The organism is Segeticoccus rhizosphaerae, assembly GCF_005222685.1.
GTDB classification, from domain to species: domain Bacteria; phylum Actinomycetota; class Actinomycetes; order Actinomycetales; family Dermatophilaceae; genus Segeticoccus; species Segeticoccus rhizosphaerae.
The window spans coordinates 1-56,607 of the sequence record NZ_SWMA01000025.1 but is presented as its reverse complement, the minus strand read 5'-3'; the positions used below and the strand labels follow the sequence as shown (position 1 = coordinate 56,607).

Annotated in this window: 55 protein-coding genes (1 of these 55 only partly in view); 28 read left to right on the top strand and 27 right to left on the bottom strand. The window is 71.1% G+C overall.

Going from position 1 to position 56,607, the window contains the following annotated elements; all coding sequences use genetic code 11:
- The 12 genes from FCN22_RS15575 to FCN22_RS15520 form a co-directional block, all read left to right on the top strand.
- Positions 1–760 carry the end of an acyl-CoA mutase large subunit family protein gene (locus tag FCN22_RS15575; RefSeq protein ID WP_137122476.1) on the top strand. It extends 854 nt beyond the left edge of the window, so only the last 760 of its 1,614 coding nucleotides appear in the window; its start codon lies off the left edge, out of view; its stop codon occupies positions 758–760.
- Between the two features lie 5 nt (positions 761–765).
- Positions 766–1,209, top strand: a complete 444-nt coding sequence (locus FCN22_RS15570; RefSeq protein ID WP_137122475.1) for a guanyl-specific ribonuclease — start codon at positions 766–768, stop codon at positions 1,207–1,209.
- Complete coding sequence (locus tag FCN22_RS15565; protein WP_137122474.1) at positions 1,206–1,706, top strand: barstar family protein; 501 nt, start codon at positions 1,206–1,208, stop codon at positions 1,704–1,706. The genes FCN22_RS15570 and FCN22_RS15565 overlap by 4 nt, the downstream gene beginning before the upstream one ends.
- A gap of 37 nt (positions 1,707–1,743) precedes the next feature.
- Positions 1,744–2,958, top strand: coding sequence for an amidohydrolase (locus tag FCN22_RS15560; protein WP_238384778.1), 1,215 nt, complete (start codon positions 1,744–1,746; stop codon positions 2,956–2,958).
- A gap of 163 nt (positions 2,959–3,121) precedes the next feature.
- Positions 3,122–4,270, top strand: coding sequence for a BMP family lipoprotein (locus FCN22_RS15555; RefSeq protein WP_137122473.1), 1,149 nt, complete (start codon positions 3,122–3,124; stop codon positions 4,268–4,270).
- 86 nt (positions 4,271–4,356) lie between these two features.
- Positions 4,357–5,898: an ABC transporter ATP-binding protein gene (locus tag FCN22_RS15550; protein WP_137122472.1), complete on the top strand. Its 1,542-nt coding sequence runs from the start codon at positions 4,357–4,359 to the stop codon at positions 5,896–5,898.
- A gap of 193 nt (positions 5,899–6,091) precedes the next feature.
- Entirely contained in the window at positions 6,092–7,348 is a 1,257-nt protein-coding gene (locus tag FCN22_RS15545; RefSeq protein ID WP_137122471.1) for an ABC transporter permease, read from the top strand.
- Between the two features lie 127 nt (positions 7,349–7,475).
- Positions 7,476–8,813: an ABC transporter permease gene (locus FCN22_RS15540; protein ID WP_238384777.1), complete on the top strand. Its 1,338-nt coding sequence runs from the start codon at positions 7,476–7,478 to the stop codon at positions 8,811–8,813.
- A gap of 39 nt (positions 8,814–8,852) precedes the next feature.
- The gene (locus FCN22_RS15535) at positions 8,853–9,278 is read left to right on the top strand and encodes a cytidine deaminase (RefSeq protein WP_137122483.1); all 426 of its coding nucleotides are present in this window, start codon (positions 8,853–8,855) and stop codon (positions 9,276–9,278) included.
- Positions 9,275–10,564 carry a thymidine phosphorylase gene (locus FCN22_RS15530; RefSeq protein ID WP_137122470.1) on the top strand — a complete coding sequence of 430 codons (1,290 nt, stop codon included), beginning with the start codon at positions 9,275–9,277 and terminating at the stop codon, positions 10,562–10,564. The genes FCN22_RS15535 and FCN22_RS15530 overlap by 4 nt, the downstream gene beginning before the upstream one ends.
- 50 nt (positions 10,565–10,614) lie before the next feature.
- Positions 10,615–10,983, top strand: a complete 369-nt coding sequence (locus tag FCN22_RS15525) for a cupin domain-containing protein (RefSeq protein WP_137122469.1) — start codon at positions 10,615–10,617, stop codon at positions 10,981–10,983.
- Positions 10,980–12,119 carry an adenosine deaminase gene (locus FCN22_RS15520; RefSeq protein WP_137122468.1) on the top strand — a complete coding sequence of 380 codons (1,140 nt, stop codon included), beginning with the start codon at positions 10,980–10,982 and terminating at the stop codon, positions 12,117–12,119. The genes FCN22_RS15525 and FCN22_RS15520 overlap by 4 nt, the downstream gene beginning before the upstream one ends.
- Here FCN22_RS15520 and FCN22_RS15515 read toward each other — a convergent pair.
- Positions 12,109–12,936, bottom strand: coding sequence for an RDD family protein (locus tag FCN22_RS15515; RefSeq protein ID WP_137122467.1), 828 nt, complete (start codon positions 12,934–12,936; stop codon positions 12,109–12,111). The two genes, FCN22_RS15520 and FCN22_RS15515, sit on opposite strands and share 11 nt — an antisense overlap.
- A gap of 102 nt (positions 12,937–13,038) precedes the next feature.
- Between FCN22_RS15515 and FCN22_RS15510 the strand changes: the two genes are divergently transcribed.
- Positions 13,039–14,034 (top strand): stage II sporulation protein M, encoded by a 996-nt coding sequence (locus FCN22_RS15510; RefSeq protein ID WP_137122466.1) that lies wholly within the window; start codon positions 13,039–13,041, stop codon positions 14,032–14,034.
- Positions 14,035–14,099: 65 nt separating this feature from the next.
- Positions 14,100–14,396 (top strand): pyridoxamine 5'-phosphate oxidase family protein, encoded by a 297-nt coding sequence (locus tag FCN22_RS15505; RefSeq protein ID WP_137122465.1) that lies wholly within the window; start codon positions 14,100–14,102, stop codon positions 14,394–14,396.
- Positions 14,397–14,409: 13 nt separating this feature from the next.
- Here FCN22_RS15505 and FCN22_RS15500 read toward each other — a convergent pair whose 3' ends face one another.
- The 11 genes from FCN22_RS15500 to deoC all read right to left on the bottom strand — a co-directional run bounded on the left by FCN22_RS15500 (position 14,410) and on the right by deoC (position 25,815).
- Complete coding sequence (locus FCN22_RS15500) at positions 14,410–15,411, bottom strand: ketopantoate reductase family protein (RefSeq protein ID WP_137122464.1); 1,002 nt, start codon at positions 15,409–15,411, stop codon at positions 14,410–14,412.
- A 62-nt stretch (positions 15,412–15,473) separates the two neighbouring features.
- A complete protein-coding gene (locus tag FCN22_RS15495; protein ID WP_137122463.1) occupies positions 15,474–16,769 on the bottom strand; it encodes a DUF58 domain-containing protein in 1,296 nt (431 codons plus the stop codon).
- A 75-nt stretch (positions 16,770–16,844) separates the two neighbouring features.
- Positions 16,845–17,825, bottom strand: a complete 981-nt coding sequence (locus tag FCN22_RS15490) for an AAA family ATPase (protein ID WP_137122462.1) — start codon at positions 17,823–17,825, stop codon at positions 16,845–16,847.
- A gap of 70 nt (positions 17,826–17,895) precedes the next feature.
- Positions 17,896–19,164 carry a DUF4350 domain-containing protein gene (locus FCN22_RS15485; protein ID WP_137122461.1) on the bottom strand — a complete coding sequence of 423 codons (1,269 nt, stop codon included), beginning with the start codon at positions 19,162–19,164 and terminating at the stop codon, positions 17,896–17,898.
- Positions 19,161–19,802 carry a DUF4129 domain-containing protein gene (locus FCN22_RS15480; protein ID WP_137122460.1) on the bottom strand — a complete coding sequence of 214 codons (642 nt, stop codon included), beginning with the start codon at positions 19,800–19,802 and terminating at the stop codon, positions 19,161–19,163. The genes FCN22_RS15485 and FCN22_RS15480 overlap by 4 nt, the downstream gene beginning before the upstream one ends.
- 7 nt (positions 19,803–19,809) lie before the next feature.
- A complete protein-coding gene (locus tag FCN22_RS15475; RefSeq protein ID WP_137122459.1) occupies positions 19,810–20,940 on the bottom strand; it encodes a glycerophosphoryl diester phosphodiesterase membrane domain-containing protein in 1,131 nt (376 codons plus the stop codon).
- Positions 20,941–21,013: 73 nt separating this feature from the next.
- Positions 21,014–21,655: a uridine kinase family protein gene (locus tag FCN22_RS15470; protein ID WP_152186759.1), complete on the bottom strand. Its 642-nt coding sequence runs from the start codon at positions 21,653–21,655 to the stop codon at positions 21,014–21,016.
- Positions 21,656–21,732: 77 nt separating this feature from the next.
- On the bottom strand, positions 21,733–22,284 hold the full coding sequence (locus FCN22_RS15465; protein ID WP_137122458.1) for a GNAT family N-acetyltransferase: 552 nt from the start codon (positions 22,282–22,284) through the stop codon (positions 21,733–21,735).
- A 119-nt stretch (positions 22,285–22,403) separates the two neighbouring features.
- The gene (locus tag FCN22_RS15460; protein WP_202911612.1) at positions 22,404–23,333 is read right to left on the bottom strand and encodes an aldehyde dehydrogenase family protein; all 930 of its coding nucleotides are present in this window, start codon (positions 23,331–23,333) and stop codon (positions 22,404–22,406) included.
- The gene (locus FCN22_RS15455) at positions 23,330–24,787 is read right to left on the bottom strand and encodes an aldehyde dehydrogenase family protein (RefSeq protein ID WP_137122457.1); all 1,458 of its coding nucleotides are present in this window, start codon (positions 24,785–24,787) and stop codon (positions 23,330–23,332) included. The genes FCN22_RS15460 and FCN22_RS15455 overlap by 4 nt, the downstream gene beginning before the upstream one ends.
- 41 nt (positions 24,788–24,828) lie before the next feature.
- The gene (deoC, locus tag FCN22_RS15450) at positions 24,829–25,815 is read right to left on the bottom strand and encodes a deoxyribose-phosphate aldolase (protein WP_137122456.1); all 987 of its coding nucleotides are present in this window, start codon (positions 25,813–25,815) and stop codon (positions 24,829–24,831) included.
- 75 nt (positions 25,816–25,890) lie between these two features.
- Between deoC and FCN22_RS15445 the strand changes: the two genes are divergently transcribed.
- Complete coding sequence (locus FCN22_RS15445) at positions 25,891–26,556, top strand: PH domain-containing protein (RefSeq protein WP_137122455.1); 666 nt, start codon at positions 25,891–25,893, stop codon at positions 26,554–26,556.
- Between the two features lie 57 nt (positions 26,557–26,613).
- Here FCN22_RS15445 and FCN22_RS15440 read toward each other — a convergent pair whose 3' ends face one another.
- The gene (locus FCN22_RS15440; protein ID WP_137122454.1) at positions 26,614–28,302 is read right to left on the bottom strand and encodes a phospho-sugar mutase; all 1,689 of its coding nucleotides are present in this window, start codon (positions 28,300–28,302) and stop codon (positions 26,614–26,616) included.
- Entirely contained in the window at positions 28,299–29,147 is an 849-nt protein-coding gene (locus FCN22_RS15435; protein ID WP_238384776.1) for a purine-nucleoside phosphorylase, read from the bottom strand. Before FCN22_RS15435 ends, FCN22_RS15440 begins: the two co-directional genes overlap by 4 nt.
- Before the next feature lie 131 nt (positions 29,148–29,278).
- Here FCN22_RS15435 and FCN22_RS15430 point away from each other — a divergent pair, with 131 nt between their 5' ends.
- Positions 29,279–30,682, top strand: a complete 1,404-nt coding sequence (locus FCN22_RS15430; protein ID WP_137122453.1) for an NAD(P)H-quinone dehydrogenase — start codon at positions 29,279–29,281, stop codon at positions 30,680–30,682.
- Between the two features lie 239 nt (positions 30,683–30,921).
- Here FCN22_RS15430 and FCN22_RS15425 read toward each other — a convergent pair whose 3' ends face one another.
- From FCN22_RS15425 to FCN22_RS15415, 3 genes are all read right to left on the bottom strand, one after another.
- The gene (locus FCN22_RS15425) at positions 30,922–31,158 is read right to left on the bottom strand and encodes a hypothetical protein (RefSeq protein ID WP_137122452.1); all 237 of its coding nucleotides are present in this window, start codon (positions 31,156–31,158) and stop codon (positions 30,922–30,924) included.
- A gap of 38 nt (positions 31,159–31,196) precedes the next feature.
- Complete coding sequence (locus FCN22_RS15420; RefSeq protein WP_137122451.1) at positions 31,197–32,978, bottom strand: acetyl/propionyl/methylcrotonyl-CoA carboxylase subunit alpha; 1,782 nt, start codon at positions 32,976–32,978, stop codon at positions 31,197–31,199.
- An 80-nt stretch (positions 32,979–33,058) separates the two neighbouring features.
- On the bottom strand, positions 33,059–33,493 hold the full coding sequence (locus FCN22_RS15415) for a MerR family transcriptional regulator (protein WP_137122450.1): 435 nt from the start codon (positions 33,491–33,493) through the stop codon (positions 33,059–33,061).
- A gap of 73 nt (positions 33,494–33,566) precedes the next feature.
- Between FCN22_RS15415 and FCN22_RS15410 the strand changes: the two genes are divergently transcribed.
- The gene (locus FCN22_RS15410; protein ID WP_137122449.1) at positions 33,567–34,751 is read left to right on the top strand and encodes an acyl-CoA dehydrogenase family protein; all 1,185 of its coding nucleotides are present in this window, start codon (positions 33,567–33,569) and stop codon (positions 34,749–34,751) included.
- Positions 34,752–34,793: 42 nt separating this feature from the next.
- Entirely contained in the window at positions 34,794–36,398 is a 1,605-nt protein-coding gene (locus FCN22_RS15405) for an acyl-CoA carboxylase subunit beta (RefSeq protein ID WP_137122448.1), read from the top strand.
- Positions 36,399–36,413: 15 nt separating this feature from the next.
- Here FCN22_RS15405 and FCN22_RS15400 read toward each other — a convergent pair whose 3' ends face one another.
- On the bottom strand, positions 36,414–36,734 hold the full coding sequence (locus tag FCN22_RS15400) for a MarR family winged helix-turn-helix transcriptional regulator (protein ID WP_137122447.1): 321 nt from the start codon (positions 36,732–36,734) through the stop codon (positions 36,414–36,416).
- Between the two features lie 217 nt (positions 36,735–36,951).
- Between FCN22_RS15400 and FCN22_RS15395 the strand changes: the two genes are divergently transcribed.
- Positions 36,952–38,427, top strand: coding sequence for an MFS transporter (locus FCN22_RS15395; RefSeq protein ID WP_137122446.1), 1,476 nt, complete (start codon positions 36,952–36,954; stop codon positions 38,425–38,427).
- A 123-nt stretch (positions 38,428–38,550) separates the two neighbouring features.
- On the opposite strand, the gene FCN22_RS15390 is transcribed toward FCN22_RS15395, so the two are convergent.
- The 5 genes from FCN22_RS15390 to FCN22_RS15370 all read right to left on the bottom strand — a co-directional run bounded on the left by FCN22_RS15390 (position 38,551) and on the right by FCN22_RS15370 (position 44,941).
- Positions 38,551–39,231: a Maf family protein gene (locus FCN22_RS15390; protein WP_137122445.1), complete on the bottom strand. Its 681-nt coding sequence runs from the start codon at positions 39,229–39,231 to the stop codon at positions 38,551–38,553.
- A 78-nt stretch (positions 39,232–39,309) separates the two neighbouring features.
- The gene (locus FCN22_RS15385; protein WP_137122444.1) at positions 39,310–41,169 is read right to left on the bottom strand and encodes a Na+/H+ antiporter; all 1,860 of its coding nucleotides are present in this window, start codon (positions 41,167–41,169) and stop codon (positions 39,310–39,312) included.
- Between the two features lie 81 nt (positions 41,170–41,250).
- Positions 41,251–42,960, bottom strand: a complete 1,710-nt coding sequence (locus FCN22_RS15380) for a DUF885 domain-containing protein (protein ID WP_137122443.1) — start codon at positions 42,958–42,960, stop codon at positions 41,251–41,253.
- 37 nt (positions 42,961–42,997) lie between these two features.
- Positions 42,998–43,234, bottom strand: a complete 237-nt coding sequence (locus FCN22_RS15375) for an acyl-CoA carboxylase epsilon subunit (protein WP_238384775.1) — start codon at positions 43,232–43,234, stop codon at positions 42,998–43,000.
- A gap of 60 nt (positions 43,235–43,294) precedes the next feature.
- Complete coding sequence (locus FCN22_RS15370) at positions 43,295–44,941, bottom strand: acyl-CoA carboxylase subunit beta (protein ID WP_137122442.1); 1,647 nt, start codon at positions 44,939–44,941, stop codon at positions 43,295–43,297.
- Positions 44,942–44,965: 24 nt separating this feature from the next.
- Here FCN22_RS15370 and FCN22_RS15365 point away from each other — a divergent pair, with 24 nt between their 5' ends.
- The 5 genes from FCN22_RS15365 (at position 44,966) to FCN22_RS15345 (ending at position 49,643) form a co-directional block, all read left to right on the top strand.
- A complete protein-coding gene (locus FCN22_RS15365) occupies positions 44,966–45,787 on the top strand; it encodes a biotin--[acetyl-CoA-carboxylase] ligase (protein WP_137122441.1) in 822 nt (273 codons plus the stop codon).
- A gap of 20 nt (positions 45,788–45,807) precedes the next feature.
- The gene (locus FCN22_RS15360; protein ID WP_238384774.1) at positions 45,808–46,995 is read left to right on the top strand and encodes an adenylate/guanylate cyclase domain-containing protein; all 1,188 of its coding nucleotides are present in this window, start codon (positions 45,808–45,810) and stop codon (positions 46,993–46,995) included.
- Positions 46,996–47,052: 57 nt separating this feature from the next.
- Positions 47,053–47,865: an enoyl-CoA hydratase/isomerase family protein gene (locus FCN22_RS15355; protein WP_137122440.1), complete on the top strand. Its 813-nt coding sequence runs from the start codon at positions 47,053–47,055 to the stop codon at positions 47,863–47,865.
- A gap of 83 nt (positions 47,866–47,948) precedes the next feature.
- Entirely contained in the window at positions 47,949–48,629 is a 681-nt protein-coding gene (locus FCN22_RS15350; RefSeq protein ID WP_137122439.1) for a response regulator transcription factor, read from the top strand.
- A gap of 3 nt (positions 48,630–48,632) precedes the next feature.
- On the top strand, positions 48,633–49,643 hold the full coding sequence (locus FCN22_RS15345) for a sensor histidine kinase (RefSeq protein WP_137122438.1): 1,011 nt from the start codon (positions 48,633–48,635) through the stop codon (positions 49,641–49,643).
- Here FCN22_RS15345 and FCN22_RS15340 read toward each other — a convergent pair.
- Positions 49,595–50,152 (bottom strand): GtrA family protein, encoded by a 558-nt coding sequence (locus tag FCN22_RS15340; RefSeq protein ID WP_238384773.1) that lies wholly within the window; start codon positions 50,150–50,152, stop codon positions 49,595–49,597. The genes FCN22_RS15345 and FCN22_RS15340 overlap by 49 nt on opposite strands.
- A gap of 61 nt (positions 50,153–50,213) precedes the next feature.
- On the opposite strand from FCN22_RS15340, the gene FCN22_RS15335 reads away from it, so the two are divergent.
- A complete protein-coding gene (locus FCN22_RS15335; RefSeq protein ID WP_137122436.1) occupies positions 50,214–51,422 on the top strand; it encodes a 5-(carboxyamino)imidazole ribonucleotide synthase in 1,209 nt (402 codons plus the stop codon).
- Positions 51,419–51,955 carry a 5-(carboxyamino)imidazole ribonucleotide mutase gene (purE, locus tag FCN22_RS15330; RefSeq protein ID WP_137122435.1) on the top strand — a complete coding sequence of 179 codons (537 nt, stop codon included), beginning with the start codon at positions 51,419–51,421 and terminating at the stop codon, positions 51,953–51,955. Before FCN22_RS15335 ends, purE begins: the two co-directional genes overlap by 4 nt.
- Positions 51,956–52,005: 50 nt before the next feature.
- Here purE and FCN22_RS15325 read toward each other — a convergent pair whose 3' ends face one another.
- Complete coding sequence (locus tag FCN22_RS15325; protein WP_137122434.1) at positions 52,006–52,449, bottom strand: CoA-binding protein; 444 nt, start codon at positions 52,447–52,449, stop codon at positions 52,006–52,008.
- Between the two features lie 37 nt (positions 52,450–52,486).
- Positions 52,487–53,827, bottom strand: a complete 1,341-nt coding sequence (locus FCN22_RS15320) for a UDP-glucose dehydrogenase family protein (RefSeq protein WP_137122433.1) — start codon at positions 53,825–53,827, stop codon at positions 52,487–52,489.
- A 49-nt stretch (positions 53,828–53,876) separates the two neighbouring features.
- On the opposite strand from FCN22_RS15320, the gene FCN22_RS15315 reads away from it, so the two are divergent.
- A complete protein-coding gene (locus FCN22_RS15315) occupies positions 53,877–54,893 on the top strand; it encodes an LLM class F420-dependent oxidoreductase (RefSeq protein ID WP_137122432.1) in 1,017 nt (338 codons plus the stop codon).
- 123 nt (positions 54,894–55,016) lie between these two features.
- Positions 55,017–56,183 (top strand): acyl-CoA dehydrogenase family protein, encoded by a 1,167-nt coding sequence (locus tag FCN22_RS15310; RefSeq protein WP_137122431.1) that lies wholly within the window; start codon positions 55,017–55,019, stop codon positions 56,181–56,183.
- A 126-nt stretch (positions 56,184–56,309) separates the two neighbouring features.
- On the opposite strand, the gene FCN22_RS15305 is transcribed toward FCN22_RS15310, so the two are convergent.
- Positions 56,310–56,607, bottom strand: a 298-nt coding sequence (locus tag FCN22_RS15305; RefSeq protein ID WP_202911611.1) for a SelB domain-containing protein, incomplete at its 5' end; no start/stop codon positions are given.

The window sequence follows — 56,607 nt, the reverse complement described above, 5'->3', positions numbered from 1 at the left end:
CTGGGCGCGGGTGATGAGGGAGGAGTTCGGCGCCCGCAACCCGAAGTCGATGATGCTGCGCTTCCACACCCAGACCGCGGGCGTCCAGCTGACGGCCCAGCAGCCCGAGGTCAACATGGTCCGGGTGGCGTTGCAGGGCCTCGGCGCAGTGCTCGGCGGGACACAGTCGCTGCACACCAACTCCTACGACGAGGCGATCGCGCTGCCCACGGCCAAGGCCGCCCGGCTCGCGCTGCGCACCCAGCAGGTCATCGCCTACGAGACCGACGTGACCAAGACCGTCGACCCGTTCGCCGGCTCCTACGTGGTGGAGTCGATGACCGACGACCTCGAGGGGGAGATCCTCGCGCTGATGCAGGCCGTCGAGGACCGCGGCGGCGCGGTCGCGGCCATCGAGCAGGGGTTCCAGAAGGAGGAGATCGAGCGGAGCGCCTACCGGGTCGCGCTCGAGATCGACCACGGTGAGCGCACCGTCGTCGGCCTCAACAAGTACACCGTCCCCGAGGAGGAGCCCTACGAGCCGCTGCGGGTCGACCCCGCGATCGAGGCGGAGCAGGGCGAGCGCTTGGCCGCCTTGCGCAAGGACCGCGACGGTGACGCCGTGCAACGCGCCCTGGACCGGATGCGCGCGGCCGCATCCGGCACCGACAACGTCCTGCTTCCGATGCGCGAGGCCCTCGCCGCCCGCGCCACCGGGGGCGAAGTGGCCCACGCCCTGCGCGACGTGTGGGGCCTCTACGTCCCCCGCGACGCGTTTTGAGCCTGGTGGGACGTCGGCGGGGCGGCCGCTCCGTCGTCTCGGCGGTCGCGGTCCTGCTCGTCGCCCTTGTCGCGCTCTGGATCAGCGGTGGCCTGAGCAGCGCCGGCGACGGCCCTGGCTCGCCGAGCGGGACCAGTCAGCAGCAGGACGCCCACCACAGCGGGCAGGGCACCATCGGCACGATCGCGTATGCCGCGCTGCCACCCCAGGCGCGCGAGACCATCGACCTGATCGACCGGGGCGGGCCCTACCCCTACCGCCAGGACGATGGGGTCTTCGGCAACCGGGAGGGGCTCCTGCCGCAGGCGCCGAGCGGCACCTACCGTGAGTACACGGTGGAGACACCGGGATCGGACGACCGCGGAGCACGCCGGCTGATCAAGGCGAGGGACGGCACCCTCTACTACACGGACGACCACTACCAGTCCTTCGAGCAGGTTCGACGATGAGCGGCGACGACGGTCGGCCAACGGGAGCGCAGCGAGGCGCGGATGACCAAGGAGCGCGACGGTCGGGCACGACACCGCAGCAGTGGGTGGTGCTCGACCAGGTGCTCGCGGGAGCGCGGCCGGGCACGGTCCTGCGCGGGGACGACGGATCGGGAGACGCGGCGGACCGAGCCGCGCAGCTGGGGCGCCGTGCCGGCTGGTCGGTCGTGCTCCTCGACACGACCGGTGCCCTGGACAAGGCAGCCCTGCTCGACCGCTGCCAGCAGGCGTTCGGCTTCCCGGAGTGGTTCGGTCACAACTGGGACGCGCTCGCCGATAGCCTCTCCGAGGTCGAGCACCCGGTCGGCACGTTGGTGCTGTGGACCGGATGGGACGGGCTGGCGCGGGCGGACGCACCCGCCTTCGGGACGGCCGTCGAGGTGCTGACCGAGCGCGCTGCGAGCGCCGTTGCCCGGCCTTTCGCCGTTCTGCTGGTCGCTCCGGGACAGCAGGGTTGACCGAGGCGCCGCCCCTGCGCCGGTAGGCTGTCGGGTCGTGGCCTCCCCCGACTTGATCGCGTCCCTCGTTGCTGCCGTCGACTCCCGGCAGGACGAGCTGGTCGCGTGGCGCAGGGACCTGCACACCCACCCCGAGCTGTCCTGGCGCGAGACCCGCACGACCTCCTTCGTCTCGAGCCGGCTGGCGGCAGCGGGTATCCGGGTCCGTCCTCTGCCGGGCACCGGGCTGATCGCCGAGGTGGGTGCGCAGGAGCCTGCCCACCGGGTGGCGCTGCGTGCCGACCTGGACGGGCTGCCGGTGCCCGAGCGCACCGGCCTGGCCTGGGCCTCGCAGACGCAGGACGTCTGCCACGCCTGTGGCCACGACGTGCACACCGTCGCCGTACTCGGCGCCGGGCTGGCGTTGCAGGAACATGCGGAGGCCTTGCGCGAGAAGGGGATCGGGGTACGGCTCATCTTCCAGCCGGCGGAGGAGGTTATCCCGGGCGGCGCGCACACCGTGCTGGAACAGGGCGGCCTCTCGGGGGTCGACCGCGCCCTCGCGGTGCACTGCGACCCGACCATCGACGTCGGCCAGGTCGGCCTGGTCGAGGGGCCGGTGACGGCGGCCGCCGACTCCGTGACCGTCACCCTCTCGGGCAAGGGCGGGCACACCTCGCGCCCGCACCTGACCCAGGACCTCACCTACGCGCTCGCCAAGGTGGTCACCGATGTGCCCGCCGCGCTGTCGCGGCGGCTGGATCCCCGGGCCGGGGCCGCGCTGGTGTGGGGGACGATTCACGCGGGAGGTGCCTCGAACGTCATACCTGCCTCGGGGCAGGCGACCGGCACCCTGCGGATGCTGGACGCCGAGGCGTGGGCATCCACCGGCACGCTGATCGAGGACCTGGTCCACGAGGTGGTTGCACCGTATGGCGTGTCCGCACAGGTCGAGCACGTGCGCGGCGTCCCGCCGGTCGTCAACGACGACGCCGTGGTGGCGACGCTACGTGCCGCAGCAGCGGCGGCCCTGGATCCCGGAGCGGCCGTCCCGACCCGGCAGTCGCTCGGGGGCGAGGACTTCGGGTGGTACCTCACCGGCGCCTCTGGTGCTTCCGGCGCACTGGTGCGGCTGGGTACCCGCACTCCCGGTGGGCCGACCTACGAGCTGCACCAGGGCGACCTGGTGGTCGCCGACCGTGCGGTCCTGGTGGCGGCCCGGTTGCTGGCGGCCGCCTGCGCGGTGGGCGGGCCCACCGGTACCCGTAAGTAACGGTTGGGACAACAGGTCGCCCTGCGGCAGACAGCATCCCACCTGGCGAGATATTCTCTGCCGAGATTGCGCCCCGGAGGGCGCGACCAGCGCCGGCACACGGCCTGACCATGGTGGTCGGATACCGTCCGGTGCTTCACGACGTGGATGAATGGAGACGCTTGTGCGTTCGGTCATGAAGGTGGCGGCAACAGTCGCCCTGGTGGGGCTCACGGTGAGTGCCTGCGGAAGCAAGCCCACGGACAGCTCGAGCACGACGCCGGCCGGTGGCAGCACCGGCAACGCGGGTGCCACGAGTGCCGCCCCGGCTGCCACCGGCGGGGGCAGCACGCAGGCGAGCGGCAAGGCGCTGCAGGCGTGCATGGTCCTGGACACGGGCGGCGTCGACGACCGCTCGTTCAACCAGTCGTCCTGGGCCGGACTGCAGGAGGCCAACAAGTCCAACCCCAACATCAAGATCAGCTACGTCCCGTCGAACAGCTCCAACGACTACGTCCCCAACCTCAACGCCGAGGTCAAGAAGGGGTGTGACACCGTCCTGGCGGTCGGTGGCCTGATGGCAGACGCCGTGAAGAAGACCGCGGCCAAGAACCCCAAGACGCACTTCGGCCAGATCGACGCGCCCTCCAGCGGCACGAACGTCTACGGTCTGCAGTACAACACCGCGGAGGCGGCGTTCCTCGCCGGCTACCTGGCGGCGGGCATGACCAAGTCGGGCAAGGTCGCCACCTTCGGCGGCCTCAACATCCCGCCGGTCACCATCTACATGGACGGCTTCTGGGAGGGCGTGCAGTACTACAACAAGGCCAAGGGCAAGAACGTGCAGGTCCTCGGCTGGAACGAGAAGAACCAGAAGGGCGGCACCTTCGCCAACTCGTTCACCGACCAGAACAAGGGCAAGCAGATCAGCCAGGCCTTCGCTCAGCAGGGGGCCGACATCGTCTTCCCCGTCGCCGGCGGCACGGGGCTGGGCGCCGGTGCGGCCGCGCAGAGCTCGGGCGGCAAGGTCAGCGTGATCTGGGTCGACACGGACGGCTGCATCAGCGCCAAGCAGTACTGCCAGTACATCCTCACCAGCGCGACCAAGAACCTCGCGGACTCGGTGGCGCAGTACGTCGAGAAGGGTGCCGACGGCACGCTCCCCACCGGCAACTACATCGGCGACCTGAAGAACGAAGGTGTCGGCCTTGCGCCCTATCACGAGTTCGACAGCAAGGTCCCGGCAGACCTGAAGAAGGAGGTCGACCAGGTCAAGGCCGACATCATCTCCGGCAAGATCAAGATCACCTCGCCGGCGCAGCCCAAGGAGTAAGCCGCAAGGAGTAGTCTGCGTCGGTCTGCGGCCAGGGGGGCTCCCCGCCCCCCTGGCCGCTGTGTCACCTGTCAACGGAGAAACGTGTGAAGCTCGAGCTGAGAGGCATCACCAAGCGCTTCGGCTCCCTGGTCGCCAACGACCAGATCGACCTGGTGGTCGAGCCTGGGGAGATCCATGCGCTGCTCGGCGAGAACGGAGCCGGCAAGAGCACGCTGATGAACGTGCTCTACGGGCTCTACCAGCCCGACGAGGGCGAGATCCTCGTCGACGGCGAGCCGGTCACGTTCTCCGGCCCGGGGGACGCGATGCGCGCGGGGATCGGGATGGTGCACCAACACTTCATGCTCGTGCCCGTCTTCACCGTCGCCGAGAACGTCAGCCTGGGCCACGAACGCACCAAGATGTTCGGGCTGCTCGACCGGCGCCGGGCGCGGCGCGAGGTCACCGAGGTGTCCAAGCGCTACGGCCTCGACGTGCCGCCGGACGCACTGGTCGAGGACCTGCCGGTCGGGGTCCAGCAGCGGGTGGAGATCATCAAGGCCCTCGTGCGTGACGCCAAGGTGCTCATCCTCGACGAGCCGACCGCCGTGCTCACCCCGCAGGAGATCGACGACCTGATCACCGTGATGAAGGCACTCCGGGAGGCCGGCACCTCCATCGTGTTCATCAGCCACAAGCTGCGCGAGGTGCGCGAGGTCGCGGACAAGATCACCGTCATCCGGCGCGGCAAGGTGGTCGGCCAGGCCTCGCCGGAGTCGTCCGCCGCCGAGCTGGCCTCGATGATGGTGGGCCGACCGGTGAAGCTGACCATCGACAAGGACCTCGCCACGCCGGGCGAACCGGTGCTGGAGGTGGCCGACCTGCGCGTGCTCGACGCGGACGGCCAGGTGCAGGTCGACGACGTCTCGCTCACCGTGCGGGCCGGCGAGATCTACGCCATCGCGGGGGTCCAGGGCAACGGCCAGACCGAGCTGACCGAGGCCCTCGTCGGACTGGCCCGCGCGACGCACGGGTCGATCCGCTTGGACGGCAAGGACATCACCCGGACCGCGGTCAACGACATCCTGCACAGCGGTGTCGGCTACGTGCCCGAGGACCGGATGCACGACGGTCTCGTCGGCAGCTTCACGCTTGCGGAGAACTTCGTGCTGGACACCTACAACCAGCCGCCGTTCGGCGACCGCGGCACGCTGGACCTGCGGGCCATCCGCAAGAACGCCCAGCAACGTATCGAGGAGTTCGACGTGCGCACGCAGTCCGCGCGGGCGGAGGCGTCCACGCTGTCGGGCGGCAACCAGCAGAAGGTGGTGCTCGCCCGGGAGCTGTCCCGTCCGCTGCGCCTGCTGGTGGTGGCCCAGCCCACCCGCGGCCTCGACGTCGGTTCGATGGAGTTCGTCCACCGCCGGATCGTGGAGGAACGGGACAAGGGCACCGCCGTGGTGCTGATCTCGACCGAGCTGGACGAGGTCCTCGGACTCGCCGACCGCATCGGCGTGATGTATCGCGGCAAGATCATCGGCGAGCTGCCGGCCGGTTCCTCAGCGCAGGAGATCGGCCTGCTGATGGCCGGGTCGACCTCGGTGGACGAACCCGCCGCCAGCACGAGCGCAAGGGAGGACCTATGAGGAGCCCCACGAAGTTCTCCGCTTCCCTGCCACCCCACGAAGTTCTCCACTCCGCCCCGACACTTCGCGGGGGCCCCGGCCTCCGATGCTTCGGGGGGGCTACGGAATGACGCAGGAAAAGCCTCCCACCGGGCCCATCGGGCCGAGCGACGCGACCGAACCCGCCGACGGGGCCAGCCCGGCCCAGGGCGCAATGTCCACGCAGACGGAGCCGCCCGACGACTCCGCCGGGCCGGGGTCGGAGAGCGGCAAGGGAGCCGGCAGCCGGATGGGGAGGATGCTGCACGGGGACAACCCGGTGCTGCTCACCTTCCTCGCCCTCGTCCTGGCCGGCCTCGTCGGGGCGGTGCTGATCGCGATCGGCGACCCCGCCACCCGTGCGGCCTCCAAGTACTTCTTCGCGGCGCCGCTGGACACCGTCTCGGCGGCCCTGAAGGCAGTGGGCAACGCCTACCTGGCGCTTTTCGAGGGATCGGTCGTGGATCCGTCGTCGTTCGCCAGCGGCAGCGCGACCGCGATCCTCGGGCCCATCTCGGAGACGTTGGTCAACGCGACCCCGCTGATCCTCGGTGGCCTCTCGGTCGCGCTCGCCTTCCGCGCGGGCCTGTTCAACATCGGCGGCCAGGGGCAGATCATCATCGGCGCGGTCTTCGCCGGCTACGTCGGCTTCGCGTGGGACCTGCCGGTCGTGGTGCACGTGCTGGTGGCCCTGGCGGCCGGCACCCTCGGTGGTGCGCTCTGGGGCGGCATCGCCGGATGGCTGAAGGCGCGCACCGGCGCCCACGAGGTCATCACCACGATCATGCTCAACTACATTGCGTTCAACTTGCTCGCGTTCCTGCTCGGCACCCCGGGCTTCCAGGCGCCGCCGTTCGGGCAGGCGATCTCCAACCCGGTCGAGGGCAATGCCCGCTTGCCGCACCTGTTGGGTGGTGACCTGCGGGTGCACGCCGGACTGCTGATCGCGCTGCTCGCGGCGCTGGGCTGCTGGTGGCTGCTTGACCGCAGCACGTTGGGCTTCCGGCTGCGCGCCGTCGGCGCCAACCAGAACGCCGCACGCACCGCGGGAATGCACGTCGAGCGCAGCTACGTCGCGGTCATGCTCATCGCCGGTGGGCTGTGCGGGCTGGCCGGCTGCGCGCAGATCCTCGGCACCAACCCGGCCATCACGCAGGACATCGACGCCGGGATCGGCTTCGACGCGATCACCGTCGCGTTGCTCGGCCGGGGCAAGCCCGGCGGCACCGTCCTGGCAGGCCTGCTGTTCGGCGCGTTGCGCGCGGGCAGCGTGACGATGCTGTCGGTCACCGGCACCCCGGTCGACCTCGTGCAGGTCGTCCAGGCCCTGATCGTCATGTTCATCGCCGCGCCGGCCCTGGTGCAGGCGGTCTTCCGGGTCCGCGCCCGCGGCGGCGTGGGCCAGGTCCTCGCGAAGGGATGGAACGGATGAGTCACCCCACACAGCCACCCCACGAGGTTCTCCGCTCGCAAGCTTGCTCCGGTACCTCTCGGGGACCCCGGCCTCCCGTGCTTCCCGGGGGCAGCCCGGGCCTCCGCAACTCCGCGGGGACCCCGGCATGAGCGCCGTCGAGCTGGCCACACCGTCGGGCGGAGACCCCGACCAGGACGACCTCGTCGTCGTCAAGAAGGTCGTCCGACGCACCAGCACGAAGCGCCGGGTCATCACCGGCGTGCTCATGGTCGCCCTCGGGGTGCTGTGCGTGCTGGGTCTGGGTCTCGGCGCCCACCCGGGAGTGTCGGCGACGTTCCAACTGGGGCAGCCCGACGCGGCCATCGGCGTGCCCAACCTGGTGCTCCCGGCGCGGACCGCCATCGTCGTGCTCGGCGTCCTGATCATCCTGCTCGGCCTGTGGCAGGCCGTCCGAGGCTTCGGTCGTCGCGCGATGCGGTGGGTCGGAGTCGTCGCGGGCGTCGCGTTCATCTTCTCCTTCCTGTGCTGGGCCGCCACCGGCCAGGAGGGCGGCGCCAGCATCGACCTGGTCGGGCTGCTCTCGCAGTCCATCTTCCTGGCGACACCCCTGATCCTGGGTGCCCTGGCCGGCATCCTCTGTGAGCGCTCCGCGGTCATCAACATCGCCATCGAGGGGCAGATGCTCACCGGAGCGTTCGCCGGCGCGCTGGCGGGCTCGATGGCACACAACCTCGGCGTCGGGCTGATCGCCGCGATGATCGCCGGCGGGCTGATGGGCGCGCTACTCGCCGTCTTCGCGATCCGCTACGTCGTCAACCAGATCATCCTGGGTGTCGTCATCAACGTCCTCGCCCTCGGTCTCACGGGCTTCATCTACGACGCGCTGATGCAGCCCAACCAGGACAGCCTGAACAACCCCGGCTTCTTCTCCCCGATCAAGATCCCGGTCCTCGGCGACATCCCGATCCTCGGACCGTTGCTGTTCGACGCCAACATCATCGTCTACCTGATGTACCTGCTGATCATCGTCATCGACGTGGCGCTGCTGCGGACCCGCTGGGGCCTGCGCACCCGCGCCGTGGGGGAGCATCCCAAGGCCGCCGACACCGTCGGCATCAACGTGCTGCGCACCCGCTACCGCAACGTCATCCTCGGTGGCTGCGTCGCCGGCCTCGGTGGCGCGTTCCTCACCATCGGCGCGGTCGGGTCGTTCACCAAGGACATCTCCTCCGGCAAGGGGTTCATCGCCCTGGCCGCGGTGATCTTCGGGGGCTGGTCGCCGCGTGGTGCGCTGGGCGCCGCCTTGCTCTTCGGGTTCGCCGACGCCCTCGGCACGCTGCTGTCCTTCATCTCGGCTCCGGTCGCGATCCCGTCCAGCTTCCTGGCGATGCTGCCCTACCTGGCCACGATCTTCGCAGTGGCCGGGCTGGTGGGACGGGTCAAGGCGCCCGCTGCCGATGGCGAGCCCTACACCAAGGAGTGAGTCGTGTCGGACCAGCGGCAGCACGTTCAGGACTCCGCGATGGCAGCCGAGCAGGCGGGCATCGACTGGGAGGTCCTGCGCGACAAGGCGATCGAGCTCATGGGACGCGCCTACGCGCCATACTCGAAATATCCGGTCGGCGTCGCCGGGCTCGTCGATGACGGGCGCGTGGTGGCCGGCTGCAACGTCGAGAACGCGGCCTACGGCGTCGCGCTGTGCGCCGAGTGCGGCATGGTCTCGGATCTCGTCGCCGGCGGTGGCGGCCGGCTCGTCGCCGTCGCCTGCGTCAACGTGGACGGCGCGGCGATCATGCCGTGCGGACGGTGCCGTCAGCTGCTCTGGGAGCACGGCGGCCCGGAGTGCCTGCTCCTGACGCCGGAAGGCGTGCAGCCGATGACGCAGGTGCTGCCCCAGGCGTTCGGAGTGTCCGACCTCGACGAGGTCTACGAGGGGCGTGAGGCATGACCGAAGTCTTCGACGCCGTCGACGTGATCCGGGCCAAGCGCGACCGGCAGAGCCTCTCCGCCGGGCAGATCCACTGGGTGGTCGACGCCTACACGCGCGGGGTCGTGGCAGACGAGCAGATGTCGGCACTGGCCATGGCGATCCTGTTGAACGGCATGGATCGGGACGAGATCTCCCGATGGACCGCGGCGATGATCGCCTCGGGCGAGCGAATGGACTTTTCCCGACTGTCTCGCCCCACCAGCGACAAGCACTCGACGGGAGGCGTCGGCGACAAGATCACCCTCCCGCTCGCACCGCTCGTCGCGGCCTGCGGCGTTGCCGTGCCGCAGCTGTCCGGCCGCGGGCTCGGCCACACCGGCGGCACCCTCGACAAGCTGGAGTCCGTCCCCGGGTGGTGCGCCTCGCTGTCGAACGAGGAGATGATGCGCCAGCTCGAGGAGGTGGGCGCGGTGATCTGCGCGGCTGGCGACGGTCTCGCCCCGGCCGACAAGCGACTGTATGCCCTGCGTGACGTGACCGGCACGGTCGAGGCGATCCCGTTGATCGCCAGCTCGATCATGAGCAAGAAGATCGCCGAGGGCACCGGGGCACTGGTGCTCGACGTCAAGGTGGGGTCTGGCGCGTTCATGAAGGACACCGAGTCCGCGCGCGAACTGGCCCGGACCATGGTCGGACTCGGTCAGGACGCCGGCCTCACCACGGTCGCGTTGCTCACCAACATGCAGACACCACTCGGACTGACGGCGGGCAACGCGCTGGAGGTGCGCGAGTCGGTCGAGGTGCTGGCGGGCGGCGGACCACCGGACGTCGTGGAGCTGACCGTCACGCTGGCGCGGGAGATGCTCGCCGCGGCCGGACGTGACGACGTCGACCCGGCCGACGCGCTGCGGGACGGGCGTGCGATGGACGTGTGGCGGGCGATGATCCGCGCCCAGGGAGGCGACCCGGACGCGGACCTGCCGGTCGCGAAGGAGACCCACCAGGTGCTGGCGCCCGCCGACGGCGTGCTGGTCTCGTTGGACGCGCTCGGCGTGGGGGTCGCGGCCTGGCGTCTCGGCGCCGGCCGGGCGCGCAAGGAGGACCGCGTCCAGGCGGGTGCCGGGGTCGAGATGCACGCCAAGCCAGGGGCGGAGGTCCGCGGGGGCCAGCCGCTGCTGACCCTGCACACGGACACACCCGATCGGTTCCCCCGCGCGCTCGAGGCGCTGGAGGGCGCCTTCCAGATCGCGCCGGAAGGCGCCCGACCCGGCCTGCTGCCGCTGGTCATCGACCGGATCGCCTGACCGCGCCCTCGCCCCCGAGGGCGGCGGGCTGGCGGCGCTAGGGTGAGCAGATGCCTCGACTCATCCCCGAACCCACCGTCATTCCCGTCCCCGGTGGCAAGGTCATCCGCGAGCACGTGGGACGCGTCAACACCGAGACCGACTCCGTCTCCGTCGCCCACATGATCGCGCCCGCCGGCTGGGACGAGCCCTACCAGAAGCCGTCGTTCGACGAGATCACCGTGGTCCTCGCGGGCAGCCTCGTCGTCGAGCACGAAGGAGGGCCGACGACGGTGGCCGCCGGTCAGTCGATCATCACCGAGGCCGGTGAACGAATTCGCTACTCCTGCGGTGAGGACGGGGCCGAATACATCGCCATCTGCCTGCCGGCGTTCAGCCCCGACACCGTCGGCCGTGAGGACGAGGGAGCCGCCGAGTGACCGCGGCTCGCGCATCGACACAGCTCATCCGGTCGCTGCCCAAGGTCCTGCTGCACGACCACCTCGACGGGGGGCTGCGGCCGCAGACCATCATCGAGCTGGCCGGGCAGGTCGGGTATGCCGACCTGCCCGCCACCGACGCGGCCGCACTGGCTGCGTGGTTCAGGGACAGCGCCGACTCGGGTTCGCTCGTGCGTTACCTCGAGACGTTCGACCAGACCCTCGCGGTCATGCAGACCGTGGACGGCCTGCAACGCGTGGCCCGTGAGTGCGCGGAGGACCTCGCCGCGGACGGGGTGGTGTATGCCGAGGTCCGGTTCGCGCCCGAGCAGCACCTCGTCGAGGGACTCACCCTCGAGCAGGTCGTGGAGGCGGTGCTCGATGGCTTCCGCGAGGGGGAGCAGCTCGCTGCGCAGGCAGGTCGCCGCATCCGGGTCACCGCGCTGCTGACCGCGATGCGGCACGCCGCCAAGAGCACCGAGATCGCCGAGCTGGTGGTGCGCTACCGCGACGAGGGAGTGTCCGGGTTCGACATCGCGGGCGCCGAGGCCGGCTTCCCGCCCACCAGGCACCTCGACGCCTTCGAGTATCTGCGCCGCAAGAACGCGCACTTCACCATCCACGCCGGCGAGGCCTTCGGGCTGCCGAGCATCTGGGAGGCGATCCAGTGGTGCGGTGCCGACCGGCTGGGCCACGGCGTGCGGATCGTCGACGACATCACGGTCGCGGGCCGGCCCTACGCCGCCGACGTCGCGGGGGCTGTCGCCGCGACGCGTGACGACGTGTCGCTCGGCCTTCTCGCGGCATACGTGCGTGACCGCAGGATCCCGCTCGAGATGTGCCCGAGCAGCAATGTGCAGACCGGTGCTGCCGAATCCGTTGCGGTGCACCCGATCTCGCTATTGGCGAGGCTGAAGTTCCGGGTCACCGTCAACACCGACAACCGGCTGATGAGCGGCACCTCGATGACCCGGGAGATGTCGCTCCTGTGCGACGAGGCGGGCTGGGCCATCGACGACCTGAGGTGGGTCACGATCAACGCGATGAAGTCCGCGTTCCTCCCGTTCGACGAGCGGCTGGCGATCATCGACGACGTCATCAAACCCGGATATGCCGGCCTGCCGGCTACCGACTGAGGTCGAGCGGGTCCGGCGGCAGCAGCCGCTGACGCAGCTGCTCCTCGCGGTCGAGGCGCTCGCCGTCGCGCCGGCGCCGGTCGGCGAGCACCGCGGCGAGGACGTGTTCGGGGTGCGCGCCGGCTGACGGCGGGGGAGCGACGTGGCGCAGCGCCTCGGCGCACAGCCGGGAGCCGACCGCCGCTCGTGCTGCTGGCGTGAGAGTGCTTGCGCGGCCGAGGAACTGGCGCACGTTGACCGCCAGTCCGTCCGGCAGGGTGGCGATGTCGGCGCCGCTCGCCCAGGCCTGCAGGAACGGTGGCATCGCCGGAGGCGGAGTGAGTCGGACAGCGACGCGCTCGCGCACGACATAGGTGCCGGCGGCGTGGTCCCCCAGCCGCTTGGCCTGGGTGCTCACCAGGGCGCTGATCAGGGCCGGCACGCCGAACGTCACGAAGATCTCGACCATGCCCACGAGGGCTCGGACGAAGGCGTGACGGAACTGGATCGGCCCCGCGTCGTCGCGGACGGTGCGCAGTCCGAGCGCGAGCTTGCCCGGGCTCTTGCCGCGGGTGAGGGTCTCCACAGTCGTCGGCAGGACCAGGACGGCGAGGAGTGCGACCACGACTTGCGCCGTCTGCGTCAACGCCTGGTCCTGGCCCCGGGTGATCGTGCCGCCGAGCACCGCCAGGACCACGGCCGCCACGACGACCGCCACCACGTCGATCAGGCCGGACAGGATCCGCACGCCGATGCTCGCTGCCGGCAGCTCGAGGCTCACGGCCTCGCCGGTGACGAGGTCGTGTGCGCCGAAGGACAGGTCGAGACGTTTCGCCATGGTGACCGCAGCCTACGACGGCCGCTCGTCGAGGGGCTCCACGTGCATCCGGGGCTGTGGACGAGCGCCGCGCGGGCGTGCGGGCTGGCCTAGGCTGCCGGTGTGGACCTGGACGCCTTCGTGACCCGGCACCACCCGGAGTGGGCCCGCCTCGAGCACCTCGTGCGCCAGCGCCGCCTGAGCGGGGCCGAGGCCGACGAGATCCTCGACCGCTACCAGCGGGTGGCCACCCATCTGTCCCTGATCCGTTCCAGTGCCCCCGACCCCTCGACCGTGGCCTACCTGTCCTCGTTGCTCGCTCGTGCCCGGTCGCGCTCGGCGGGCACCCGCAGCCACTCCTGGTCGGACCTGGCGACCTTCTTCACCGCGACGTTCCCCGGTGCGCTCTACGAGATGCGTCGGTGGTGGATCGTCACCGCCCTGGCCAACGTCGCGGCTGCCTTCCTGCTCGGATGGTGGCTGCTCGCACACCCGCGGATCGTCGCCAGCCGGGTCTCGGCGGCCGAGATCAGCCAGCTCGTGCACCACGAGGTCGAGGGCTACTACAGCGAGTATGCCGCGTCGCACTTCGCCAGCCAGGTCTGGACCAACAACGCGCAGGTCGCCGCGCTCTGCGTCGCCCTCGGCGTCCTCGGAGTGCCGGTCGTCCTGGTGCTCTGGAGGAACACGGTCAATGTCGCCCTGATCGGCTCGATCATGGCCGACCACGGGCGGGGTGGGCTCTTCTTCGGTCTCATCCTGCCGCACGGCCTGCTCGAGCTCACGGCGGTCTTCGTCGCCGGGGGCGTCGGCCTGCGGCTCTTCTGGTCGTGGGTGGTGCCGGGCAGCCGGACCCGGGGACAGTCGATCGCCGCGGCCGGCCGGTCGTCGGTGGTCGTGGTGCTCGGACTCGTGGTGGTGCTGCTCGTCTCCGGGATCATCGAGGCCTTCGTCACGCCGTCGGGGCTGCCCACCTGGGCCCGGATCGGCATCGGCGTGGTGGTCGAGATCGCCTTCCTGACCTACGTGTTCACGCTGGGTCGGTGGGCACACCGGAGGGGTGAGATCGGAGACGTCTCGGCACAGGACGCCGGCGACACCCTGCCGGCGGCGGGCTGACCGGGCGGCCGCATCGCCGCAACGACGATCAAGCCGGTCTCGGCGCGTTGCCGTACGGTCGGCGCATGCGAGAGACACCGGAGGACATCGCCTCGCTGCATGACCTGCTCGACGCCTCACACGCCCGCGCGACCGGACACCTGCGTTCGATCATCAACGACCAACGCACCCTGCGGGCCGACGAGCTGGCCCAGCTGCTCACGGGTATGAAGGTGTTGTCGGTCGCCACCGTGACGAGCGGCGGTGAGCCTCGGATCAGTGCGCTGGACGGACACTTCCTGCACGGCACGTGGACGTTCAGCACCGCCGGGGACTCGGCCAAGGCTCGGCACCTGGCGCGAAGATGTACCGGTTGCGGATGAGTTGGGCAGTGGCCTACGCGTTCAAGCGTGCCGAGCTGCTCGGCTCACGGGGACTGTCGCCGCGCTGACGCTCGGGGGCGGCGGCCATGAGGCTCTCCCTGGCGCGGATGAGGTCGGCCACGGTCTGCAGGGTCGGCGTGGCGACGCCGTGCCGCTCGCCGAGGCGGGCCACCTGAACGAGGATCGCGTCGACCTCGCCACGTTCGCCCAGCAGGTGGTCCAGCAGCATCGACGGGCGGGCGTCCGGGATCCGGCCACCGAGGAGCCGTACATGTTGGATCGGATCACCCACATCCAGGAAGATCCCCGCCGCACGGGCCACCGCCACGGCCTCGAGGGCACACTCTTGCGCCACGTGCCAGGCATCGGCGTCGGCCAGCACCTGACCGATCGTCATGCCGGTGAGGCAGGTGGTGCCGGAGAAGGCGACGTTCATGATCAGCTTCTCCCACACCATCTGGTCGGTGTCGTCGAACAGGCGCACCTCGAAGCCGGCGCTGGTCCACACCTGCGCGGAGGCCTCGAGGTCGGCGCGGGTCAAGGTGTCATAGGCGCCGAACCGCACCATCTCCATCCCGTTGTGGTGCACCTCGCCCGGGGTGGACACAGAGGCCCCGAAACCGCCGACCACGCCGATGGCGAGCCGCTCGCCGCCGAGGACACCGGCGACGCGCTCCGGCGAGCCGAGCCCGTTCTGGATGGATTGCACGACGGTGCCCGGCCCGATGAGCGGCCGGGCCGCCTGCGCCGCGGACTCGACGTCGAAGGCCTTGGTCGCGATGACGACGAGGTCGCACTCGCCGACCCCGTCGGTGCTGGTGCCCATCGAGGCGAGGTCCACGGTGTGGTCCCCGCTCTTGCCGTGGACCCTCAGCCCGCCGGTCTGCACGGCCCGCACGTGGTCGGTCCAGAGGCAGATGCCGTGCACCTCGTGCCCGGCGAGCTGCATGAGCCCGGCATACACCGACCCCATGGCTCCACAACCCACGATGGCAACCTTGCTGTGCGTTGGCATGCCGTCAATGTCTCACGGCCGTCCACGGGCGTCCACGGGCGCCTCGAGTGGAGGCATCCGGCTCAGAGCAGCCCGCGGGACTTGAGCAGCAGGTAGTGGTCGACCAGGGCGACCGGCAGCTCGTCCGGCACCTCGTCGAGCACCGTGACCCCGACCCGACCGAGCGCCTCGGCGGTGCGTTGCCGCAACGCCACGGTGCGGGTGGCTGCCGCCGCGTCATAGACCGCGGACGTGGTGGAGCGGTTCGTGGTCAGGGCGCCCAGGGCCGGGTCGGCCACCGAGGCCAGCACCACGCGGTGGTGGGCGGTCAGCATGGGCAGCACCGGCAACAGCCCTTCCTCGATCGCGGCCGGTTCGAGGGAGGTGAGCAGGACCACGAGGGATCGCCGACGGCTGAGCCGATTGACCTCCGCGGCCAAGGTGGTCCAGTTCGCTTCCAGCAGAGCAGGTTCGAGCGGTGCCATCGCGGTCACGAGCTCGTGCAGCAGCTGGGTGTGGTTGCGTGATCCGCTCACCTTCACCTTGACGCGGCGGTCCCCGGCCAGCAGGTCGACCCGGTCGCCGGCACGGGACGCAAGGGCCGCGAGCAGCAGCGCGGCGTCCATCTCGGCGTCGAGCCGTGGCATGTCCGCGACCCTGGCGGCGGACGTGCGCGAGGTGTCCAGCACGAGGATGATCCGGCGGTCCCGCTCGGGCTGCCAGGTGCGTACGACGACGGACTGCCGGCGGGCGGTCGCTCGCCAGTCGATCGAACGGACGTCGTCGCCCTCGACGTAGGTACGCAGGGAGTCGAACTCGGTGCCGTGCCCGCGTGTCCGCACCGCCGAGCGCCCGTCGAGCTGCCGCAACTGCGCCAGCCGGCTCGGCAGGTGCTTGCGCGACGCGAAGGCCGGCAGGGCACGGACCGCGCCCGGCACGGAGAAGGACTGCTGCCGTGCGGCGACCCTCAGTGGGCCGAGGCTGCGCACCGTCACCCGGTCGGCCAGCCGGTCACCGCGTCTGGTCGGTCGCAGTGTGCTGGTCAGCCGGGTGCGTTCACCCCCACGCAACCGGACGGTATGCCGTTCGCCGGTCGCGCCCGCCGACGGTTGCCACGCGTCCCGGACAAGGCCGCGGAACCGGCGGCTGGACGGGTTGGTCACCAGCAACGAGGTGGAGGTCGTCTCGCCGAGCCGGACCTGACGCACCGGGCCCCGCGAGACCACCAGCGTCCCGGGCGGCACGGCGAGCAGCCAGTCGAGCCCGATCACCAGGATGACGAAGAGCCACCACCATCCGACCGTGGACACGGTGGGGCGCGCGACGACGGGCGCCAGACCGAGCAGGACCAGCACCACCGCGCGCCCGGTCAGGGCCATGCCGGGGTCACCCGCACCTTCGCCCGCGGCGCGATGCCCTTGGCGCGGAACGGCATACGGAGGGAGCAGGCACCATCATCGGGGGACCGGCACCGACGCCAGAGCACTGTCCAGGACGGCGGACACGTGGACCCCCTCCAGCTCGGCCTCGGGACGCAGCGCGATCCGGTGGGCCAGGGTCGCCTGCGTCAGGGCCTTGACGTCGTCCGGCGTGACGAAGCTGCGACCGTTCAGCCAGGCCCATACCCTGCTGGTGGCCTGCAGGGCTGCGGCACCGCGGGGGCTGACTCCCAGGGCCAACGAAGGAGATTGGCGGGTGGCCCGGGCGATGTCGACGATGTAGGCGGTGACCTCGGGTGCGACCCTGACGCGTCGGACGGCCGCAGCGCCGGCCTCGAGGTCGGCCGGCCCGGCGACGGGGGAGACCCCTGCGGCCGCCAGGTCCTGGGGGTCGAAGCCCGCCGCGTGCCGGGCGAGGACCTGCAGCTCGTCGGCGCGGGGCGGCAGTGGCAGGACGGCCTTGAGCAGGAACCGGTCGAGCTGCGCCTCGGGCAGGGGGTAGGTGCCTTCGTACTCCACCGGGTTCTGCGTGGCGGCGACGAGGAACGGCGAGGGGAGGGGCCGGGAGGTCCCGTCGACCGAGACCTGGCGCTCCTGCATCGCCTCGAGCAGCGCGGACTGCGTCTTGGGCGGCGTGCGGTTGATCTCGTCGGCGAGCAGCAGGTTGGTGAAGACCGGGCCGGGCCGGAACGAGAACTCCGAGGTATGCGTGTCGAAGACCACCGAGCCGGTGATGTCGCCGGGCATCAGGTCGGGGGTGAACTGCACTCGCTTGGTCTCCACGTCGAGTGCCGCCGCCAGGGCTCGGACCAGGAGGGTCTTGGCGACCCCCGGCACTCCCTCGAGCAGGATGTGGCCCCGGGCGAGGAGGGCGATGATGATGCCGGAGACGGCTGCCTCCTGGCCGACGACGGCCTTGGCGACCTCCTGCCGCACCCCGAGCAGCGCGTGCCGCGCCGCCTCCGACGGCTCGGTCGCGTCGGGGGAGTCGGTCATGCGGGCGCCCCGCGAAGTACCGAGCGAGGCACGAGCGAGGACTTTGTGGGGTGCTCTTGGTGGGGTGGGGTCATTCTCGTACCTCTTCCTCGAGTGATGCGAGCTGGTCTGCAGTCTGCAGGAGGGCTTCGTCGCCCGCGGGGTCCGGTCCGGCGAGCACGGTGAGGAGCTCGCCGGACGGCCGTCCCGTCACCTGGGCCAGAGCGTGCGCCAGCTCCTCCACGGGAGTGGCCGGAGCCAGTCCGAGGTATGCCGTGAGCCGTCGCCGGGTGGCGCCGCGCAGGATCGCGGCCGCGCGGCCGCGGTCTCCTGCCTTGCGGTAGAGCCGTCCGCGGCTCTCGGCGGTCTCGGTGGCGCGGACCACGACGGGCAGCGGCTCGGTGACGAGGCGGCCGAGGCGGCGTCCGCGCCAGCACATGAGCGCGACGACCGCACTCGCCACCAGGATCGCGGCCGGGGCGAACCAGGACGGAAGGAGCGGCAGCGGCGCGCCGTGCTCGCCGGCGGCGATGTCGGCGTTGTCCGCGACGTACCAGACGAGGCGCGGCGCATGACCGAGCGAGCGCAGGGCCACGGCCGCGTTGTCGGCGTCCGTCACCGAGGAGTTCGTCAGCACGGCACCGCTGCCGAGCAGCACGACGTGCGGGCGGTCTGCGGTCTGCGGGAGGTCGACGAGGTAGCCGCTGTCCGTGCCTCCGGCGGCGAAGCCGGGACTCGGCGGGAAGCACACTCTCGCGTCGGTCCCGTCGTGGGGTGTGTAGCGGATCCGTCCCCGGGAGATCTGGTCGCTCCGGCGGACGTCGGTGAGTTGGCAGCTGGCCGTCATCGTGGTGTACGTCGGCTCCATGGTGACATCCACCGGCAGGTCGAGTCCGCCCACGACGACCGGATCCGCGAGCAGCAGGACGAACCGGCCGGCGTGGCGCGCGTGCTCGAGAGCGGTTCGTGCGGTTCGGCTCGACAGCTCATCGGTGTGGGTGACGAGGACGGTGGTGCGCGAGTCGATCCGCTGGTCGAGGAAGGGCTGCTGCGAACGGACCACCGTGATGTCCACACCCTGCTGCCGCAGCACCTCGGCGACCGCCTGCGCCCCCTGCGGGCCGGGGTTGGCTGGATCGTAGGCCTGCGCGTTGCTGGTCTGCTGTGCGGTGATGAGCCAGGTCACGACGACGACCACGACGACGACCGCGGCCCAGATCAGCCGGCTGTGCCAGCGACGGGCGCGAGGCGAGTCGCCGGTGGCCGTGCCGGTCGAGTCACCGGGGCCGTTCTCGCCGGCAGCCACGGCTGGTCGGCTCGAGGGCAGGGCGGTGTCCAGCCGGGGACCGGAGGCGCTCACGAGTGGGCCAGGGGAGGCTCGAGGAGTTGGTGCGCCGGGCGGCCCCGCGACAGAGTGCGGTCCAGCGCGACCATCTCATCCACCTCGGGGCGGGTCGCTCGCCCGTTGCCGTAGCGGACGGCGTCGAACCGGTCGGCGGCTGTGCGCAGAGCGGTCTGCTGGTCGGGAAACGACGGAGCCAGGGCGAGGCTGATCTCATGCGCGGTCTGACCGGGTGCGTCGTCGAGCAGCGTGCGCTCGGTCGCCTCGGCGGCCACGGCTCGGAACGTGTCGAGCAGTGCGTCGTCGAGACGCCCCTCGCCGAGGGCCCGTGAGGCGCGGGCGCGATAGTCCGTGGGTGTGGCGGCCGGATCCTCGATCACCCCGGCGCCCCTTTGCCCCCTACGCTCACGGCGCACCTTCGGCAGGATCCAGACCAGGAGCGCGATGACGAAGGCGCCCACGACGACGAGCAGGGCGACCGGCGCACCCGCGCCGATCGACACGTCGAGGTAGCGGTGCCACAGGTCCGCGAGCCACTGTGCGGCCCGGTCGATCAGGGAGGCCCGATGGCTGTACCTCCCGCGTGAGAGCTCGTGCTCCAGCAGTCGCCGGGCCTGGTCGGACGCGGGATCCACGGGGTCGAAGAACGGGACCACGGACGGATCACGTCCCCGCAGCCTGCTGGGCGGTGCGTGCCAGCGTGACGTCGAGCGCCTCGCGCCGGATCCGCTGGTCGAGGTAGAGCAGGCAACCGACGCCGGCGGTGAACGGCGTGGTGAGCGCCCCGACGACCAGGTTCATCGCGTGCGTCGTGAGTGACGTGGCCACGCCCGTACCCGACGGGTCCACGGTGCCGGTGACGACGGCGACCGGAACTGCCAGCACACCCTGGATGATCATGGCGATGATCCCGGCCAACAAGGTGATTCCGAGGATGCGCCAGAAGGCACGGCCCGAGGTGAGCCGCCACGAACGGCCCAGACTGGCGAGGACGCGCTGTCGCTCCAGGACGGTGACCGGACCGCCCATGCCGAGCCGGATCGCGAGCCACACCGCGACCACCAGGCCGACCAGCATGGCGAGAATGATCAGGGCGGCGGCCCCGGCTTCGCCGACCCCGGAGAGGGCCACGACGACCCCGGGCACGATGACCACCACGACCAGCGCAAGCACGACCGCCAGCCAGGTCAGGACATTGACACCGATCAGCGCCGGGATCCGGCTCTTCGTCTCCTGCCAGGTCTGCGCGATGCCGGCTTTTGCGCCGAGCACGGCCTGGCCGACCACGTGGGCGATGAAGCCGCCGAGCAGGAGCCCCGCGAGGGCAGACGCGAGGCCCGGCAGCGAGGCCAGGAGCAGGTCGCGCACGGTGCGACTCGCCTCGCTCGACCCGACCGGCTGCCCCTCGAGCCACAGGCTGACGAGGGCGGAGGGGATGAGGAAGACGGCGCCCACGAGGAAGCCGAGTCCGATGGTCGCCTGCGGGTTGGCCCGCATCGTCTTGATGGCGCCGTCGAAGATGTCGCCCAACCCGAGCGGACGCAGCGGTATGACGCCGGGCTGGTAGGCCTGCCCATAGGGCCCCGGCCCCCATCCGCCGTACCCTCCATATCCGGGAGGTGGTCCGGCCGGTGGGGGACTGCCATACCCGCCATACCCGCCATACCCGGGAGGGGGCCCTGCTGGTGGCGGGCTGCCACCCCATCCCGAAGAGGCCGGCTGCCCGCCCGGTGCGGCCCAGCCGTCGGGTCGGTCGGAGCCTCCGGGAGGCGGGAAGCCTGCATTGCCGGACATGTCACCCCCAGTGCGAGAACGTGTCCCACGAACCTAGCGTGCCAGCGGGTCGGTGCTCGCGAGGCGCTGTGGATCACGCGAGCGCGGCGAGGTGGGAGGTTGCTCGTTCGACGGCTCGTGCGCGCATCGGCTGCGCTCCGAGCTGCTCGTGCTGGGCGACCAGGCACGGTTCGTTGCGGCACAGGGCCAGCCCCCGTCGCCAGAGCACGTGCGGAGGCTTGCGGTGCTCACGAAGGTCGCGCACCAACCGTCGCCAGAAGGTCAGCCAGCGGTTGTTGCGCACGCAGTATGCCGCTGCGAGCACACCTTTGGCGCGCAGGTCACGCACGACCTGGCCGGCGAAGATGCCCTCCGCGATGATGACCTGTTCCGTCGCGGCGTGCACCTTCGTGACCCCGACCGCGCGGGAGCGGCTGATGTCGTAGACGGGGACGCGTGCCGCTCCGTCGGAGCAGAGAGTCAGCAGGGCGTGGAGGGCAGCGTCGTGGTCCCAGGAGCGCGCGTCGTCCCAGTCGGGGATGCCGATGGGGAGCATGGGCAGGTTCGCGTCGTCGCCGTCGCGGTAGAAGTCGTCGAGCCGGACGATCGGCCAGCCGTGCCGCCGCGACAGGCGGGCGGCCAGTCGCGACTTGCCGGCCCCACTCGGGCCCGTCAGCACGACGACCCGGCGAGCGGGCGACTCGGTCCGGCGGTGTTCCGTGACGGGATGGGCCACGGCAGGCCAGTCTACGGGGCGACCACGCGCGGCCCGGGCCGGGCGCGACGGCGCGGGTCGGGGCCGCCTGGCCCGGGTCACATGGCGCGCGTCGGCGGCAAGACCACGGTCGGGCACTCGAACCAGCGGACGCGGGAGGAGTCGGGCCGGGTCTCCTCGAGCACGAGACGGGAACCGGCGTGCAGGAGCACTCGCACCGAGGCGGGGTTCTCGCCCTCGACGTCGGCCGTCACCACCGGAAGCCCGAAGTCGCGAGCGGCGATGTCGAGCACGGCTGCAAACGCCGCCCTGGCGACCCCCTGCCCTCGCCGCGAGGGGCGGACGTTACAGGCGACGTGCCCGTGGTGGCTGCGGTAGGGCGCCTCGAGCCACGGGCGAAACCGCAACTCGCCCAGCACCTCTCCGTCGGAGGCCACGATCATGTAGCTGATCTGCCGGAAGACTCCGTCCGGCCCCGACGGGGAGTCTCCCTCGAGAGCGACATCGCCCAAGAAGGCGTCGAAGTCGCGCAGCGCCAGCTCGCCGTCATTGAACGGGTAGGCGCCGGCGAGCTCCTGCCACTCCCGGACCATCGCCTGGTAGGCGGCCCGGTGTGCGGGACCGAGCTGCTCCAACCGCACAGGCTTCACACCTGGTGATCCTGCCGCGCAAACCGCCTGTCGGGCAAGAGGTTCAGGGACGGAGGCCGACACCACCGGCCGTGCTTTCCGCACCAGAGCAAGAGTCGTGAGGACCGGCGGACCGGCGGTCAGGTCCCCTTCGGGTGCCAGACGGTCTTGGTCTCGAGGAAGGCCCGCAGACGGGTGAGGTCCGGCGTGGCATCCCAGTCGGGTTCGACCGCCTCGGGGCCATCCCCCGCCGGGCGCAACACGCGCGTCACGGTGTCCGCGGCGGCGCGCTCGAGGTCGCCCCACTCGACGTCGGCGGCCCCTGCTGCCCCGGTCAGGTCGATGGCGTTGACGTCGGCGTGCGAGGCGAGCCACGGTGCGATCTCGGCCGTCCGACCGGTGAGCACGTTGATGACCCCGCCGGGCACGTCGGAGGTCGCAAGGACCTCGGTCAGGGTGACGGCCGGCAGAGGCCGCTCCTCGCTGGCCACCACGACCGCGGTGTTCCCGGAGACGACAATCGGTGCGAGCACGGAGACCAGTCCCAGCAGCGACGACCGTTGCGGGGCGAGCGCGGCCACGACCCCGGTGGGTTCGGGGGCAGAGATGTCGAAGTAGGGCCCGGCGACCGGGTTGAGCCCACCGAGGACCTGGGCGATCTTGTCGGACCACCCGGCATACCAGACCCACCGGTCGATCGACGCGTCGACGACCGACTCGGCCTGGCGGGCGGTGAGCCCCTCGGCGGCGCGCACCTCGGTCGCGAACTGGTCGCGGCGCCCCTCCATCAGCTCGGCGACGCGGTAGAGCACCTGACCCCGGTTGTACGCCGTGGCGCCCGCCCAGCCGGCGACGGCGCCACGGGCGGCCCGCACCGCGTCGCGTGCGTCCTTGCGTGAGCCCAGTGCGGCGTTGGCGAGGAACGCGGGGGAGCGTCCGGCCGAGAACACCTGGTAGGAGCGGCCGGACTCGCTGCGCGGGAACTTGCCCCCGACATACAGCTTGTAGGTCTTGCGCACCTCGAGGCGTGACGAGCTCCCCGCGGTGCGTCGCGTCGCGGTCGGGCTCATCGTGTGGCTCCCGTCGTGAGGTAGGCCTCGAGGCCGTGGCGGCCGCCCTCGCGGCCGTAGCCGGACTCCTTGTAGCCGCCGAACGGCGAAGTGGGATCGAAGCGGTTGAAGGTGTTGGCCCACACCACGCCGGCCCGCAGCTGGTCGGCCATCCACAGGATGCGCGATCCCTTCTCGGTCCAGATGCCGGCCGACAGTCCGTATGGCGTGTTGTTGGCTCGCGCGACCGCCTCCTGTGGCGTGCGGAAGGTCAGCACCGACAGCACGGGACCGAAGACCTCCTCCTGCGCGATGCGGTGGGTCTGCGAGACGTCGGTGAAGACCGTTGGGGCAAACCAGAAGCCGCGGTCGGGCAGATCGCAGGGCGGGCTCCACCTGATGGCGCCCTCCGCCTCTCCGACTTCCACGAGGTCGCGGATGCGCTGGAGTTGCGCCGCCGAGTTGATCGCCCCGACGTCGGTGTTCTTGTCGAGCGGGTCACCCACCCGCAGGGTCGTCAGCCGGCGCTTGAGCCGACTGACGACGTCGTCGGCCACCGACTCCTGGACCAGCAGGCGCGACCCGGCGCAGCAGACGTGGCCCTGGTTGAAGAAGATGCCGTTGACGATGCCCTCGACCGCCTGGTCGATCGCCGCGTCGTCGAAGACGATGTTGGCCGCCTTGCCGCCGAGCTCGAGGGTGGCCCGCTTGCGGGTGCCGGCGATGGAGCGGGCGATGGCCTTGCCGACCGCCGTGGAACCGGTGAACGCGATCTTGTCGACGCCTTCGTGCTCCACCAGGGCCTGGCCCGTGGCGCCCGCCCCGGTTACTATGTTGACGACACCGGGCGGCAGGTCGGCCTGCTGGCAGACCTCGGCGAACAACAGCGCCGTCAGCGGCGTGGTCTCGGCCGGCTTGAGCACCACGGTGTTGCCGGTCGCCAGGGCCGGGGCGATCTTCCAGGCAAGCATGAGCAGCGGGAAGTTCCAGGGGATCACCTGGCCCACGACGCCCAGCGGCTTCGGCGACCCGCCCTGCGGCGTGGAGAGACCGGCGTAGTCCAGCTTGTCGGCCCAGCCGGCGTGGTAGAAGAAGTGTGCCGCCGCGGTCGGGATGTCGACGTCGCGCGACTCCTTGATCGGCTTGCCGTTGTCGAGGGTCTCGAGCACCGCGAACTCGCGGGCGCGCTCCTGCAGGATCCGCGCGATCCGGAAGAGGTACTTGCCGCGTTCGGCACCCGACAGGCGTCCCCACGGCCCGGCATACGCCTTGCGGGCCGCCCTGACGGCGCGGTCCACGTCGGCGGCGCTGGCCTCGGTGACCTCCGCCAGCACCTCCTCGGTGGCCGGGCTGATCGACTTGAAGTGCCCACCGCCGTCCGACTCGACGAACTCCCCGCCGATGAACAGGCCGTAGGACGGTCGCAGGTCGACGATCGCCCGTGACTCGGGTGCCGGCGCGTAGGTGAAGGTCATGTCCGCCTCATGGGTCTCGCTGTGCTCGCGTGCTGGTCTGTTCAGTCGATCGTCACGTAGTCGGCGCCGGAGTAGGCCCCGGTGCGCAGCTTGTGCCGTTGCAGGATCAGGTCGTTCAGCAGGCTCGACGCCCCGAACCGGAACCGGGCCGGGTCGAGCCAGTCCTCCCCGGCCGTCTCACTCACGGTGACGAGGTACTTGATGGCGTCCTTGGAGGTGCGGATGCCGCCGGCGGGCTTCACCCCGATCATCTCTCCGGTCTGGTCGCGCCAGTCGCGGACCGCCTCGAGCATGATGAGGGTGACGGGCAGGGTGGCCGCGGGGGAGACCTTGCCGGTGGAGGTCTTGATGAAGTCGGCACCGGCGAGCATGGCCAGGAAGGATGCCCGGCGCACGTTGTCGTAGGTCGCGAGCTCTCCGGTCTCGAGGATGACCTTGAGGTGGGCCGGCCCGCCCTCGGACTCCGGCCGGTCGCAGGCCCCCTTGATCGCGGCGATCTCGTCGAAGACGTCGAGGTAGCGGCCGGACAGGAAGGCGCCGCGGTCGATGACCATGTCGATCTCGTGGGCCCCGGCCTGAACCGCGTCGCGCGTGTCGGCGAGCTTGACCTGCAACGAGGCCCGCCCCGACGGGAAGGCCGTCGCGACTGCAGCCACGTGGATGTCGGTGCCGCGCAGGGCGTCGATCGCCACCGGGACGAGGTCGTTGTAGACGCACACGGCAGCCACCTGCGGGGTGCTGGGGTCGCTCGGGTCGGGCACCCGTGCCTTGGCGCACAGCGACCGCACCTTGCCGTGGGTGTCGGCACCCTCGAGGGTGGTCAGGTCGACCATGCTGATGGCGGTGTCGATCGCCCAGGCCTTGGCCGTGGTCTTGATGGACCGCGTGCCGAGCGCCGCCGTCCGTGCGTCGCAGCCGACCCGGTCCACCCCTGGCAGGCCGTGCAGCCACGAGGTGAGTGCTCGGCCGGTCAGCCGGGTCACGCCCAGGTGGTCCCGGGCTCGGGTGGTGGCGGTGGAGGAACTCACTGCTGGAGTCTAACCGCCTATGCTCGACCCTCGGACGGCGTGCCAGCCGGCCTGACCCGATGATTGCCGAGGACGATGAACGACCCCGCTCCGCCTTCCTCCCGCCACGTTTACCGCCAGCTCTCCCCGCAGGTGACGGGGTGGTGCTTCGTCGCGCTGGCGGCGTTGCTCATCGCGTTGGCGCTGCGGTCCTGGGGCGATCACCCCGCTCCGAAGCTCGTCGTCTGGCTGGTGTTCGGTGCCGTGCTGAGCTGGACCGTGCTGCTGCGCCCCTGCGTGGTGCTCAGCCTGGACGGCGTCACCTTCCGCAACATCATCCGCGACGTCCACCTGCCCTGGAACCAGGTCGATGTGATCGAGCCGCGCTGGAACCTGCGGATCTACACGCCCGAGGACCACGGCTACACCGCTTGGGCCATCTCCTCCCAGGTGGCGCGTCCCAACAGGGGCGGCGTCGGCGTGGGCGGGGGCCTGGGGTTCGGTGGTTTCGGCGGGCTGGGTCGCGCGGCCAGGGCCGACGCTGCTGCCGCGAGTGAGAGCGCCGGCCCCAAACCGGGCAAGAGGGTCACCGCTGCGACCGTGGGCGACGACATCCGCAAGGCTCTGGTGGAGATCGAGGAGGCCGTCGAGCACGGCACCCTGCCCGAGCCGAGCGGCGAGGTGCGCTCCTCGTGGTACTGGCCGGCCGTCGGCGCACTGCTGGCGGTCACGATCGCCGTGGTCCTCGTCATGCTGCTGTGAGACCACAGCCCTGACGCGACAGCCCTGACGCGACAGACATGACGCGCGACGGTTTCTTCAGACTGCGGTGAGCTGCTCCAGCGCGGCGCGGACGCGGGCCAGCCTGGCGGCTGCCTCGGCGCGCGCGGCACCCAGCCCCCCACCGCCGACCGGGACGACGGCCTCGAGGTAGACCTTGAGCTTGGGTTCGGTCCCGCTCGGCCGCACGATGACCCGACTCCCGTCGGCGAGGTGGTAGCGCAACCCCTCGGTGGCGGGCAGCTGTGGTGTCCCGACCGCGAGGTCGTCCACCCGAGAGACCGCGACGTCGGCGATCGAACCGGGCTGCCGCTCCCGCAGGCGCGCCATCACCGTCGCGATCAGGGACAGGTCGGCGACCCGCACGGAGAAGGCGTCGGTGGCGTGCACCCCGTGCGCCACGGCCAGGTCGTCCAGCACGTCCAGCAGCGTGCGTCCCTCACCGTGCAGCGTGGCGGCCAGCTCGGCCACCAGCAGCGCCGCGCTGACCCCGTCCTTGTCACGCACCGTTCCAGGAGCCACGCAGTAGCCGAGCGCCTCCTCGTAGCCGTAGCGCAGGCCCGGCACCCGGGCGATCCACTTGAACCCGGTCAGCGTCTCCTCGTGCCGGATCCCGGCATCGGCGGCCATCGCGGCCACCAGTCGGGACGAGACGATCGAGTTGGCGAAGACGGCGTCGGCTCCCACCCCGCGGGCGAGCAGGTGCGCGCCGATCAGGGCGCCGACCTCGTCGCCGCGCAGCATCCGCCACCCCGCCGGGTCGAGCTTCGTGGCGGCAGCCGGGTCGGGCACCGCCACGGCACACCGATCGGCGTCGGGGTCGTTGGCGAGCACGAGGTCGGGGTGCACCTCCGCAGCCAGCGCCAACGCCGCGTCGATCGCCCGGGGTTCCTCCGGGTTGGGGAAGGGGACGGTCGGGAAGTCCGGGTCCGGCTCGGCCTGGCTGTCCACCAGCGTCGGGGGCGGGAAGCCGGCCCTCTCGAAGGCGGACACCAGCACTTGGCTGCCGACACCGTGCAGCGCCGTGTGAACGATGCTGATCTCTCGTGGGCTGTCCGGCGCGACCACGGCCGCGGTGGCCTCGAGGTAGGCGTCGACGAGCTCGTCGCCCATCGTGACCCAGCCGTCCGTGGCGAGCGGCACCGATCGCACCGACTCGACCCGACCGATCTCGGTCGAGATGTCCGCGTCCGCGGGGGGGACGATCTGGCTGCCGTCCCCGAGATAGACCTTGTAGCCGTTGTCCTGGGGCGGGTTGTGGCTCGCCGTCACCATGACACCGGCGTCGGCGCCGAGGTGCCGGATCGCAAACGCCAGCACCGGGGTCGGCAGCGGACGGGGCAGCACCATCGCATGACCACCGGCAGCCGTCACGACCGCCGCCGTGTCCCGGGCGAAGTCGTCGGAGCCGCGCCGCGCGTCGAAGCCGATCACCACGGCCGGGTCGTCCACCGTGTGCTTCAGGTATGCCGTGAGGCCGGCTGCCGTCCGGATGACCACCGCACGGTTCATCCGGTTCGGGCCGGCTCCGAGCTCTCCGCGCAGCCCCGCGGTGCCGAACTCGAGCAACCCGCTGAACCGGTCGGCCAGGTCGGCGCGCGCTGCCGCGTCGTGCGGCGCCCGGTCGAGCAGGTCCCGCAGCTCGGCGCGGGTGTCCGGGTCCGGGTCGTCGGCCAGCCACGCAGCCGCCTGCTCGAGCAGGTCGTCCCCGCGGTCCGCCGCCGTCATGCCACTGCCCGGCGGACGATCTGCGCCAGCAGCCGGCCGCACCGGTCGGCAGCGGCGGCTCCCGCCTCGATGACCTCATCGTGCGACAGCGCCTGCTCGGAGATCCCGGCGGCGAGATTGGTGACGAGGGAGATGCCGAGGACCTCCAGGCCGCTCTCGCGGGCGGCGATCGCCTCGAGCGTCGTGGACATGCCGACCAGGTCGCCACCGAGCACCTTGGCCATCGCCACCTCGGCCGGCGTCTCGTAGTGCGGGCCGCGGAACTGCACGTAGACACCCTCATCCAGGTCGGGGTCCACCTCGCGGGCGAGCTCGCGCAGCCGTGGTGTGTAGAGGTCGGTCAGGTCGACGAAGTGGGCGCCCTCGATGGGTGAGGCCGCCGTGAGGTTGAGGTGGTCCCGGATCAGCACCGGCGTGCCTGGCCCCCATGCGGGGTTGAGCCCGCCGCAGCCGTTGGTCAGCACGATGGTGGAGCACCCCGCCGCGGCGGCCGTCCGCACTCCGTGCGCCACCGCCCTGACCCCGCGGCCCTCATAGAAGTGGGTGCGGGTGCCGAAGACGAGCGCGCGACGCCCGGTGTCGCCGACCGTCACCGAGCGCATGACACCGCAGTGCCCCGCGACCGCAGCGGCCGCGAAGCCCGGCACGTCCGCGTTGTCGATGGTGGCGACGGTCTCGCCGACCAGGTCACCGGTCTGCCCCCAGCCGGAGCCGAGGACCAGGGCGATGTCGTGGTGGTCGGTGCCGCTGCGCTCTGCGATCACCGCGGCCGCCGCGCGGGCCACCTCGAAGGGGTCGACGTCGGGTCGGTCGAGTTCCGGGGTGTCTTCCGTGGGGTCGGTCACGCAGCGCATCGTATCCGTGGAGCCCACACCCGACTCGCCGGCCCGCAAGCCCCCCACCGGTCCGGCCGGACGGCACGTGGGCGGGCTGACGGGGTGCCGTCACGGCGCGCTGGTGGTGGTTGGATGACCCCGTGAATGATCCGCAGAAGTCAGTGGTCGTCCTCGGGGGCGGACCAGGGGGCTACGAAGCCGCGCTGGTCGCTGCCCAGCTCGGCGCGACGGTCACCGTGGTGGACCGGGACGGTCTCGGGGGAGCGTCCGTGCTCACGGACTGCGTCCCGAGCAAGGCCCTGATCTCGACCTCGGACTTCCTCTCCCGGTTCACCGCTGCCCGGGAGCTCGGGGTGGGGTTCCACGAGGCTCCGGGAGAGACGGCGATGGCCCACATGGCCGACGTCAACGCCCGGATCCTCGACCTGGCTGCTGCCCAGAGCCGCGACATCGGCGAGCGCCTCGCGTCCGACGGGGTGCGGGTGTGCCGTGGCGTGGGGCGGCTCACCGCGCCGGACCTGGTGCACGTCGAGTGCGCCGACGGGACCGAGGAGGACCTCGCCGCCGATGTCGTGCTGGTGGCGACGGGGTCCACCCCCCGCGTGATGGACACCGCGAGGCCGGACGGCGAGCGGATCCTCACCTGGCAACAGATCTATGCGCTGAAGGAGCTGCCCACCAAGCTGATCGTCGTGGGCTCCGGGGTGACCGGCGCCGAGCTCGCGCACGCCTACCTCGGGCTCGGCAGCGAGGTCGTCCTCGTCTCCTCCCGCGACCGGGTCCTGCCCGGTGAGGATGCCGACGCCGCGACCGTGATCGAGAACGTGTTCCGCCGTCGCGGCATGCAGGTCATGAACCGCTCCCGCGCCGCCGGGGTCGAGCGCACCCCCGACGGGGTCACCGTCACCCTCGTCGACGGCCGCACGGTCGACGGGTCGCACGCGCTGCTCGCGGTCGGGTCGATCCCCGCCACGGCGGGACTCGGGCTCGAGGAGGCCGGTGTCGACCTGCGCGAGTCCGGCCACCTGCGCGTCGACCGGGTGTCACGCACCTCGAGGCAGGGCATCTACGCCGCGGGCGACTGCACCGGTGTCGTTCCCCTGGCGTCGGTGGCGGCGATGCAGGGACGGATCGCGATGGCCCACGCCCTCGGTGACGCGGTCGCACCGCTCAACCGGCGGGCCATCAGCGCCAACATCTTCACGGACCCGGAGATCGCGACGGTCGGCTTCTCCCAGAAGGACATCGACGAGGGTGTCGTCGAGGCCCAGGCGGTCATGCTGCCGCTGGCGACGAACCCGCGCGCCAAGATGCAGAACGTCCAGGACGGGTTCGTGAAGCTGTTCGCTCGCACCGGCACCAGCATCGTGGTGGGTGGGGTGGTGGTCTCTCCGCGGGCCTCCGAGCTGATCTTCCCGGTCGCGCTCGCCGTGCAGAACCGGCTGACGGTGGACCAGCTGGCCAGCACCTTCACCATCTACCCGTCGCTGTCCGGCTCCATCGCCGAGGCCGCGCGCAAGCTGCACTCCCTCGAGGAGGACTAGCCACCGACAGGACACAACGCCTGGCTCACCTCTGCAGATCGCACGTCGCGCTGGCACTGGTATGGCGAGTGGCTGCCATACCGGCGTGTCCTCGGCGTGTCGGGGGGTAGCGCCAGCGCGAGCTGCGGTGTGCCGGTGGCCGTGGCTGCACCCGGCAGCGGGCGTCGGCGCGCTGCTCGGGAACGACTGCACGTCAGTCGAGCGCGGGGATCTTTCGCAGCGTCGGGGGGAACGCCGGGTCAGTCGGGGTCGCCGGGCAGCTTTCGTGGATCGGACGGCTCCGGGTGGTTGCGCAACCGTGCCTCGTGCTCGGCATCTTCACGAGCCCAGCGGGCCCGCCTCGAGTCGCGGGCCTTCTTGCGGATCCTTTGCAGCAGCGGCCAGCACACGGCGATCACCAGCACGAGGATCGCGACATTGATCCACGAGAGCCCCTGTTGAGGTTGCTGGCCGGCGGCGGCGAGGGTCATGAGCACCTACCCAGTGTAGGAACAGTGGGGCCGGCGGTGCGGCGTCAGTCCTTGATGTCTGCGATGACGGCGCCGTTGGTCACGGTCTCGCCGACGGAGGCGGTCAGGCCCGAGATGGTGCCGGCCTTGTGCGCGTTGATCGGCTGCTCCATCTTCATCGCCTCGAGGACGACCACCAGGTCACCCTGTTCGACGGACTGTCCGTCCTCGACGGCGATCTTGACGATCGTGCCCTGCATGGGGGCGGTCAGCGAGTCGCCGGACGCCTGGGTCCCGCCCTTGGAGCGGCTCGAGCGTCGCGGCGCCCGCTGCCGATTCACCGCTGCGCTCCCTCCAACTGCGCCGAGCGCGAAGCCGCCGGGCAGCACCACCTCGAGCCTCTTGCCACCGACCTCGACGACGACCCGCTGGCGCTCCTCGTCCTGGTCCGGCGAGTCGGCGACCGGCCCGGCATACGGCTCGATCGTGTTGTCGAACTCGGTCTCGATCCACCGGGTGTGCGTCGAGAAGGGCTGCTCCGCGTCGGCGGGGGCGAAGGCCTCGTCCGAGACGACGGCGCGGTGGAAGGGCAACACCGTGGGCATGCCCTCGACGACGAACTCGTCCAGCGCCCGGCGAGAGCGCTCGAGCGCCTCGGTGCGGTCACGGCCCGTGACGATGAGCTTGGCCAGCATCGAATCGAAGGCGCCCGAGATGACGTCGCCGGCCTCGACGCCCGAGTCGAGGCGCACGCCCGGGCCCGAGGGGGGACGGAAGACGGAGACGACGCCGGGTGCCGGCAGGAACCCTCGCCCCGGGTCCTCGCCGTTGATGCGGAACTCGAAGCTGTGCCCGATCGGTTCGGGGTCGTCGTAGCCGAGCGGCTCACCGTTCGCGACGCGGAACTGCTCACGTACCAGGTCGACCCCGGTCACCTCCTCGGTGACGGGGTGCTCGACCTGCAGGCGGGTGTTGACCTCGAGGAACGAGATCGTGCCGTCCTGGCCCACGAGGAACTCACAGGTGCCGGCCCCCACGTAGCCGGCCTCGGACAGGATCGCCTTCGACGCCCGCACCAGCTCGGCGTGCTGCTCGTCCGACAGGAACGGCGCGGGCGCCTCCTCGACCAGCTTCTGGTGCCGTCGCTGCAGCGAGCAATCGCGGGTGGAGACGACCACCACGTTGCCGTGCGTGTCGGCCAGGCACTGGGTCTCGACGTGCCGCGGCTTGTCCAGGTAGCGCTCGACGAAGCACTCGCCGCGGCCGAACGCCGCCACCGCCTCACGGACCGCGGAGTCGTAGAGCTCGGGCACCTCCTCGAGGGTGCGGGCGACCTTGAGGCCACGGCCGCCGCCACCGAAGGCGGCCTTGATGGCGATGGGCAGGCCGTGTTCCTCGGCGAAGGCGACGACCTCGTCGGAGCCCGAGACTGGGTCGGCGGTGCCGGGCACCAGGGGAGCGTTGGCCTTGGCAGCGATGTGCCGGGCCTGCACCTTGTCGCCGAGGGCGTCGATCGCCTCGGGCGGAGGGCCGATCCAGACCAGCCCGGCCTCGATCACCGCCCGCGCGAACGATGCGTTCTCGGAGAGGAACCCGTAACCGGGGTGCACCGCGTCGGCGCCGGCGCGCCGGGCGATGTCGAGCAGCTTCTCCTGCACCAGGTAGGAGTCGGCCGGGGTCGTGCCGCCCAGCGCGTAGGCCTCGTCGGCGACCTTGACGTGCAGCGCGTCGCGGTCCGGGTCGGCATACACCGCAACGGAAGCAAGGCCGCTGTCCTTGCACGCGCGGGCGATGCGGACGGCGATCTCGCCGCGGTTGGCGATGAGGACAGTGCTGATGGGCGCCATGGTGTCGGAGCCTAGCGCCTCCCGCGGGAGCCACCGGTCGTGGTCTCCGCGGCCCGGGTCCCACGGTTGCGGGGCACACCCTAGGGGCTGGCCGGCTCCAGCGCGCTCAGGTCTCGCCGGCAGCGCCGCTCGAGCTCGTCCAGCTCCTGCAGCGAGTCCTCGATGTCGCGCCTGCGTTGCTCGAGGTCCCGGCGACGGTCGGTGATCTGGCCGAGCAGGTAGGCGAGCTGGCCCTGCTCACCCGGCGGCTCGTCATACATGTTGACGATCCTGCTGATCTCCTCGAGGGGGAACCCGAGGCGCCTGCCGCGCAGGACCAGGGCGAGCCGGGTGCGGTCTCGGCGGTGGTAGACGCGCCGGGTGCCGCGCCGCTCCGGCGAGATCAGGCCGAGCTCCTCGTAGTGGCGGACCGTGCGGTGGGTGACCCCGAACTCCTGCGCCACCTCGGCGATCGTCCACTCCCGCGCGGGCTCGTCGGGCAGCGCGTCGGTGGGGGCGGTCGTCCGGCTTGTCATGGCGCTATCCTTGCCTTACGTTGACGTCAACGTCAACCGTTCCGAGAGACTGCGTCCTCCAGAAAGGCCCACCATGTTCGAGCTCTCCCAGGACCACGAGGACTTCCGCAGGCTGGTCCGCGAGTTCGCCGAGGCCGAGATCGCCCCGCACATCGCCGACTGGGACCGCAAGCACTACTTCCCGACCGAGCTGGTCCCCAAGATGGGCGAGCTCGGGCTCTTCGGGCTGGTCGCGCCGGAGGAGTATGGCGGCGCCGGACTCGCCGAGGGTGCGTTCACCTACCAGTGCCTCGCCATCGAGGAGCTCGGCCGGGTCGACCAGTCGATCGGCATCACCCTCTCGGCCGGCGTGGGCCTCGGCATCAACCCGATCCTCACCTACGGCTCGGCGGAGCAGAAGCAGCAGTGGCTGCCCGACCTCGTCGCCGGTCGTGCGCTCGCCGGATTCGGGCTGACCGAGCCGGAGGCCGGCTCCGACGCCGCCGCGACCAGGACGCGCGCCCGGTTGGACGGCGACGAGTGGGTGATCAACGGGGCCAAGGCCTTCATCACCAACTCCGGCACCGACATCACGTCCGTGGTCACCGTCACCGCGAAGACGGGCGAGAACGTGGACGGGTCGCCGCAGCTGAGCGCCATCATGGTGCCGGCCGGGACGCCCGGGTTCACGGTCGAGCCGGGCTACGAAAAGCTCGGCTGGCACGTGTCCGACACCCACGGGCTGAGCTTCGACGACTGCCGCGTGCCGGCCGCAAACCTCCTGGGCGAGCAGGGATCCGGCTTCAGGCAGTTCCTCAAGACCCTCGATGACGGCCGCATCGCGATCAGCGCGCTCGCGGTCGGCCTGGCGCAGGCGTGCCTCGAGGCGACGACCGACTATGCGGGAAGCCGGATCGCGTTCGGCAAGCCGATCGGGGCCAACCAGGGGGTTGCCTTCCCGCTCGCGGACCTGGCCGTGATGGTCGAGGCGTCGCGGCTGCTGACCTACAAGGCGGCGTGGCTCAAGGACGAGCTCACCGCCGGTCGCCGCTCGGTGCGGGAGGTCAAGCAGGCGGCCGCGATCTGCAAGGTCTACTCCACCGAGGCGGCCGTGACCGCGACCCGCATCGCCACCCAGGTCTTCGGCGGCAACGGTTTCATGGAGGAGTTCCCGGTGGCGCGGTTCTACCGTGATGCGAAGATCCTCGAGATCGGTGAGGGCACGAGCGAGGTCCAGCGCATGGTCATCGCCCGTGGCCTCGGACTGCCCCAAGCGTGAGCTGCGCATGAACTCCACCTGGTCACGACAGGAGACGTCGGTATGACGAGTCACCCCACCTCCCGATCCGCTTCGGGGCCCGCGCCGTTCTCCGGACCGACGCAGGGTGGTGACCCGAAGGTCGCGGACGTGCGGGCCCGGCTCACCGCGGCGCACCTGGCGTCCGAGACGCTCACCGACAAGGCCCGCGCCAAGCTCGACGCGCAGGGCAAGCTCTACGTCCGGGACCGGATCGCGCTGCTCTTCGACGAGGGCTCGTTCGTCGAGGACGGCCGCTTCGCCAACGCCATGGCGTCCGGGCTGCCTGCCGACGGTGTGGTGACCGGGCGGGGGACGGTCGACGGCCGACCGGCGATCGTCGTGGCCAACGACCCGACCGTCAAGGCCGGTTCGTGGGGTGCTCGCACGGTTGAGAAGATCATCCGCGCCACCGAGGCGGCGCTGCGCGAGGAGCTGCCGGTCTTCTGGTTCATCGACTCCGCCGGCGCGCGCATCACCGACCAGGTCCAGCTCTTCCCGGGCCGCCGGGGCGCCGGGCGGATCTTCCACAACCAGGTGGCGCTGTCGGGCAAGGTGCCCCAGATCTGTTGTCTCTTCGGGCCGTCCGCGGCCGGGGGTGCCTACATCCCCGCCTTCACCGACCTGGTGATCATGGTCGACGGAAACGCGTCGATGTACCTCGGCAGTCCGCGGATGGCCGAGATGGTGGTGGGCGAGAAGGTCTCGCTCGAGGACATGGGCGGCGCCCGCATGCACTGCTCGGTCTCCGGATGCGGTGACCTGCTGGCGGAGGACGACACCGAGGCGGTCGAGCTCGCCAGGCTCTACTTCTCCTACGTGCCGTCGAACTGGCGGGGTGCCCCTCCGTCATACGTGCCCGAGGAGCCGGCCCAGGAGCTGACTCCGACCACGGTGCCCGAGCGGGAGAGCACACCGTTCGACGTCCACGAGGTGATCGACGGGCTGGTGGACGCCGACTCGTTCTTCGAGATCAAACCGCTGTTCGCCCCCGAGCTGGTCGTCGGCTTCGGGCGGATGGCCGGGGAGACCGTCGGCCTCGTCGCCAACAACTCGGCGGTCAAGGGAGGTGTGCTGTTCACCGACAGCGCCGACAAGGCCGCCCGCTTCATCTGGTTGTGTGACGCGTTCAACATCCCGCTCATCTACCTCGCCGACGTGCCTGGTTTCATGATCGGCTCGGAGGTCGAGCGCGGCGGCATCATCCGGCACGGCGCGAAGATGGTCACCGCGGTCTCCGAGGCGACGGTGCCGCAGTTCTGCGTCGTGGTGCGGAAGGCCTACGGCGCCGGGCTCTACGCGATGGCCGGGCCGGGCTTCGGTCCGGACGCGACGCTGGCACTGCCGACCGCCCGCATCGCGGTGATGGGTCCCGAGGCGGCCGTCAACGCCGTGTATGCCAACAAGATCAACGCGATCGAGGACCCGGCGGAGCGCGAGCAGTTCATCCAGGACAAGCGCGCCGAGTACGAACAGGACGTCGACCTCGAGCGGCTCCTCTCCGACCTGGTGCTCGACGGTGTCGTGGAGGCCGACGCGCTCCGTGGCGAGCTGCTGCACCGGCTGCGCTACGCCGCGCGCCGCGACCGCGGCTTCAGCGAGCGTCGTCGCGGCGTGCCCCCGGTCTGACCCACACCGACGGCCTCAGGCGTCGGAGCGCAGGGCTTGCGCCCAGTGGTCCTGAAGGGCCCGGCTGCCCCTGGTGGTGAGCGAGAGCCAGACGCCTCGGCGCCGGGCGATCGTGCCGCGGCTCGTGGTCACCAGGCCCGCGCGGGAGAGCATCGCCACCTGCCTCGACAGCACCGAGCCGGAGACCTCGACGGCGTCACGGACGAACGCGAAGTCGGCCCGGTCCACCCCGGCGAGCGTGGCCAGGATGCGTCGGCGCAGCGGCGAGTCGAGCACCAGCTCGAGCTCGCGAGTAGGTCGGTGGTCATGCTGTTCGCGTCGTTCTGTCGTCGTCATGCCTGTCCCTCGAGTAGACCGCGTGCGGTGCGGGGGCCGGAGCGGCACTTCGACGCTAGGCAAGCACGACGGTGTCGGTCAACGGAATAACCGCGAGCTGGGCCGTCCGCGCAAGACATCCATGGCGGCGGACCCCGCTGCGAGCCGGTGGCTGAGCCGGACGGTCACTATCTGGACCACTCATCACGGAAAGGGCGAGGGTTCCTAACCTCCGGTTATGCCTTCATCCGTCCCCACCGCGCCGGCGATCCCGGCGGGTGAGCCCCTCGTCATCCGATCCGCTGCCGACGTCGCCCGTGCCGTCGCGCACCACGCCACGCCGCGCCGGGGTGCGGCGATGGTGGTGCTGCTCGCGTTCGGCGGTGTCTTCATGGACGCCTACGACTTCTCCTCGATCGCGTTCGGGATCACCGAGATCAAGCGGCAGTTCGGGCTGAGCGGCACCATGACGGGAGTCGTCAACGCCGCCATCATGGTGGGCGCAGCCCTCGGCGCGCTGTCCGGCGGCGTGCTGGTCGACCGGATCGGTCGCTACCGGCTGTTCATGGCCGACATGGTGTTCTTCGTCGTCGCAGCGATCGGCTGCGCGCTGGCGCCGGACGTCTGGACCCTCATCGTCTTCCGCTTCCTGATGGGCATCGGGGTCGGGCTGGACATGCCGGTCGCCATGGCGTTCCTCGCCGAGTTCTCCTCGTTGCGCGGACGGGGCAACCGCAGCCAGCGGGTGAACGGCTGGTCCCCGGCCTGGTACGCGGCCACCGGGTTCGGCTACCTGGTGGTGCTGGTGCTGTTTCTCGCCCTGCCCGATTCCAGCCAGGCGCACCTGTGGCGCTACGTCGTCGGCTTCGGCGCAGTGCCCGCTCTCGTGGTGCTGGTCGTCCGGCGGCGCTACCTCAAGGAGTCACCGCAGTGGCTGGCCGGGCAGGGCGACCTGCGTGGCGCCGCCGACATCCTGCGCAGCACCTACGGCATCGACGCCGAGCTGGCGCCGGACGTCGCCGCGACCAGCTCCCGCCCGTCGCTGCGGTCCCGCCGCGCAGCGCTCACCAGGCTGTGGTCGCCGCAGTACCGTGTGCGGACCCTGGCCGCGCTCGCCATCGCGGTGTTCTCCACGTTCGGCTACAACGCGGTGGCCTACGGCACCCCGCTGATCATCGCGAACCTCTTCCACCAGGGCGAGCTGACCACGATCGTGTCGTCGCTGGTGATCAACATCGGCTTCGGCGTGGTGGGCGGTCTGCTCGGGGTCGCCCTGGTGAGCCGGGCCGGCGCCCGCTCACTGACGCTGGTCGGGTTCGGGTTGCAGACGGCCTCGCTGGTGGTGCTGGCGGTGATCGGTGTCCCGACCGGCGCCGTGCTCGGCATCGCCGTGATCATGCTCGCCGTCTTCATCTTCGCGCAGGCCGGCGGGCCGGGCGCGACCCAGATGGCCTACGCGACGCTCAGCTACCCCACGAGCCTGCGCGGCACCGGCGTCGGCTTCACCGAGGGCACCAAGCGGCTCTTCTCGGTCGTGTCCCTGTTCTTCTTCCCGATCCTCGCCACGTCCATGGGCTCCGGGGTCTTCTGGCTGATCGCGATCTTCCCGCTGCTCGGTTTCCTGTCGCTGGCCGTGATCCGGTGGGACCCCACCGGGGTCGACACGGACGCAGAGGACTTCGCAGGCAGCGAGCGCCTCGAGCCGGCCCGCTGAGCGCGATCGCGGCCGCTGTCGCACCGATGAGCGCGGCCGCGGCCGGCTGTCGCACGGCTCCTGCCCAGCCCTTCGCCGGCGCCGGCGGTCCTGTTCCGGGCCACCGGCACCCCCAGGGGCCGGTCACGCGTCGGGAGGGCCGACCAGCTCGAACCAGCCGACCCCGACGTCCCTCAACAGGTCGCGCAGCAAGGGCAGGCTGAGCCCGACCACCGTGTGGTGGTCTCCCTCGATGCTGGCGACGAACGCCCCGCCGAGACCGTCGATGGTGAACGCCCCTGCCACGCGCAAGGGTTCACCGGTTGCGACATACGCCTCGATCTCCGCGTCGGACAGGTCGGCGAAGTGCACGGTCGTGGAGCTCACCGCGCCGATGGTGGCGCCGGTGCCACCATCGGCCGGGTCACGGTCGTCCACCAGCCAGTGGCCGCTGTGCAGGACGCCGGACCGCCCCCGCATCCGCCGCCACCGAGCGACGGCTTCCGCACTGTCCGTGGGCTTGCCGTGCGCCTCACCGTCGAGCTCGAGCACCGAGTCGCAGCCGAGCACGAGCGCGTCCGCCGGCGCGTCGGCGGGGCCCCCGTCGGTGGCGAGCACGTGGGCCACCGCCTCGCACTTCGCGCGAGCCAGCAGCAGCGCGACGTCCTCGGGGGCCAGCCTCCCGTTCACGGCGGTGGCCTCCGCGACGGCCGCGTCCTCGTCCACGTGGGAGACGAGCACGTATGGCGTGATGCCGGCAGCCGTGAGCGTCTCCCGTCGCGCGGGGGAGGCAGAGGCGAGGACGAGCGGGATCGGCGCGGGCACCCCGCGAGATTAGCGCCCAGCGGTGCCGGGTGCGCGTGCAGAGTCCGCGGGTTCGCGGAGTTGGTCCGGTGGGGCCCGTCAGCCGGTGATCTGGTCCACGAAGCACCAGCGCCACGCCTCGCCCGGCTCGAAGCTGCGGATGACGGGGTGACCGGTGTCGTGGTAGTGGCGCCGGGCGTGCTGGCCCTCCGACGAGTCGCAGCAGCCCACGTTGCCGCAGGCGAGGCACAACCGCAGGTGCACGGTGCGGGTGCCCTCGCGCTCACAGTCCGGGCAGCCGTGCGGGGTCTTCGGGGTCACGTGCAGATCGGCGTGGCGCAGGTGTTCGCACCCGCCTTGGTCCAGCCCCGACCGCAGGGTCGCGTCGTTGAGGTCCCGGGTGCGCGCGTCGAGCCGGTCCAGCATCGACTCCTCCAGGTCGAGCGCGGCCATCACGTGGCTGAGCACCTCGTGGTCCGCGGTGCCCGAGTCGCGGATCTCCAGGACGGAGGCCCGCTCGGCCTGCAGCATCTCGAGGCGGAGCCGGCGGTAGGACTCGCCCGGCGTCTCCTCGCCGCTGTCGCCGCCCAGACGCTCCCAGACGACGTTGGTGCGTCGCTGGGAACGCTCCCGCAGCGTGCGCACCGTGTCGGTGTCGACGCCCTCCTGCAGGTCGTCGAGGACGGCCAGTCCCGCGGCGACTGCGGTCTGCAGCACGGTGGCCTCCTGGAGCGCGTCCTCGCGGGGGTCCGGGCCGTGGACGTTCAGCCGTCGGGCGAGCCAGGGCAGCGTCGAACCCTGCAACAACAGCGTTCCCGCGGTGACGACCATCGCGATCAGCACGAGGACCTCGCGGTGCTCGGTCTCGCTCGGCAGGATGAAGGCGGCGGCCAGGGTGACCACGCCCCGCATCCCCGCCCACGCGACGATGGCGGAGTGGGTCCACGGCGTGCGCTCCCCCTGCTCGGAGTGCTCGTGCAGCACGAGGCCACGCAGCGGGAAGACCCAGATCGGCCGCAGCAGGATGGTGGCCGCAAGGACGCCCGCGCTGGCCACGGCGATGGTGCTCCACGGCACGGGTGAGCTGCCGACATCGGTGAGGATCGTGCGCATCTGGAGTCCGATGAGCAAGAAGACGGCGTTCTCCAGCAGAAACTGGACGGTGGTCCAGTTGATCCCTGCCGCGAGCCGCGCCGAGGCGCTCTGGATGCGAGTGGCCTGGTGGGCCAGCACCAGCCCCGCGACCACGACGGCGAGGACGCCGGACGCGTGGATGTGCTCAGCAGGCAGGTAGGCCACGAACGGGGTGACGAAGGACAACGCGGTGTCAGTGGCAGTGTGCGTGATCCGCTTGCGGATCACGCCCATGATCCCGGCGGTCACCAGACCGACCGCCAACCCGCCGAACGCCGAGAGGAGGAAGTGTCCGAGGACCGGCCAGAGGCTGAAGGAACCGCCGATCGCGGCGATCGCCGTCCGCACGAGCACCAGGGCGGTCGCGTCGTTGACCAGCGACTCTCCCTCGAGCACGGTGACGATGCGACGGGGCAGACCGATCCGCCGGGCGATGCTGGTGGCGGCGACGGCATCCGGCGGAGCCACGACCGCTCCGAGTGCGAACGCCGCGCTGAAGGGCACCGGCAGCAGCCACCACGCCACCAGCCCGACACCGGCGGCGGTGAAGATCACCAGGCCCACGGAGAGGAATCCGATGGCGGACTTGTTGCTCCGGAAGTCGACGAGCGAGCTCTGCATCGCGGCGGCATACAGCAGCGGCGGCAGCAGCCCCACCAGGACGAGTTCGGGGCTGAGGGGCACCGTGGGCAGGAACGGCATGAAGGACGCCAGGATCCCGATCACGATCAGCAGCAGCGGCGCGGGCAGCTCGAAGCGGCGGGCGACCGCCGCGAAGACGAGGATCGTGGCGGTGAGCGACACGAGCAGCAGTGCGACGTCCACGCGGTGATCCTGTCAGACCGCGGGCGAGGTTCGGGACGCGACGACGACAGCGGCGAGGGTGGAGCGGAGCGATGCGGACTGTCAGCTGGTTCGGTCGAAACCCAGGACGGCCGTGCGCAGCGCGTCCAGCCCGACGCCGCCCACGTCCAGCGCGCGCCGGTGGAAGGCCTTGATGTCGAAGGCGTCGCCCTCGCGCTGACGGACCTCGTCGCGCAGCCCCAGCCACAGCCGCTCGCCGATCTTGTAGGAGGGCGCCTGACCCGGCCAGCCGAGGTAGCGGTCGAGCTCGAACCGCAGGAAGCCCTCGGCCATGTTGGCGTGGGCGGTGAGGAACTCCCACGCCTTGTCGTAGGTCCACGCGCCGCCGCCCACCGACTCCGGTGCCTCGAACCCGCAGTGGAATCCGATGTCCAGCACCACACGGGCCGCGCGGAGGGACTGGCCGTCCAGCAGGCCCATCCGGTCGCCCGGGTCGTCCATGTAGCCCAGCTCGGACATCAACCGCTCGGCATACAGGGCCCAGCCCTCGCCGTGGCCGGAGGTCCACGCCATCAGCCGACGCCAGCGGTTGAGGGTCTCGCTGCGGAACACCGTCTGGCCCACCTGCAGGTGGTGGCCGGGCACGCCTTCGTGGTAGACGGTCGTCAGCTCGCGCCAGGTCCCGAACTCCTCCACCCCCTTGGGCACCGACCACCACATCCGCCCGGGACGGCTGAAGTCCTCGCTCGGCCCGGTGTAGTAGATGCCGCCCGTCTGGGTGGGCGCGATGCGGCACTCGATGGCCCGGACGGGGTCGGGGATGTCGAAGTGGCTGCCGGCGAGCGCTTCGATGGCACCGTCGGCCTTCTCCTGCATCCACCGCTGCAACTCCTCGGTGCCGTGCAGCTGGTAGCGAACGTCGGCGTCGAGCAGCTCGACTGCCTCCTTGACGGTGGCGCCGGGCCGGATCCGCTCCGCCACGGTGACCATCTCCGCGGTGATGCGGGCGAGCTCCTCCTGACCCCAGGCGTAGGTCTCCTCCAGGTCGACCTCCGTCCCGAGGAAGGCACGAGAGAAGAGCTGGTAGCGCTCGCGCCCACAGGCGTCCGACTCCGGCGCCTGGTCGAGGAACTCGGTGCGCAACGTGTCCGCGAGGGTGGAGTAGGCCGAAGCGGCCTCGTGCACGGCGGCCTCGAGGTCGGCGGCCACCCCCGCGCCAAGGTCTCGGTCGCCACCGCTGGCCCCCTTCACGAGGGACGCGAAGTAGCCGTCCTCCGAGGTGAACTCGAGACACTGCTTGATGCAGGCCTGCACCTGTCGTCGCGGGCTGACGTCGCCGCGCGAGGCGGCCAGGCGCAGGGAGGTCACCCACTGGTCGAGCGCCGTGGGCACCTTGGCCATGCGCGATGCGATGACCGACCATTGCTCGTCGGTGTCGGTCGGCATGAGGTCGAAGATGCCGCGCACGTCCTGCAGGGGCGAGGCGATGACATTCAGGGACATCTCGTCGAGCCCCGCCGCGTACTCCTCCTCCGCCAGCTCGAGCCGTTCGGTCATGGCGGCGAGAGTGGTCCGGTCGACGTCGTCGACGGGCTCCGAGGCCGCCAGCTGCTCGAGGGTCCCGCGACGCAGCTCGGAGTGGCGCGCGTAGCCATCTGGCGAGAAGTCGTCCAGATCCTCGTCGTGCCCCGGGATGCCGAGGTAGGTCGCGCCGATCGGGCTGAGGTCGACCGACGCGTCCACAAAGGCGTCCGCGATGCCGTCGATCGCGGTGGCGGGACGTGCGGTGCCGGGTGAGGTGTCAGGGGTCACAGGCAGAAGGTACCCGGCGACCGCGGCCACGTCGACGTCAGCGCGGCAGCGCGGACGCGCGCCATCGACCGGGCCCCGGATGAAGGCCCGATCGGACGAGTCGATCGCGCGCGGCCCAGACCGCGACGCCCGTCTCGGACCCGTCGTCGCTCTCGCTGCCCCCGCCCGCAGCGGCCCCGGCCAGGACGGCCACCAACGCGGCCAGCTCGACGGTCGAGGGGTGTCCTCGCACGATCCAGGGCGACGCCGCGGTCTGGTCGTCGGTCGTGGCCACGGGAGGCTCCTCGGTCATCGGGTGGGCGGACGTCATACGGGTGGTCTTCGTAGGCGTGGCTCACAAGGGGATGTTGCCGTGCTTCTTCGCCGGCAGGGTCTCGCGCTTGGTGCGCAGGGTGCGCAGCGCCTTCGTGACGTAGGCGCGGGTGTAGGAGGGCGGGATGACCGAGTCGACGTAACCGCGCTCCGCGGCGACGTAGGGGTTGGCGAGGGTGTCCTCGTACTCCTGGATGAAGCCCGCGCGGGCGGCGTCGATGGCGGCCTGGTCGCCGCCGGACTCCTCGGCGACCTTGGCGATCTGCTTGCGGTAGAGGATGTTCACCGCGCCCTGCGCGCCCATGACGGCGATCTGGGCGGTGGGCCAGGCGAGGTTGATGTCGGCCCCCAGGTGCTTGGAACCCATGACGTCGTAGGCGCCGCCGTAGGCCTTGCGGGTGATGACGGTGACCAGCGGCACCGTCGCCTCGGCGTAGGCGAAAATCAGCTTGGCGCCACGGCGGATGATGCCGTTCCACTCCTGGTCGGTGCCGGGCAGGAAGCCCGGGACGTCGACGAAGGTCAGGACCGGGATGTTGAACGCGTCGCAGGTGCGCACGAACCGGGCCGCCTTCTCGGAGGCGTCGATGTCGAGGCAGCCGGCGTACTGCATCGGCTGGTTGCCGACCACGCCCACCGGTCGCCCGTCGACGCGCCCGAAGCCGCAGACGATGTTGGGGGCGAACAGCTCCTGGACCTCGCAGAAGTCCGGGACGCCCTCGTCGGTGTCGTCCACGACGCGTTCGATGATGGTGCGCATGTCGTAGGGGACGTTCGGGGAGTCCGGGATGAACGTGTCGAGCGACCGGTCCTCGTCGTCGACCTCGAGGTCCGCGTCCTCGCCGTAGCGCGGCGGGTCCTCGAGGTTGTTGGACGGCAGGTAGGACAGCAGCTCACGCACGTAGGCGATCGCGTCGTCCTCGTCGTCGGCCATGTAGTGCGCCACCCCCGAGCGGGAGTTGTGCGACCGGGCGCCGCCGAGGTCCTCCATCCCCACGTCCTCACCAGTGACGGTCTTGATCACGTCGGGTCCCGTGATGAACATGTGGCTGGTCTGGTCGACCATGACGGTGAAGTCGGTGATCGCGGGGGAGTAGACCGCGCCGCCGGCGCAGGGGCCCATGACCAGACTGATCTGGGGGATGACGCCGGACGCGTGCACGTTGCGGCGGAAGATCTCGGCATACAGGCCCAGGGCGACGACCCCCTCCTGGATGCGCGCGCCGCCCGAGTCGTTGATGCCCACGACGGGGCAGCCGAGCTTCATCGCCAGGTCCATCACCTTGACGATCTTCTCGCCGAAGACCTCGCCGAGCGAGCCGCCGAACACGGTGAAGTCCTGGGAGAACACCGCCACCGGTCGCCCGTCGACGGTGCCGTAGCCGCTGACCACGCCGTCGCCGTAGGGGCGGCTCTTCGCCTGGTCGAAGTTGGTCGACCGGTGCCGCGCCAGCTCGTCCATCTCGACGAACGAGCCCTCGTCCATCAGCATCTCGATGCGCTCGCGGGCGGTTCGCTTGCCCTTCGCGTGCTGTTTCTCCACCGCCCGGGCGGAGCCGGCGTGGACCGCCTCGTCGTTGCGGCGGTAGAGGTCGGCGAGCTTGCCGGCGGTCGTGTGCAGGTCGGGTGCTTCACCGTCGACTGGCTCGGTGCGCGCAGCATCGGTCATGGCGGGCAGCCTAGCCTTAGCCCCGTGCGTGATTCCTTGGACGTCCGGGCCCTGCGCGAGACGCTGCTCACACCGACCTCCCACTGGGCGGCGCTCGACTTCTTCGACTCCGTCGACTCGACCAACCTCGAGGCGCTTCGCCGCCCGGACCCGTGGCGGGTCGTCCTCACCGACCACCAGAGCGCCGGCCGGGGGCGTCTGGCGCGGCAGTGGGAGGCGCCGCCGTGCACGTCGATCGCGGTGTCCTGCGTGGTGCCGATCGGAGACCGGGGCGGAGCCGACCGGTCCGAGCTCGGCTGGGTCCCGCTCCTGGCCGGGCTGGCGATGAGCACTGCGCTGTCGGAGGTCGCCGGCGTCCGCGCGCTGCTCAAGTGGCCCAACGACGTGCTCGCCGGGGCAGCGGACGACGAGGACGAGCGGCTCCGGAAGGTGTGCGGTGTGCTCTGTCAGTCCGCGGGCGACGAGCTCGTCGTGGTCGGGGCCGGGGTCAACGTCGACCAGGAGCGCGAGGAGCTCCCCGTCGACACTGCCACCTCGCTGCGGCTGTGCGGCTCGGACGCCCCGCGCGAGGGCATCATCGAGCGCTACCTCATGAATCTGCGCGACCGAACCGAGGCGTGGCGGGCCGGCGGCCCGGCGATGGAGGGCCAACGAGCGGACTACCGCAGCCGGTGCACGACCGTCGGCCGCGTCGTCGACCTGCACCAGCCGGGAGGCGCCGTCGTGCGCGGCACGGCGACCGGCGTCGACGACCAGGGGCGGCTGGTCGTCGACGAGCCCCGCGGCCGTCGCCCGTACGCCGCGGGAGACGTCGTGCACGTGCGTGCCGCCCAGCCGGGGCAGTGAGGCAATGAAGGGGTGAGGTGATGAGTGGCGGCGAGGAGCGTGAGGGACACGGCATGATCGATCCCGTGCCCGATCCCCACACCGAACCCGTGCCCGGCCCCGGCGCCGACCCTGTGCCCGGCCCCGAGGCCGAACCCGAGGACGCGTTCCGACCAGGGCTCGACGACCTCGAGGCCCAGCTGCTGGGAGAGCCGCGGAGCATGCGCCGGAGGCAGGTCAGCGCCGGCGCCGGCATCTCGCTGCTGTCGGCGCGCCGGTTCTGGCATGCGTTGGGCTTCCCCAACGTCCAGGACGAGGACATGGTCTTCACCGACGCCGACCTGGCCGCGCTGCGGGCCGTGGTCACACTCGTGCGTGACGGCACCTTCGACCAGGACACCGCGCTGGCGATGACGCGGGCGATGGGCCGGACGGCCGACCGGCTCGCGATCTGGCAGGCCCAGCTGATGGCCGAGGTGCTGGAGCACGAGCCGCCCGAGCCGGTCGAGCGCAGACCGGGCGAGCCCAGTCGCGGCGTGCCGGGTTCGGCCGCCGCCAGGGCCGCGGGGGAGAAGCTGACCGAGCTGGCCGACACGCTCGAGCCGCTGCTCGTCTACGCCTGGCGCCGGCACCTGTCGGCCGCGATCGCGCGCATGGTGGCGGATGCCGAGCCCTCGGCCGACCACGAGGGCGTCTTCCGCGTCGTCGGCTTCGCCGACCTGGTTTCCTTCACCGCGCTGGTGCGCCGGCTGTCCGAGCACCAGCTGGTGCAGGTGGTCCAGCGGTTCGAGGCGCTCGCGTCGGAGGTCATCGCGGCCCACGGCGGGCGTGTCATCAAGACGGTGGGCGACGAGGTCCTCTACGTGACGATCGGCACGCCCCCTGCCGCCGCGATCGCCCTCGATCTCGTGGACGCCATCAAGGAGGACGACATCCTGCCGAAGGTGCGGGTGGGTATGGCGAGTGGTCAGGTGGTCTCGCGACTCGGCGACGTCTTCGGCACCACGGTCAACCGGGCCAGCCGCCTCACGGCGGTGGCCAGGCCGAACACCGTGGTGGTTGACGACGCGGTGGCCACCGCGTTGTCGAGCGTGTCCGGCTTCGAGATGGCGCAGCTGCCGCCGCGTACGCTCCGGGGACTGGGGCGCATCACACCGTGGCGGCTGCAGCGCGCCGGGGCGTCCGGCCGACGGGGCCGGAGCGACTCTGGATCGGCGACGACGACGTGAGGACTGAATGAGCCAGACCGGCGCGACCCGCAACTCGACATACGAGAAGAGGCACAGATGAGCAAGGAGAGCCATGAGGCGACCGGGTCGCTGGTGAGCGTCACCCGGCACGGCAAGGACGGGCACGTCGCCGAGCTCGCACTGGACCGCCCCGAGGCCATGAACGCGGTGTCGACGGCCATGGCCCGGGCGATCGGCAAGGCCACCGCGGCGCTGGCCGCGGATGACGGCGTTCGGTGCGTCATCCTCACCAGCACCAGCCCGAAGGCGTTCTGTGTCGGGGCGGACCTCAAGGAGCGCAACACGTTCACCGACGCCGACCTGATGCGGCAGCGTCCGGTCGCGCGGGCGGCATACACCGGCGTGCTGAACCTCCCCGTGCCGGCGATTGCCGTGGTGGAGGGCTTCGCGCTCGGCGGCGGGCTGGAGCTCGCGCTCTCCTGCGATCTGGTCATCGCCGGTTCGCGCGCCGTCGTCGGCCTGCCCGAGGTCTCGGTCGGTGTCATCCCCGGCGGCGGCGGCACCCAGCTGCTCACCCGTCGCATCGGCTGGTCCCGGGCGGCGGGCATGGTCTTCACCGCACGCCGGCTCGAGGCCGACGAGGCGGCCCGTCTCGGCGTCGTCGACGAGGTGGTCGAGCCCGGGACGGGGCGAGAGCGGGCGCTCGAGCTGGCCGCCCAGATCGCCCGCAACTCCCCGGTGGGACTGCGGCAGGCCAAACGCGCCATGCGACTCGGCGCGGATGTCGACCTCGCCACGGGCCTCGAGGTGGAGGACGGGTGCTGGCGCGCCACCGCCTTCTCGGCCGACCGGGCCGAAGGCGTGGCCGCGTTCGCCGAGAAGCGCACCCCGCAGTGGCCCGGGCGGTGAGGGCTGATGACGATGTGGCAACACGTGTGGCGACACCCGGAGGAGATCGCGGTGCGGATGCGGCCGACCTCTACGATGACCTCATGACCCGAGTGCTGCTCGCCGAGGACGATCCCGCGATCTCCGAACCCCTTGCCCGCGCGTTGCGGCGCGAGGGCTACGAGGTCGACGTGCGGGCAGACGGCCGCGAGGCTCTCGAGGGCGCCACCCAGAACCCCGACATGGTCGTCCTCGACCTCGGTCTGCCGCACATCGACGGGCTCGAGGTCTGCCGGCGGATGCGCGCGGACGGCCGGACCTTCCCGGTGCTGATCCTCACCGCGCGTGCCGACGAGGTGGACACCGTTGTGGGCCTGGACGCCGGGGCCGACGACTACGTCACCAAGCCGTTCCGCCTGGCCGAGCTGCTCGCCAGGGTGCGCGCCATGCTGCGGCGCAGCCCGCACGAGACCACCGAGGGCCCCGAGGAGGTCGTGCGGCTCGACCCGGATGCGCGGCGCGCGTTCTTCGAGGGCGAGGAGCTGCAGCTGACCGCCAAGGAGTTCGACCTTCTGCGCGTGCTGATCCGCGAGCAGGGCAAGGTCGTCTCCCGCGAGCAGCTCATGCGCGAGATCTGGGAGACCGCCTGGTTCGGGTCCACCAAGACCCTGGACATGCACATCTCGGTGTTGCGCCGCAAGCTCGGCGACGACGCCGCGCAGCCACGGTTCATCACCACCGTGCGCGGCGTCGGGTTCCGGTTCGAGCCGAACGAACGAGACTGACGGTTGCGCCGACGCCTGATCCGTTCCACGCTGCTCGCCGTCGTCCTGTCGGTGCTGATCCTCGGCGTGCCGATCTTCGCCCTGGCTGCCTGGCACCTGGAGCGGGTGGACCGGCCCCTTCGGGCCAGCACGGTGAGCTGGCCGATCCTGCTCCTGGCGGTGTTGGTGCTGTCGGTGCTGGCGGTCGTCGCCGGCGTCCTGGTCGCGACCAACCAGTCGCGGCGTCTGGCCGAGCCGATGACCCAGCTGGCCGAGATGGCCGAGAAGCTGGGCGCCGGGCAGTCGCGCACCCCCGCGATGCGCAGCGGGGTGGAGGAGATCGATCGCGTCTCACAGGTCCTGGAGAGACGGGCCAAGGAGCTGGCCGCTTCACTGGCCTCCGAACGCGAGTTCGCGGCCGACGCCTCCCACCAGCTGCGCACCCCGCTCACGGCGCTGTTGATGCGGATCGAGGAGATCGGCGCGACCGACGACCTGGAGGTGGTGCGCGAGGAGGCGAACATCGCGATCGCGCAGGTGGAGCGGCTGACCGGTGTCGTGGACGACCTGCTCACCCGCACCCGCCGCGGGCGTGAGGACGAGTCGACCGCCGTGTCCCTGGACTCGGTCATCGCTGCGCTGCAGCGCGAGTGGCAGCCGGCCTTCGAGCAGGCGCGGCGCAGCGTCCGCGTGGGTGGCGCCCGTGGCCTGCAGGTGCAGGCCAACCGCTCCTCGCTCTCGCAGGTTCTGTCCACCCTGCTGGAGAACTCGCTGGTGCACGGAAAGGGGACGGTGGACGTGCACGCGCGGCGCGCCGGTCCCTCCGTGGTGGTCGAGGTGGGAGACCAGGGACCGGGCGTGCCCGCCGCGCTGGCCCCGCACATCTTCGAGCGGTCGGTCAGCAGCGGCAAGAGCACCGGGCTGGGGCTGGCGCTGGCCCGCGACCTCGCCGAGGCCGACGGCGGCCGGCTGGAGCTGATCCAGGCTCAGCCGGTCATCTTCGCGTTCTTCGTGTCCGAGGCGCCCGGGACGTGAGGGCCCTCGGCGAGAGCGACGCCGGGGAACACAAAGGTGCGATAGGCCCAGAACCGGAACAGGGTCCCGAGCACGAGCCCCACGCCGTTGCCGCTGATGTTGTCGGCCAGCTGGCTGTGCAGGTCCAGTACATAGCGGGAGAACCCGAGGCACAGGACCGCGATGATCATCCCCACGACGTTGAAGGTGACGAAGAGCACCAGCTCGTGACCGACCGCGGGACGCCGGCGGTGGCGGAAGGTCCAGTAGCGGTTGCCGAGCCACGCCACCAGCGTCGCCGCGGCCACCGAGCAGATTTTGGCGCGCAGCGGGGTGTCGTGCAGGATCCCCTCGGTCGTCTCGTAACCGAGCATGTTCTTGAAGTGCGGCCCGAAGACCAGGAAGTTGTAACCGACGGTGTCCACGATGAAGGCCACGAAGCCGACGATGCCGAACTTGGCCACCTCGCGGACGAGGACGTCCAGGGTGTCACGCAGGCGCTGGAACAGCCCGGGGTCGTCGGCAGCCACCACCCGAGCCTAACCGTGGTGGGTTTCAACCACCCGGTGTCTGCCCGGTAGTGTCGCGGGAGTGACTTCCCCGCAGCGCGCCCCAGGTGGGTTCCCGGTCGTCGGCATCATCGGCGGTGGACAACTGGCCCGGATGTGCCAGCCCCCCGCGGTCGGACTCGGTGTCACCCTCTCGGTCCTGGCGGAGGCCCCCGACGCCTCGGCGGCGCTCGTCGTCCCGTCGTCGCCGGTGGGTGAGCACACCGACGCGGACGCGGTCCGGACGTTCGCCCGCGACTGCGACGTGGTGACCTTCGACCACGAGCACGTGCCGGCATCCGTGTTGTCCGCGCTGGAGGCCGACGGCGCCATCCTGCACCCCTCACCGGCCAGCCTGGTCTTCGCCCAGGACAAGCTCGCGATGCGCCGTCGTCTGACGGCTCTCGACATCGCTTGCCCGCGCTGGGCCCAGGTGCGCGACGCCGGCGAGCTGAAGGCGTTCGGTGACAGGGTCGGGTGGCCGGTCGTGGTCAAGACACCACGGGGAGGGTATGACGGCAAGGGAGTTCGCGCCGTCGGCTCGCCGCAGGAGGCCTCCGACTGGTTCGACCTCGTGGTGCGTGACAGCCGCGACGGCGGGCTGCTCTCGGACGGGTTGCTCGCGGAGGAGAGGGTGCCGTTCGTGCGCGAGCTCGCCGTGCTCGTCGCGCGCAGTCCTTCCGGCCAGGCGGCTGCCTGGCCGGTCGTCGAGACCGTGCAGACCGACGGGGTCTGCACGGAGGTCCTCGCACCGGCGCCCGACCTGGACGGTGAGCTGTCCGCTGCGGCCACCCGGGCGGCCCTGCGGATCGCCGGCGAACTCGGTGTCACCGGTGTGATGGCCGTCGAGATGTTCGAGGTGGCCGACGAGAAGACGAGCCAGCCGTCATACGCGGTCAACGAGCTGGCGCTGCGGCCGCACAACAGCGGCCACTGGACCATCGACGGCGCCGTGACCAGCCAGTTCGAGCAGCACCTGCGCGCGGTACTCGACCTGCCACTGGGGGCGACCACGACCCGGGACCGCTGGACCGTCATGGCCAACGTGCTCGGCGGCGACTACGACGAGCTCTACCCGGCCTATCGGCACGTCATGGCGCGCGACCCCGGGGTCAAGGTGCACCTCTACGGGAAGGGTGTGCGGCCGGGACGCAAGATCGGGCACGTCACCGTCAGCGGTTCCGACCTCGCCGACCTGCGCGAGCGCGCGCGGCACGCGGCCGACTGCATCGCGGGAGTGATCACTGAATGAGTGAAGAGGGCACCGGGCTGCCTGAGGCGCCTGTCGTCGGCCTGGTGATGGGCAGCGACAGCGACTGGCCTGTGATGGAAGACGCCGCAAAGGCGTTGGAGGAGTTCGGAATCGGCTACGAGGCCGACGTGGTGTCGGCTCACCGGATGCCGCAGGAGATGATCGACTACGGTCGGTCCGCTGCGGGGCGCGGGTTGCGCGTGCTCATCGCCGGCGCCGGAGGGGCGGCCCATCTGCCGGGCATGCTCGCGGCCGTGACGCCCCTGCCGGTGATCGGTGTCCCGGTGCCGCTGAAGCACCTGGACGGGATGGACTCGCTTCTGTCGATCGTGCAGATGCCGGGCGGCGTGCCCGTCGCCACCGTCTCGATCGGGGGTGCGCGCAACGCCGGGTTGCTCGCGGTGCGGATCCTCGCGTCCGGTACCGGCGAAGAGGCCGCGCAGCTGCGCGAGGCGATGGAGGACTTCCAGGGCCGGCTGCGTGAACAGGCCCACGCCAAGGGTGCCCGGCTGCGCTCGCGCACCCAGAGCTGACCGACAGCCCACGGCTCCTCCGCACGCCGTGCGGATCGGCGAACGGCGGCTCAGAGCCGCGGGAACTCGATCATGGGGCAGGTGTCCATGACCACGTCGAGCCCGGCCGCCTCGGCGCGTGTTGCGGCGGACTCGTCAACGACCCCGAGCTGCAGCCACAGGGCGCCGATACCGAGGCGCTCCCGTTGGGCGATGGCTTCGTCCACGACCGCCCCGACCCGCGAGGAGTTGACGAAGCAGTCGACCACGGCGACCCGCTCACCGTCGGGCAGGTCGCTCAGCGAGCGGTAACCGGTCTCGCCGAAGACCTCCTCGGCACGGGGGTGGACGGGGATGACGCGATGACCAAGAGCCTGCGTCATCCACTGAGCCACTCCGTGCGCCGTTCGGTGTGGGTCGGTGGAGAGCCCGACGACCGCCCAGGTCGCGGGCGTGGTCAGCAACCGCCGGATGACGGCAGGGTCGTTGGTGTGGGCCGTGACGATGCTGTTCATGCTCTGATCATCGTCCTCGCCGTGGTGGACCTTGCCCTCAGGTGTCCAGGACGGGTCGTCCGAGGGCCCGGAAGGTCCACCCCGCGTCACGCCACCGGGCGACGTCGAGGTTGTTGAACCCATCGATGAGAACGGGGTTCCGGACGACCTTGGCGAGAGCTGCGGCGTCGAAGTCCCTGTACTCCGGCCATCCGGTCAGGTGCAGCACGACGTCGGCCTCGCGACACGCCTCTTCGATGTCCTCGGCGTAGTCGAGGTCGGGGAAGGCCTTGCGGGCATTGGGCAGGGCCTTGGGGTCGGTCACGGTCACCGTGGCGCCGAGCCGACGGATCGCCTCGGCGATGTGCAGCGCGGGCGAGTCCCGGATGTCGTCGCTGAACGGCTTGAACGCCGCCCCGAGGACGGCGACCCGCTTGCCGACGAACGACCCGTCACACTCCTCACGGGCCAGGTCGACCATCCGCGCGCGACGCCGCTGGTTGATGGAGTCGACCTCCTTGAGGAAGCTCAGTGCCGGTTCGGCGCCGAGCTCCCCGGCGCGCGCCATGAACGCCCGGATGTCCTTGGGCAGGCATCCGCCGCCGAAGCCGATGCCAGCGCGCAGGAACTTGCGTCCGATGCGGTCGTCGATCCCGATCGCGTCGGCGAGGGCGATGACGTCGGCCCCGGCCGCCTCGCACACCTCCGACATCGCGTTGATGAACGAGATCTTGGTCGCGAGGAAAGAGTTGGCCGCGGCCTTCACCAACTCGGCCGTCGCGTAGTCCATCACCAACCGAGGGATACCGGTGGCCAGGGGGGTGGCATAGACCTCGTCGAGCCGTGCCGTGTCCGCCCCGGCCCCCTGGCCCTGCACGCCATAGACGATGCGGTCCGGGGCGACCGTGTCCTGCACGGCGAACCCCTCGCGCAGGAACTCGGGGTTCCAGACCAGATGGACGGCCTCGCCCGCCGGCGCGATCTCCTTGAGCCGCAATGCGATTCGGGCGGCCGTGCCGACCGGCACGGTGGACTTGCCCACCACCAGGGCGGGACGCTCGAGCACTCGGGCCAGCCCCTCGACCGTTGCGTCCACGAAGGTGAGGTCCGCGGCATACTCGCCCTTGCGTTGCGGGGTGCCCACGCAGATGAAGTGCACGTCGGCGTCCGCCGCCGCGGCGTAGTCGGTGCCGAACGTCAGCCGGCCGGTGGGGAGGACCTTGGCGAGCAGGTCGTCGAGGCCGGGCTCGTAGAACGGCGTGCGTCCCGCGGCGAGCTCGTCGGCCCGCTCCGGCATGCTCGTGTCGATGGCCACGACGGTGTGGCCGAGGTCGGCCATACAGGCGGCGTGGACGGCTCCGAGGGGACCGAGGCCGATGACAGAAATGGCGAGGGGCATGTCGAGACAGTAACGTCTGCACAGTCCGTGCACCGAGAGGAAGACACACATGCGCTTCGGAATGTTCCTGCCGCAGGGATGGCGGATGGACCTTGTCGGCATCGATCCCGCACAGCACTGGGGAGTGATGGCCGGCCTCGCGAACCGGCTGGACGAGCAGCCCGAGTGGGAGTCTGTCTGGGTCTACGACCACTTCCACACCGTGCCGCGAGCCTCGGAGCACGCCACCCACGAGGCGTGGTCGGTGATGGCGGCGCTGGCGGCGAGCACGTCACGGGTCCGGCTCGGCCAGATGTGCACCTGCATGAGCTACCGCAACCCGGCCTACCTGGCCAAGGTCGCCGCCACCATCGACGTGATCTCGGAGGGCCGGGTCGAGATGGGGATCGGCGGCGGGTGGTACGAACACGAGTGGCGCGCCTACGGATACGGCTTCCCGTCGGCCGGTGAGCGGCTCGGCCGCCTGCGCGAGGGCGTGCAGATCTTCCGGGACATGTGGACGACCGGCTCGGCGACCCTCGACGGGGAGCACTACCAGGTCGACGGTGCGCTGTGCGCGCCCAGGCCGCTGCAGGGCACCACCTACCCGGGGTCCGCGCGCAACGGCATACCCACCTGGATCTGCGGCGGTGGCGAGCGCAAGACCCTGCGGATCGCGGCCGAGTTCGCCGACTACACCAACTTCGACGGGACACCGGACGTCTTCGCCCACAAGAGCGAGGTGCTCAAGCGGCACTGCGACGACGTGGGGCGCGACTTCGGCGACATCACCCGCTCGGCCGACTACAACGTGGTCATCGGCGAGAACGACGCCGAGGTGAAGGACCGGCTGGCGTGGGCGCGCGACCACTACCTCAAGGCGGGCATGTCGGAGGAGGTCGCGGACAAGCAGTACGAGGCGCTCGCGTCCGGCCCGGCTGTCGGCACGCCGGACCAGATCGTGGAGGCGCTGCAGGGCCTGCGTGACGCCGGACTCGACTACGCGATCACCTACTTCCTCGAGGCGGCCTACGACACCTCCGGGATCGCGATGTTCGAGGACCGGGTCATCCCCGAACTGTCCTGAGCGGCGACGACGAGCGGCGAGGATGGAGCGGAGCGACACGCCGCCGAGGAGCGCGCGGGTGAAGCATGAGACTCACGGCATACCGGCTCCCGCTGCAGCGAACTCGCCGGTAACATCGGTGCCGTGACCGCATCGGAATTTGACCTGTATGCCCTCTCCGAGGACCACGAGGCGCTGCGCGAGGCCGTGCGCCACGTGGCCGAGGACAAGATCGCGCCGCACGCCGCGGAGGTGGACGAGAAGAGCGAGTTCCCGCAGGCCGCGTATGACGCGCTGCGGGCCTCCGACTTCCACGCGCCGCACATCGCCGAGGAGTATGACGGGGTGGGCGCCGACGCGCTGGCGACCTGCATCGTGATCGAGGAGGTGGCGCGCGCCTGCGCGTCGTCGTCGCTGATTCCGGCGGTGAACAAGCTCGGCACCATGCCGCTGATCCTCGCGGCGTCCGACGAGGTCAAGGCGAAGTACCTCCCGCCGGTGGCGGCCGGTGAGGCGATGTTCTCCTACGGGCTGTCTGAACGGGAGGCCGGCAGCGACACGGCGGGGATGAGGTGCCGTGCGCTCGAGCAGCCGGACGGGTCGTTCGTGCTCAACGGCCAGAAGTCGTGGATCACCAACGCTGGTGTGTCCCAGTTCTACACGGTGCTGGCGGTCACCGATCCCGATGGTCCGCGCGGGCGCAACGTCACGGCGTTCGTCGTGGAGAAGGACGACGAGGGCTTCGGCTTCGGCGAGAAGGAGCACAAGCTCGGCATCAAGGGCAGCCCGACGCGTGAGCTGCACTTCGACGACTGCCGCATCCCCGGCGACCGGATGGTGGGGTCACCCGGTGAGGGGCTCAAGATCGCTCTGCGGACGCTCGACCACACCCGCGTGACGATCGGCGCCCAGGCTGTCGGGATCGCGCAGGGCGCACTGGATTTCGCGCTCGGCTACGTCAAGGAGCGCAAGCAGTTCGGCAAGGCGATCGCCGACTTCCAGGGCTTGCAGTTCATGCTCGCCGACATGGCGATGAAGCTCGAGGCGGCCCGGCAGATGGTCTACGTCGCGGCCAGCAAGTCCGAGCGTGGCGACGCCGACCTGCCGTTCTTCGGCGCGGCAGCGAAGTGCTTCGCCTCGGACGTGGCGATGGAGGTCACGACCGACGCGGTGCAGCTGCTCGGCGGCTACGGCTACACCAAGGACTTCCCGGTCGAGCGGATGATGCGCGACGCCAAGATCACCCAGATCTACGAGGGGACCAACCAGATCCAGCGGGTGGTCATGGCCCGACAGCTGCTCAAGGGCTGACCCCTCTCCACGCCCTCCGGCACGGGCCCCCGGTGCTCACGCCGGGCCGCTTTGCTCACCCAGGGCCGCTCCCCCGCGGCGCCAGAAGCGGTCTCAATCGAGCAAAGCGGCCTGAGGTGAGCACGGTCAGCGGACGACCGTGCGGTGGCCGGCGTCGATCCGCCGGGTCCAGCCGCGCGCGTCGAGGTGCTCCAGCAGGGGTATGACGACCCGTCGCGTCGTCGACATCGCCTGCCGCGCCGCGCTGGTCGTGAAGGGCTGGGGGAGCGCGGCCAGCACGCGCATGGCTCGCGCCGGCCCGCTGGGCAGCAGCACGACGCCGTCGGCGAGGCGCAGGAGGCGCCCGGCGCGCAGGTCGAGGTTGAGCGCGCTGAGCATCGGCACCGTCTTGGACCGGATCTCGCCGTCCTCGACGTAGTTCATC

Excerpts from the sequence above, each read along its gene's own strand:
- FCN22_RS15565 (WP_137122474.1), top strand. The coding sequence starts at position 1,206 with ATGAGCGGCGACGACGGTCGGCCAACGGGAGCGCAGCGAGGCGCGGAT.
- FCN22_RS15545 (WP_137122471.1), top strand. The coding sequence starts at position 6,092 with ATGTCCACGCAGACGGAGCCGCCCGACGACTCCGCCGGGCCGGGGTCG.
- FCN22_RS15540 (WP_238384777.1), top strand. The coding sequence starts at position 7,476 with ATGAGCGCCGTCGAGCTGGCCACACCGTCGGGCGGAGACCCCGACCAG.
- FCN22_RS15535 (WP_137122483.1), top strand. The coding sequence starts at position 8,853 with ATGGCAGCCGAGCAGGCGGGCATCGACTGGGAGGTCCTGCGCGACAAG.
- FCN22_RS15530 (WP_137122470.1), top strand. The coding sequence starts at position 9,275 with ATGACCGAAGTCTTCGACGCCGTCGACGTGATCCGGGCCAAGCGCGAC.
- FCN22_RS15525 (WP_137122469.1), top strand. The coding sequence starts at position 10,615 with ATGCCTCGACTCATCCCCGAACCCACCGTCATTCCCGTCCCCGGTGGC.
- FCN22_RS15515 (WP_137122467.1), bottom strand. The coding sequence starts at position 12,936 with ATGGCGAAACGTCTCGACCTGTCCTTCGGCGCACACGACCTCGTCACC.
- FCN22_RS15505 (WP_137122465.1), top strand. The coding sequence starts at position 14,100 with ATGCGAGAGACACCGGAGGACATCGCCTCGCTGCATGACCTGCTCGAC.
- FCN22_RS15500 (WP_137122464.1), bottom strand. The coding sequence starts at position 15,411 with ATGCCAACGCACAGCAAGGTTGCCATCGTGGGTTGTGGAGCCATGGGG.
- FCN22_RS15495 (WP_137122463.1), bottom strand. The coding sequence starts at position 16,769 with ATGGCCCTGACCGGGCGCGCGGTGGTGCTGGTCCTGCTCGGTCTGGCG.
- FCN22_RS15490 (WP_137122462.1), bottom strand. The coding sequence starts at position 17,825 with ATGACCGACTCCCCCGACGCGACCGAGCCGTCGGAGGCGGCGCGGCAC.
- FCN22_RS15475 (WP_137122459.1), bottom strand. The coding sequence starts at position 20,940 with ATGTCCGGCAATGCAGGCTTCCCGCCTCCCGGAGGCTCCGACCGACCC.
- FCN22_RS15460 (WP_202911612.1), bottom strand. The coding sequence starts at position 23,333 with ATGAGCCCGACCGCGACGCGACGCACCGCGGGGAGCTCGTCACGCCTC.
- FCN22_RS15455 (WP_137122457.1), bottom strand. The coding sequence starts at position 24,787 with ATGACCTTCACCTACGCGCCGGCACCCGAGTCACGGGCGATCGTCGAC.
- FCN22_RS15445 (WP_137122455.1), top strand. The coding sequence starts at position 25,891 with ATGAACGACCCCGCTCCGCCTTCCTCCCGCCACGTTTACCGCCAGCTC.
- FCN22_RS15440 (WP_137122454.1), bottom strand. The coding sequence starts at position 28,302 with ATGACGGCGGCGGACCGCGGGGACGACCTGCTCGAGCAGGCGGCTGCG.
- FCN22_RS15420 (WP_137122451.1), bottom strand. The coding sequence starts at position 32,978 with ATGGCGCCCATCAGCACTGTCCTCATCGCCAACCGCGGCGAGATCGCC.
- FCN22_RS15415 (WP_137122450.1), bottom strand. The coding sequence starts at position 33,493 with ATGACAAGCCGGACGACCGCCCCCACCGACGCGCTGCCCGACGAGCCC.
- FCN22_RS15410 (WP_137122449.1), top strand. The coding sequence starts at position 33,567 with ATGTTCGAGCTCTCCCAGGACCACGAGGACTTCCGCAGGCTGGTCCGC.
- FCN22_RS15405 (WP_137122448.1), top strand. The coding sequence starts at position 34,794 with ATGACGAGTCACCCCACCTCCCGATCCGCTTCGGGGCCCGCGCCGTTC.
- FCN22_RS15400 (WP_137122447.1), bottom strand. The coding sequence starts at position 36,734 with ATGACGACGACAGAACGACGCGAACAGCATGACCACCGACCTACTCGC.
- FCN22_RS15395 (WP_137122446.1), top strand. The coding sequence starts at position 36,952 with ATGCCTTCATCCGTCCCCACCGCGCCGGCGATCCCGGCGGGTGAGCCC.
- FCN22_RS15370 (WP_137122442.1), bottom strand. The coding sequence starts at position 44,941 with ATGACCGATGCTGCGCGCACCGAGCCAGTCGACGGTGAAGCACCCGAC.
- FCN22_RS15360 (WP_238384774.1), top strand. The coding sequence starts at position 45,808 with ATGAGTGGCGGCGAGGAGCGTGAGGGACACGGCATGATCGATCCCGTG.
- FCN22_RS15355 (WP_137122440.1), top strand. The coding sequence starts at position 47,053 with ATGAGCAAGGAGAGCCATGAGGCGACCGGGTCGCTGGTGAGCGTCACC.
- FCN22_RS15350 (WP_137122439.1), top strand. The coding sequence starts at position 47,949 with ATGACCCGAGTGCTGCTCGCCGAGGACGATCCCGCGATCTCCGAACCC.
- purE (WP_137122435.1), top strand. The coding sequence starts at position 51,419 with ATGAGTGAAGAGGGCACCGGGCTGCCTGAGGCGCCTGTCGTCGGCCTG.
- FCN22_RS15325 (WP_137122434.1), bottom strand. The coding sequence starts at position 52,449 with ATGAACAGCATCGTCACGGCCCACACCAACGACCCTGCCGTCATCCGG.
- FCN22_RS15320 (WP_137122433.1), bottom strand. The coding sequence starts at position 53,827 with ATGCCCCTCGCCATTTCTGTCATCGGCCTCGGTCCCCTCGGAGCCGTC.
- FCN22_RS15315 (WP_137122432.1), top strand. The coding sequence starts at position 53,877 with ATGCGCTTCGGAATGTTCCTGCCGCAGGGATGGCGGATGGACCTTGTC.